Genomic DNA, 55217 nt, shown 5'->3' on the forward strand with positions numbered 1-55217 from the left:
TCCCGCTGATGACCTTAGTCCTGGTTTTGAGCCAAATCATGGCTCAGGGTACTGCTTTAGTCATGATGGTTCCGAACGTTGCCCTTGCACTTTGGCAGCATCAGCAAATTTCGAAATTCAGGCTAGCAAGGTCACGACATTGGGAGCAGCCAATCGCTAAAAAGGGCTGAGGGAAAACTGGCTTGCTTATGGGATATTGTCGAGGTCACAGGGTATGGCTGTGCAGAATGCTTGAATCTGCATCTCAAGCCAATCTCCTCCTACTCAATCCATCTCAGTGGATTGACTGGCCTAGCGTACCGGCCTTGTGCAACTGGTAGTCTATGACGGTTTGATACAGGTGATCAGTCTCAAGACGGAGCCTTTCGACCTCCTCGGCTGGTCGCCCTTCATCCATCGCCTGCTGGTGGGCCCGGATGGCTTGGAGAGCCTGCAGCAATAGCGGCTCGCCGGCTTCTGCCATACCCAGGATCGTTCTTTTCACTGCGACCTCGCACTGGATCTGTGGGCCCGATGGATGCTCAGGTGCTCAAGCTCCTGCTGCCACACCGCCACGAACTTCTCGAAGTCGCGCAGGTAGGGCCCCTCTGCCAGGCGGGTAGAGCCAACACTTGCCGCTTGGAAGCGCTGCAGCCATGGCTCGGGGATGCTGTCCTCGACGACTAGCTGAACGCCGTTGTGGAGCTTCGTATTGATGACATCGACGAGCTCCTGGGCGGAGAGCTGATCACCACTCACGATGTCCTGCAGGCCCTGGTCAAGCTCGTCGAGTTCATCCAGCACCTTTTCAGCCCGAGCGTCTCCAGGCTCCATATCGGCAAGTGCCCACAGCGCTCTGCGCCTCGCGGTCTCCAGGCTGCGCAGTCGATGATCAATCGTCACGTCATTTCTCCCTGCCGCAGATGGACGTCACAGGCCAAGTTCGACTTCTAACTGCGATCCCCGCAAGGTACGGGTGAGCTCGCCTCTCGGCAGTCTTGCCAGGATCCCATCGGCGAGGTCATTGGCGTGCCGGGCGTACAAGGTGACAACACCAGGTACAGGCTGGCGATCAGGAACGAGGGCCCCGACTCGCACCTGGGCAATTTTCAGTATATTCACGACATCTGCGGGTAGCGTGTCGGTCGACAGGTGCTCGACGGTCGGCCTTGTGAGAGGGCTCGCACCGCCCCACAGATCTACAATCGTTTCCAACAGCTTTTCGGGGCCGAAATACGCCAAGGCGATTTCCCACACGCGGCCTTCCTGGGACAACTTCAGGCGGGCCCTAGTCATTGCAGAGGTTCCAACAGATGAGGCTCTTTCTCGATTGTGAGTTCACTCAGCTCACCGCGCAGGCAAAGCTGATCTCCCTGGCGTTGGTCGCCGAGGATCGCCGGGAATTCTACGTGGAAGTGGTCGACGCGTGGCGAGAAGAAGACTGCAGTGAGTTCGTGAAGGAGATCGTACTGCCGCAGTTGTGGGGCGGTGAGTACGCCATGCCAATCATCGAGGCCAGAGCGGCGCTCCTGCGGTTCCAGGCAACCTACGAAGAAGAGCTCGAGATTGTCACTGACGCACCTGCCTACGACTGGGAGCTGTTTTGCGAGCTCGCCTATCACGATGGGAAATGGCCCCAGAACGTCAGGAATTTCCCCACTGATGCCACGACCCTGACCGCGACGAACGATGGGGAAGAACTGCCTCACCATGCCCTGCTGGACGCCAGGATCATCGCAAGCATGTTCACATGCTATAGCGTAACCAGCTCACGCTCAATGGATGGCCTGAGGTGCTCAGGCATATTGTTGCGGACGTAGAAGTCGACCGGCACGCCCACCATGGCTTGGAGCTCAACCTCGAGCTCTGCGATGTCGAACAAGGAAATCTTGCCGGCCATTGCTGAAGGGATGGTGGCGAGCAGATCGAGGTCACTCCCTTCGTGATCATCGCCTCGAGCTGCAGAGCCGAAGAGTTTTGGCTCAATGAAACCATAGGCCTCGATCAGGCGCCGGATGTCCCTTTCCTTGCCTCGTATCGCGTCAGTGGGCTTCATATATGGTAAGTCGCGAGCAAAGTACAGATTCCGCACCTTGCGACAATGGATCGATCAGGTAGGCCATCTGTTAATGACCTTTCTCAGCAGGCCCGCCGAGGGCGTGCAATTGATAGTCGGTGACTGCCTGAAAACGATGCTCAGCCATCAACCGAAGGCGCTCCAGCTCCGCTCCAATCACCCCTTCAGCCTGGGCTCGGTGGTACAGCTTGAGTGCTTCCACAGCCTCTGTGTACAGGGGGTGGTCGGGCATGAGCACCTTGCTCAGATCTCTTTTCACGATCTCTCCCTTTCGCCATGGCTAGCCCACTCGCTGTCATGCCAGCATGGCGCAAACCAAGCAACGTTAGCCAAGGAAGGATAGCTGCCCCACAATGGCGGTGCCGTATTTCACCTGCGATTTGTGATAACACTCAGCGTGGTTGCGATGAACAAGAACGCGCTACTGGCAATGAAGGTAGCCTGATAACCCATCCCGTCGTACAGCACCCCGCCTGCAGTTGCACCAGCAGTGATCGCCAACTGAATAACCGCGACCATCAAGCCACCACCGGCTTCTGCATTGTGCGGCAGCGCTTTGGCCAACCAAGTGAACCACCCAACAGGCGCACAGGTCGCAACCAGCCCCCACAGCCCCAACAATGCGGCGACCGGAACCACCCAGCTACCAACCGCGATCACGGCAAATGCGGTGGCAGTCATGATCAACGGTATGCCTATCAAAATCCTATTCAGGTTTCGGCTAACGAAGGAGCCGACCAACATGGTGCCCACCAATCCTGCCACACCGATGATCAAGAGCAGGAGCGAGAGCGTGGGCACATCGACATGCGTGACCGTTTCCAGGAAGGGTCGCAGATATGTGAATAGTGTGAACTGCCCCATGAAGAGAAACGCTACTGCAGCCATGCCGAGAGCGACTTTGCTGTCTCCCAGCAAACGCAAGGAGCCGGTGGCCGATACTTGAGTCCGCTCACTCGGCATGGCCGGCAGTGTGAATGCTTGCCAGATCAACGCCAATGCGGCCAATGGCACGACGCAAAAAAATGCCCCTCTCCAGCCAATCATGCCGCCTAGGTAGCTTCCAACTGGCGCTGCGATTGCCGTGGCCAACGCTGTACCGCCCTGCATAACGGCAATGGCCTTCGGAACGAGCGCTTCAGGTGCGATGCGCATCATTACTGCAGTGGACATCGACCAATAACCACCAATGGCAATCCCAAGTACGGCGCGCCCTACCATCAAGGTGAGGTAGTTCGGAGCAAAGGCCACCATCCCACCCGAAACCAGCATGAGCGCCGTTGTGGCCAGCAGGACAGGCTTGCGGTCGATCCCCTGAGTCATGGTGACCAGCAATAGGCTGGTGATCACAGCAAAGAATCCCGAGATGGAAATGGCCTGCCCAGCCTGGCCCTCTGTCAGAGACAACTCGGATGCAATCGGCGTGAGCAAGCTCACCGGGAGGAACTCAGACGCCACTAAAGCGAATGCGCAGAGTGACATCGCCAGAACAGCGCTCCAGACCTGACGACTTGAGTGTTGAAGGGATATTGCCGGGCTGCTCATGGTGGTTCTCGTTGTACCAATTTCAAAAGACGCGGGTGCCCAAGCCCAGCGTGCGTCAGCTGAGCCTGATAAACGACATCAGTTACTTGAGGTTTTCGCGGAAGAAAGTCGTCAGCTTGCTGAAGGGGATCAGCTCGACGCGGTCGTACAGATCCACATGGCCAGCACCTGGGACGATCACCAGTTCCTTGGGTTTACCGGCAAGGCGATACGCCTCTTCACTGAACTCACGGGAATGAGCCTCCTCTCCTGCGATAAACAACATCGGACGAGGCGAGATCGTCTCGATGTCATTGAACGGATAGAAGTTCATGAACCTGACATTGCTGGTCAGCGTGGGGTGCGTCGTCAGAAGCGGCGACATTCCTTTGGGGGTGAACTCCCCACGTGGTGTGCGGTAGAAGTCGTAAAACTCCCGCTCAATGGCGTTAGCGCTCTCGGTCAGCTGATGAACCGTGCCACTGGTGTACTGAGTTTCACCACCAGCAAACTCGACATCACGCTGTGCTGCTGCTTCGGCGATTGCCTTCTTGCGCTGCTCGACTGTGACACCATGCTTGAGTCCATTGCGGTTGGCGGCCCCCATGTCGTACATGCTGACCGTGGCAATCGCTTTCATGCGTGGATCAATTTTCGCAGCACTGATGGCGAAGCTGCCGCTTCCACAGATACCCAGCACGCCAATACGGCTCCGATCAACGAAACCTTGGGCACTGAGATAGTCGACCGCCGCACTGAAGTCTTCGGCATAGATGTCCGGCGACACCAGATTGCGTGGACGCCCGTCACTTTCACCCCAGAACGACAGATCAATGGCCAGGGTCACGAAGCCCTGCTCTGCCAGCTTTTGGGCATAAAGGTTCGAGCTTTGCTCCTTTACCGCACCCATCGGGTGTCCAACGATGATTGCGGGATGCTTAGCATTCACGCTCTGTTTTTTCGGCAGATACAGATTCCCGACAGTGGTCATCTGGAACTGGTTCTTGAAGGTGACGCGCTCGAGTGAAACCTGCTCACTCTGATAGAAATTGTTGGCCCCATGGGACATATTGGCGGCTCCCGCAGTGAGTGAACTGGCCATCAAGGCAAACGTAATCAACAAAGACTTCATGCACATCTTCCTGTCTGCTCGAAATGGAAGGGATGTGAGAGGACATCGCTCGCGGACGCTAGGGTCATCCCACCTGCCACCCATGTTCCTCGCGTGAACCAGCACATCAGTAGAGCAAACCGTTAGTTTTCTTGCCCAATTGTCCAGACGTGACTGACTGGGCATGGACACTGAAAGCGACGCGCGAGTAGTGTTTTCGCTACACGCTGATCGGAACGCTCACCATGCCCGCAACCGCACTGCCGCCTTCACGCACGAACCCAAGGGCCACACTGTGTAGGATCATCGGTGCCCACGCGCCCACCGCTGGAGATTTCGCGACAAGCATTGCAGGCCTAAGCGTCTATCGACGCAACGCACCAGCCCCACCGATTACGTGCATTGTCGAACCAAGCATCGTTTTGGTTGCGCAAGGGGCAAAGGAAATGGTTATCGGCGGTGACGTATTCCCATACGACACGACTCGTTTTCTGGTTACATCACTAAACATTCCCGCCAACTCTGCGGTGACTGTGGCCAGCGAGGAAGCCCCCTGTCTTGGCTTGGTATTCAAGCTCGATTTGCGCACACTGGCCGAATTGATCGCGCAAGATGGTCGCCCTCCTGCGAGCGGTCAGTCCTTTTACACCAGCGCTGGAGTTGGTGGACTGGGCCAGAAGCTATTGGAGAGCTTCACCCGGCTGATTGAGCTGTTGGAGGAGCCCGATGCGATCCCGGTACTCTGGCCCTTGATTCAGCGAGAGATACATTATCGGTTACTGCTAAGTGACCAAGCCCCTCTCCTGCGCTATATCGCCTCCGTTGGCAGCAAGGGTCATAGAATCGCAAAGGCCATCGACTGGATGAAGCTCAACTACGCCGAGCCTCTGCGGGTGGACGAGCTCGCCTCTAAGGTACAGATGGGCCTCTCCACATTCCATCAGCACTTCCGGCAGCTCACCGCAATGAGTCCACTGCAGTACCAGAAATGGTTGAGGTTGAACGAGGCAAAACGCTTGATGCTCAACGAACACCTCGATGCAGCGACCGCCGCATTCAAGGTCGGCTACGAAAGTCCATCGCAGTTCAGCCGTGAGTACGGGCGCCAGTTCGGCACGCCTCCAAAGCGCGATATTGCGGAGCTGCGTTTAGGTGCGGAGAGGTCAGCTGCCTCCACGCCTAACGTGCCCTGATCCTCAGCCTTCAAAACGTCGCCCAAACCAGGATGCAAGGAGATGCAATGAGAAGGAGCACACCCGACAAGCTTTTACCTCTAACCTACAAGGCCGCTCATTATCGATGGTCTAGCCTGCAGTACCTCGCTTGGGTGAGTGGGCTAATGGCACTTGGTTTAGCTCACGCAGTTTCGGCCAGCGCATCTGATTCTCAAACGGCGAAATCTGGCGAAGCGAAAGCTCAACAGGAGATACCCCACATGCAGATGTCAGTAGGCGAGCGGCATTACAAAATCAGGTTGGCTGACACTGAGGCAGCTCGTGCCTTCTCCGCGTTGATACCCCTGACGCTTGAAATGGCCGATCTCAACAGTAACGAAAAGTATGTCGATCTCGCGGTACCACTCCCCAAGGATGCGAGCTTTCCAGGAACGATCAAGGCAGGCGACGTCATGCTGTATGGATCGCAGACCCTAGTGGTATTCTACAAGACATTCAAAACGCCATACTCTTACACCCGTATCGGAAACATTGAAACCCCCGACGCCCTGATGCAGATGCTTGGCGGTGACGTTATCCGAGTCGAATTTTCCCAGCACTGAAAGCCGGCTGGACATCTGACATCACGCAACCTCTTACTCGCTTCGGAGTGCTTCAAGAACAACCCTGAAAGCAGCGGTTTGCTGCCGGCGCGTGGGGTAGTAAAGGTGATAACCAGGGAAGAGCTCCGACCACTCAGCCAATACCTCTTCGAGGGCACCGCTGCCGATATGCTCCTGAGCGTGTACATCGGTCACCTGGGCCAAACCCACCCCTGCCAGACAGGCATCCAGTATTTGCAACGAACTGTTCATGATCAGGGGCCCTTGCACCCGGACGCGAAACTCGCTGCCATCGTGGGTGAACTCCCAAGGATAAAGGCCGCCGTGCGTAGGCAACCGCAGGTTGATGCACCTGTGGGCCATCAACTCCTCGGGGCGGCGGGGTACTCCATACCGCTTCAAGTAGGCGGGTGAGGCTACGGTAACCATCCGCATGGGAGGCCCAATGGGCACAGCCACCATATCTGCATCGATGATGCCGCCCAAACGTACACCCGCATCGAATCGCTCGGCAACGATGTCAGTCAGGCCGTAATCGGTCATCAATTCAATCGTGACATCCGGGTAGGACTCGATCACCAGCTGTAGTTTCGGCCATAGAACATGGCGGGCGGCGAACTCATCGGCTGTGATCCGCACCGTCCCTGAGGGGTATTGCCCGAACTCGGTCAGGCCATTCAGGTGACCATCGATCTGATCCAATAGCGGCGCGATATCTTGAAGCAGTTTCTCCCCTGCCTCCGTTCGCGTAACACTCCTAGTGGTGCGGGTGAGGAGGCGAACACCGAGACGTTCCTCGAGCCCCCTTACTGTCTGGCTAACGGCTGAAGGTGACACACCCAATCGTGCCGCTGCCCGGGTGAAATTACTCTCCCTGGCTACGGTCACAAAGACCACCAGATCGCTCAGATTGCCTGATTTCATTGTTAAGCTCAGCTTCAAACCGATTTCTTGATTTTGCTAATACTCGAATTAAAGCGCGGTCGCTACAGTTGTCTCAATCACATTTTTGGGAGGCTGAAACAATATGGCGGACAACAACCTTTCCAGCGCGGCCATGCAAGTCCACCGTGCAGGCTCGGCCAATGCGATCCAAGGGCCTGCTGAATGGTTCACGGGGCAAGTACGCATCGACCGCGTCTTCACAGCGCCTGCCCCCGCTCGAGTTGGCGTTGCAGTGGTTAACTTCGAGCCAGGTGCTCGTACCCACTGGCACACTCATCCTTTGGGCCAAGCCTTGCTGGTTACCGAGGGGGTGGGCTGGACGCAATGTGAAGATGGCCCGAAGACCGAGATCCGCGTAGGCGATCTGATCTGGTGCAACTGCGGACGCCGACACTGGCATGGCGCGACCGATACTACGGCTATGCAGCATGTCGCGATCAATGAATATATGGATGGCAAGGCCGTAGATTGGCTGGAGCCAGTGACTGACGTTGTCTTCCTGAGTGGCTCGGTGGAAAAAGGCTGAGCTGAGGTCTCGTGCTACCCAAGATCTCTGACCATGAGGGTATCCAACATGAATGCTCACTCCATTACAGCTGCGATATGCATCTCTGCTTTGCAACTCGCATCGAGCGAAGCAGCTGAAACCCCCTCACCCCGCCAACAGGAAATAACCAGAGCGGGTAAACAGGCCTCTATGGTTGGCCCCTCTCAATTCTTCACCGGTGCCGTGAGAATTGATCCGGTGTGGCCTGCGAACTCGGGTATTAGCGCCTCGGGTAGCTTCGTGACATTCGAGCCGGGGGCACGTTCCGCATGGCATACCCATCCTGCCGGCCAGCGGCTGGTGGTCACTTCGGGGGTTGGCCTGACTCAACAATGGGGAGGCCTTATCCAGGAACTTCGTCCTGGGGATGTCGTGTGGTGCCCGCCAGGCATTAAGCATTGGCATGGAGCTGCCCCCACAACGAGCATGACGCACCTGGCTGTTACAGCTACAGCTGAAGGTAATAATGTCCATTGGATGGAGAAAGTGACCGATGAACAATACAGCGGGCCGCGTGCTCAGTAAGTGTATCAATGCCGGAATAGCAACCACATTCATGATCGGACTAGGCGCTACAGAGATGGCCTCGTCTGATCCAATCGGAACGCGCAATGTCATGAGCCACCCCATTTCATCCCAATCAAATTCCAAGTTGCTGAGCGAGGAACAACAAGCGGTTGTCGTCGCAGCCGCGCTTGCTGCCATTGGTGACCTGCCCCGCTTGAACACTGTTCTGGATCAGGCATTGGATTTGAAACTGACCGTCAGCGAACTGCGTGAGGTACTTGTACAACTCTACGCCTATGCCGGCTTCCCCCGATCTCTGAACGCGCTGACGGAGCTGATGCAGGTGCTGGAATCACGCAAACAGCGCGGCATCGTTGACGATCCAGGTCTCGAACCTAGCCGTCCAATACCTCAAGGTGACGCCCTGCTGGCCGCAGGTACCGCTAACCAGACGAAGTTGTCGGGTTCACCGGTTGAGGGGCCCTTGTTCGATTTTGCCCCGATAGCTAACCAATACCTCCGCACTCACCTATTTGGTGACATATTCGAACGAGACACCTTGGATTGGAAGACGCGTGAGCTGGCCACAGTGGGAATGCTTTCCACGCTTGCGGGAGTCGAGCCACAGCTTCAGGCGCACATGCGAATCAGCACAAATACAGGAGTCACGATTTCGCAGCTACGCCATCTCTGTCAAACCTTGAGTGACCGTGTGGACACTCAGTCCGGTGATCGAGCCGCAAATGCTCTAGAAAAACACCTGGCAAGCACTGCCAAGGGATGATTAGCCGTGGACAGATGATCAACTGTGGCATGCTCTGGTTAATTGAAAGTGCCCTCCAGTTCCACGCCGATCTGGAGCAGTGGCTCTGGGCCAAAGTGATCGACGGCAATCTCCCAAAGCTGGCGCTCCTGTTAGAGGGATAGGCGCACTCACGCTCGGCCAATCTTGATGGACTACCTACCCAGTCGCTGACCCAGGTTCTCTCCCCGATGGGGTCGGGATGGCAACACGTCTTCTCAGTCGAAGATATCCAGATACGCCGAGTAGTTAAGCAACCCAGAAACGGCGCTTCAGCAATCAGGTAGGCCTCATATCGGAGCCGGCTCACGAGGTTTGGCCTTTACTGTGCTGCCGAAGTTCGCCAGGCGCGCCTTCCTCAAACAAGATAGTTTGCAGGTTGTGAAGTGTGGGAACCCTGTGGTGGACACGCTCTGGCTCATCTACAGATCAGAGTGACCTCTGTCGTCCAGAACCAGGCGAGTCATTGATCAGATGCAACAACACACTGAATGTAACTAATTGCCGCATTTAAGTTCCAAGATCCGGTTAAAAGCTCAGGCCCTTTGCAGCATCGACCAGTCCATTTAACCAATCCTGATGGCCGTTGATCATAGGGTTCGGCTGGGCCTTTGCAAGCTCCTGTGCAGGCTTTCCGATCTGGGTCTCTTGGGTGAGTATCCGAACTCGGCCACCCTCTAAGTTTTCAATAAGCCACGCGTGGTGGACATCCAGCCTATCTTCGCCCTCCCCTGCCCAACCATGCCAAGCAATACGACCAGGATGATCCTCGGATGGGGCGTCGAACTCGTTGCATTGCGCCTCGACAGGAAAGCCGAAGGTCTCAAAGTAAAACCGGACACCATTCACGAGCTCCGGGCCGGCATGATCGTAGATGCGGATGTTGGCAGAATTCGAGTAATAGGTCGGCCAGCACGAAGGACATGCCAACAGCGGCCAGATGTCCTCCGCTCTCAACCCAGCAACGATGACTTCATTCGAAGCGAAATTATCAGTGAAACCAGGTAGATAGCCTTCCGGCCAAATGATCTCATGCATGGTTAGGTTCCCTCTTGGAATGTGGATGGAGGGATGATCGATGCCGAGGTAAAATAACGCCAATCGTCATTTATTATCCCGGGCATCATGAAATCTGATATCAGAAATTTTGACCTCAATTTGCTCAAGGCGCTGGACGCGCTTTTGGACGAACGTAGTGTCACCAAGGCAGCTGATCGCTTGTCATTAACTCAACCTGCGGTAAGCGGCATGCTCAATCGCCTCAGGGATAGTTTTGACGACCCTCTATTCATCAGGGCACAGCGCGGCATAGTGCCAACGCTGCGGGCTCAGCAGTTGGCCGCCCCGATCAAGCAGCTAATCAGTGACATGGAAGCTCTGCTGCAACAAGAGGCCTTCAATCCCACGACCAGCAAAATGTTCGTGACAGTCGCTGCGACTGACTACGCTCTTCGGGCGGTCGTAGTGCCCTTCCTGAGCGCACTCCGAAAGCAGGCTCCAAACATCCGGGTTGCAGTTCGTGCGGTAGACCTAGCCAGCTTGCCAACTCAATTGGAGCAGGGCGAGATCGACATAGCCCTAGTCACACCAGAGATGATCCCGCCAGGAGCGTTATCACAGCGCCTTTTCGATGAACGCTACGTTTGCCTGATGAGTGCAACCCATCCTGATGCCCAACCGGCTACGCTGTCACTTGATCGCTTCTGTGAGCTAGACCATGTGCTAGTTTCGCCAGCGGGAGGTTCTTTCAGCGGAGTGACTGATGAAGCGCTGTCAACAATTAATCGCCGACGCAGAGTCTGCATCTCAGTCTCCAGCTTCCTCATACTCCCTGAGTTGCTCAGCACCTGTAATCTGATCGCTGTAGTACCAGAGCGGCTGACTCCAGCGGATGAAACACTTGTCGTGAGAGAGCCGCCAGTCGATATTCCTGGGTTTACCAAAGCTATGATTTGGCATGGGAGAACGGAGCGAGATGAAGGACAACGATGGGTGCGATCAATTCTATTTGAATCATCTCAGCACCGCTGCTTATGACTATGACCGAGGGTTCAGCATTTCACTGCAAGAGCAAACTGAAAACTAAATAGCCAGGGCGCTTGTGCTCAAGGAGTGTAGACATCCAGCCATTACACGCGGAAGCTTAAGCGGTGTAATGGCGGACGCCCAATCCAAGATCTACAGGTTTACTGCATTTTCCTGTAATTCATAACGCTTCCGCGCTTTCCTCTCGCTAAAAGCAACGATAAAAGCTAGTACGTTAAAACTTGACGGGCTCTCTTGTCTTCCAAAGCGACAGCAATACACCGCCAATCAGAAGACCAATTGTAACGCTCAGAGAAATCTCTGCGGGTACCTTGCCCACGATATCGTGAAGGAAAATCTTCGTACCTATGAAGACAAGCACCAAGGCCAAGGCATACTTAAGATAAGCGAAGCGGCTTATCATCGCCGCCAGCGCAAAATACAGCGCCCGCAATCCGAGTATGGCAAAAATGTTAGAGGTATAGACAATGAAGGGATCCTGAGTGATAGCAAAGATTGCGGGAACGCTATCAACAGCGAAGACCAAGTCAGCACACTCAATAAGAATCAAAGCAAGAAATAGCGGTGTTACCCATAACACCTTTTTACCTGAGTCATTGGGCAGCCGCACCAAGAAATTCTGACCATGCAATTCCTTGGTTATGGGCAAATGACTACGGAGATACTTGACGAACCGGTTATTCTCCAGATCAGGCGCATGATCCACACGAGCGAATAGCATCTTTATCCCAGTGAAAACCAAGAAAGCTCCGAAAAAGTAAAGTATCCAGCTGAACTGCGCAATGAGCGCGGCCCCCAGGCCTATCATAATGGCCCTCAAGACGATGACTCCCATAATCCCCCAGAACAGCACTCTATGCTGAAACTCTCTAGGGATGGCCAGGAAGCTAAATATTAATGCGATAACGAATACGTTATCCATCGACAGGGACTTCTCAATCAGGAAACCAGTCACATAGTCCATACTTGCGTCGCTGCCTTTCTGGAAGTAAACCCAAACAGCGAACAGTAGGCCCATGCTGATGTAACCAGCTGACAGCAGCAAGCTCTCTTTGACGCCAATCTCTCGATTCCCTCGATGGAGAACCCCTAAGTCAAGCGCTAGCAGAGTTAAAACCACAGCAAAAAAGGAAAGCCAGAGCCACAGATCAGTGCCCAGGACATCCTGAGAGAGATACGCATTTAGGGCAGTCATGAGCCCCTCCTATATAGTCGTAGTTCAACAACTATGACTCCGACATGGCGGCTAATTAACCGTCAGAGGGGCCCGGCGTCACACGTTAAGATTTTATCCAATCAAACAACCTTGCAAGAGGAAAAATTTTACCAATTATTTCTCCAGCATACTCGGCATTGGATCATCCCGAGCTGCCGAATTGCACATCAAAGGTCACTCAATGATGGGCTGCAAAACCCGCCAAGAGCTAGACCGATTAGTTAGCAAGCGCTTCTGATAACCGAAAGCCCTAAAAGCCGTCACGCACAGGGCTGACCTAGTCTAGGTGGTACCGCCTCAATGGTTGCCCAGCCGCTGCCATCGGGATAATGAGCTCAATCAAAAAAATACAGTACAAGCGCACCAATTAGCAAACACACACTTGCGACTATGGTTAAACGTACTCGCATAGGCCAGTACCACCCAGGCAAAATATTGACCAATTTACGATCTTGCCAAAGATGCCCAATGAAACCACAAGCTAATACCAAGCTGCCCCATGACACAGGTAACAACATGCTAACCCAACCGATGAGGGCTGGAATAACACTCCACACTAGCCTCTCCTGTCGTCCATTTGCAGACAACTCCTGTAACGTCATAGCGAACCCCCAATGCAAGGCCCCGACAAAACTCAGTATCACAGCCCCATAGCCCACCAAAGCAACAGATAGTGAATCTCGGTAATCAGTCGCTAAACAAATCAGCAGTGCCGCGCCAACGAACGGCAGCAAGCCACTATAGCCAAGGACTTTAAAACGACTTGGAGATAACGTATTGAAAACTGCACTCATGGGCACGTCCTTCATATGCGGCTAGAGGTCATATTTCAAGTATTTCGCCCAATGAGGTTGAGGAATTCGTGCCGGGTAGTCGGGGAGTCTCGGAACTCACCTAGCATTACCGATGAAATCATCACTGAGTTCTGCTTTTCTACACCTCGCATCATCATGCACATGTGCTTGGCCTCGATAACGACGCCAACACCTGCCGCATCAGTCACTTCCTGCATGGCACATGCAATCTGTCTAGTCAAATTCTCTTGAATCTGCAAACGGCGGGCAAACATATCAACTAAACGCGCCACTTTGGAAAGCCCTAATACTCGTCCTGTTGGCAGATAGGCGACATGCGCTTTCCCAATAAACGGCAACATGTGATGCTCGCACAATGAGTACAACTCAATATCGCGAACGACCACCATCTCATCATTCTGACTTTCGAACAAAGCGCCATTGACTATCTCAGCTAGGCTCTGGGTATAGCCATTGCATAGATATTGCATCGCTTTGGCAGCACGCTGGGGTGTGTCCAAGAGCCCTTCTCGCTGAGGGTTTTCACCAACGCCAACAAGGATTTCACGATAATGCTCGGCTAGCGAATGTGACATTTGGATTCCTCACCTTTGCAACGTTGCCTACCCTCGGGATGGGGTAACCAGGCCAAATTTGGTCTCAAACGACAGAAAAACCTGTACAAAACTGAAAGCAAAGGACGTAGCGGACGCCAAGCCAGTGGAGCGGCCCACATCCCAACACCGGCAGCACGCCAGCTCCAAAGGGTAGCGTCCAAGCCTGTCACCCAATGATCGTTCGCGAACCTTGCGTGCAAGCACGATCTCATTTGCTCAATCGACAGGCCAAGAGCTATGGGATCGAAGTCATCGCCATCAATATCGATCAGGATGAGCTTTGCTGCAGTTGAACGCCTGCGCAGGAAGGCCACCTCCCTGGCGCACAATGGGCAGGCACCGTCAAAATAAAGGGTCAAAGGCCACTGGCAATACATGTACAACACCTCAATCTTGTACAGGTTTTGTATAAGTTAGCGGAACCCGCGAAATTAGCAATGGCCGTGATGAGGGATCACCTCGTAAAGCGCCCACTCACTGGAGGCTGGTGGGTTCAGTAGCTTCGGGCGGATGACGGGCTCCGGCTAGAGACGTCAAGCCATAACCGGGATCGAAAGGTAGCTGCTCGGCTGACGGCGCGAGGAGCCTCGCTTTTGTGGCGTCGATTAGCTCAGTGAATTTCTCAAATGGCTGCACGCCCCGACAGTGATTGAGTTGGGCGGCTCGCAGTAACACTGGAGTAGCACATTTGGCGTGTGACGCTTATCGCCGAGCACCTATGAAAAGGTTTTACAGGTTGCGCTGATTCCGGCTTAATGCCGGCGCTCGCCAAGCGGAAAGGATCATGGTCTCGCGCTTCCGTAACCACCTGCTGTTGCTCGCCTGCTTTGCAGTGTTGTTCAACCTGCTGATGATGCCGCTCGACCGTAGTTTGCGTAACGCTCCAGTTGATGAGTCTCTGATCCTGGGCAGCTTCTGCAGCATTCATGGCCTGGAAAGCTTGCCTAAATCCTTGCTGGCACAGATTAAGGTTGACCAGACAGATCTGGCTGATAATGCTCTGGGCAAGGTGCAAAGTGGGGACTGCTGTTGCTGCCATGCCGGCCAGGCCGGTGTATCCGGCGACTACTTCAAGCATCTGTTTCCACGCTTCTGGCCTGATACTGTACTTCTAGGCGATACCCCGCTCCTTCCCCTACCTCGCCATCAGCGGCCTAGTCTAAATCCTCGCGCCTCCCCCCTGGTTTAAGCAGTCACTCAATCCAGAACGTGCTCGCGTTTGAGCGAGTCCGGTCGTATTCGACTTTTACCAGGAACATACGTCATGCCTGCGTATTGCAATTCCGCACGCGCTATATTGCCCGTGCTCGCCATCACCAGCGCCTTTACCGTCAGTCCACTTTCGACTGCAACTGCCGATACCCTGCCGCCCGAAAGCTCCACCCTGACTCTGGGTGCCGTGAACATTTCAGGATCTAGCACTGGCCCCCTGGCCACCAGCAGCGTACTCAGTTCAGTCGACATTCTCGGTGGCGACATCCTTGAAAAAATGCCCGTTACCTACAGCTGGGAGCTGTTCAACCGGGCACCTGGCGTGATGCTCACCGAGTTCAACCAAGGCACCACCTCCGGAAAAATCTCGTTTCGGGGATTCAATGGAGAGGGTGAGGTTAACGCAGTGAAGCTGCTGATTGACGGCATCCCGAGCAACACGAATGACGGCAACATGCCCTTCATCGATTCGGTGTTCCCCATGGACATCGACAGCATAGAGATCGTCCGTGGCACCAGTGACGCTCGCTACGGGCTGAATAACATCGCTGGCAACGTCAACATCAATACTCGTATAGGCGGTAACTACAACAAGGCACGACTGCGCTATGGCAGCTTCAATACCCGTGAAGTCCAAATGGCCAAGGGCATCGAGACCAGCAACTGGACGCAGAACTACTTCTTCGCTCGACAACAGGTAGATGGCTATAGAGACCATGCTGACACCGAACGCTACAGCTTCGGTGGCAAGTGGTTTTACACCCCTGATGACAACGGCTATCGCTTGGGATTGATCGCTAGGCACTACGAGGCCGAAGCAGATGAGGCTGGATACCTGACAGAAGACAATGCCCGGCATCACCCTCGCATGAGCAACCCGTATAACGCCACGGATAAGGGTACGCGGCGTATGAATCAGGTCAGCCTGCACTTCGACACTGATCTGGCTGACACGCTGTCCTGGTCAGCCAAGACCTATGTGAACACCTTCGATGACCGCCGCTGGACGCAATACTGGAGCACCAGCTCGCAGCAAGAGCGTGACGCCTACGAGACCCAGTACGGCGCTATCACCTCTTTGACTTGGCGACCCGAGGTTGACTGGTTGCACGCCTTCGCCCTAGAGGGTGGTAGCGATGTGCAGAAACAGGAAAATCGCAGCGAGCGCTACAACACCATCAACCGGGTGCGGCAGAACCAGACTCGCGACCAGGATTTCGACTTCAATACCGTTGGGGCCTATATGCAGGCCGAAATCGAGCCCTTTGAGTCGCTGAAGATTGTCCCGGCCTACCGCGTCGACAAGATCAGCGGCGATTTCACCAACAAGCTCACCGACCAAGATTACGACATTAACGACTATGGCCTGATCAAACAGCCGAAGCTCAGTGTCGTATACTCCCCCTGGAAGTTTGCGAGTTTTTATGCGAACTGGGGCCGCACTTTCCAAGTAGGCACAGGTGCAGCTGCCTATAAGGTACCGCCGCGTAACGAAGACCTTGATCCATCGATCAACGAAGGCTGGGAGACCGGCATCAAGTTTACGCCAGTCAGCTGGATGGACGGTCGCGTTGCCTACTGGCAACAAGATGCATCGGGTGAAGTCAGCCGACGTCTGAACGACCCCAGTGGCGACTCCGATAATGTGGGGGAAACACGACGGTGGGGCTATGACCTGCAGGTCAACCTCCACCCGGACGAACGCACTGAAATGTGGATGTCCTACTCCTGGCAGTATTCAAAAATCCTTGAGCCCAGCAGTGCGTTACCACAGAGCAAAGGCAGGGAGATCGACCATGTGCCGCATCATCTGTGGAATACTGGTATCAGCTACCAGGCTACCCCGATGCTTCAACTATCTGCGTGGGCAAACGGACAAACCAATTACTACCTAGAGAGAGAGAACACTCAAGGCACTTATGGTGGTTACGTACTCATGAACATCGGGGCCACCTATAAGTTGAGTGAGTCGATGAGCGTGGATCTTCAGTTGAAAAATCTAACCAATCGCTACTACGAGTACGCTTGGTATGACCCCGATGGCGCTAAAAACTCGCTACACTCGCCAGGCGATGGCCGGGCCCTGTATGCAGGGGTGACGCTCGATTTTTAACAATCAAAAACCTTCGGCCTGTACGAGTGGAGACTCTGTTTGATCGGTCAGCCCTGCGGGGAAACGCTCCGCTGGCCTCCTGTCGAATCCACTCAAAGGAGGCAGCACGGCAACGACGTGAAGTGCTAAAAACTTTACAGGCACTGGCCATGACAGATGGACATTCGCAGTCCGTCCATCTGTGATGGCGCACCTCAATTCAGTACCGTAAGAGATACAGGTCTATTTCACCTCGTTAGCAAAACGCCCAACAGCTTCCACTACTTGCTTTGCTCCATTTTGAATCTCGAGGATAACCGTGCCCGCCTCGTTGGCGAGTACCAAACCCTCCTCGGCTTTCGCACGACTGCTGAACATCTGGGCGACGGCCTTATCAGCGAGCTCCTGGTTTTGCTGAACGACGTTCACAATCTCTTCGGTCGCCGAGCTGGTATGGCCTGCAAGCTTTCGGACTTCATCGGCAACCACAGCGAAGCCCCGTCCCTGCTCTCCGGCACGTGCCGCTTCAATCGCCGCATTCAAGGCAAGAAGGTTAGTCTGCGACGCAATACCGCCAATGGTTTGAACGATTGAGCTGATCAACGCAGATTGCTTACCGAGTGCCTCGATGCTGTCGGTTGCGAGCTTCATTTGCTCAGCGATACTTCGCATCGTGCCTACCGTTCGCGTTACCACGACAGCGCCGTGCTCGGCACTTGAATCCGTTCGTTGCGAGACATCAAAAGCAACGCCGGCAGCATCTTTAACCTCTTGTTCTCTAGCTACCTGGTCGGTAACCACACTCGCAAATTTCACGACCTTAGCTAGCTTGCCCTCGGTGTCATGCACAGGGTTGTAGGTTGCCTCCAGCCAAATATCGTTGCCACGCCCGTCGATTCGCTTGAAGCGATTCGCGACGTACTCTCCACGGTTGAGTGTCTTCCAGAAATTTACGTACTCATCGGATGCCGCTTCTCGCGCAGAACAGAACATGCGATGGTGTTTGCCTACGATCTGGCCCAGTGAGTAACCCATGGCATCGAGGAACTGTTTGTTCGCCGTGATCACGGTGCCATCCAATTTAAATTCAATGACAGCTGTTGACCTAACCAGCGCTTCAATCAGAGCCTGATTCTCCTTGGCCTCCTCAACGGTACGAGTAATCTCACTGCCGTAGCCCTGGACATGAGCCAAGCTCCCGTCTTGATTTCGAACAGGAAGCCAGTAGATTTTCAACCATGCCAGAGTACCGTCAGCCCGCAGGTAGCGATATTCGTCATTGACGGGTTCGAATCGCGCCACAGCTTGGTTGAAGGCGTGGAAGCAAGGGAGATTTTTGACGTAAGGCGGAACGATCTCCGAAAGCGGACGGCCATGCAGACTGTCGCTCGAGTACCCCAGGGTTTCTAAGAAAATTCGATTGACTGCACAGATCCGGAACTGAGCATCAAGTCTTATGGAAAGCATCCCTCTGTCCATTTGCTCGACCTGCTGACGTAGCAGATGTAGCTCCGCACTCTGCTCCTGCAGCGTTTTTTTGAGTTTGCGGTTGAACAATTTTAGGCTCCACACGTGCTGAATCAGCAATTATCGACACAGGCCACTTTTTCTTGAGCGGCCAGTCAGTTTTTGATCGGGTTGGGAGGGTGGTGCGCAGACAGCTCTGTGATTTCCAGGCTCTGGCACAAGAGAGCCTCTAGAGGCGCAGTTGCCCTCACCGGGAGGAGGACTGATGTGAAGTGGAACCGCCGAAAATCGAAGATCTCGCTGCGATTGCAGATCAGGAAGGCAACGAAGGCTGAGTATTTTGGCTCAAGAAAATGGCCCAGGTTTCATATGAGTGTTGATGCCATTGGACAGCATCCTCCCAGAGGACACCGTTGATTTCGCCCCGAGAAATTAGGTGCCTGAGCCTGGAATTTGAAGCATCCAATTCGAGGAGATGCCTATGAGCGGTGTACCGAAAATCGTCGTTGCTTAGCATTGGACTGATGTCCTGAAGGGCTGGCTCGAGGATACGTGCCGATGTCCCTGTGCATCATTATGACATCAAAGCAAATGGGTAGTTCTGATCTCATCGCACATCTTACGCTCCCTGCCGTGAAAGCAGCCGGCGAAGGCTATCTCAGGACGGATACCGAGCTATCCAGGAGACTTTTACCCAGAAGCGGCTGGTCGAGTAACCACTCAGGCTCCTTGATTAGCTGTTCGGTGGGCCATCGCAACACACGATGACAGAGCCTGTGTCATAGATTCCCCTAGCCCCGAGTCGAACGCCTCCTCAGTAGGCCCCACCGGTAGTGACCATCCCGAGGCTTGGCTATCCGATCATAGGATTTTCATATCAACGATCCCGAAAACAAGCCCCATAGGCGGATGGCGGTAGCCCCGACTAGAGCCGTCAGTCCTCAGTCGAGATCGAAAAGTGCCGGTTTGCGGCTGAGTGCGATAGAGGCCTCGTTTTTGAAGCGCTGGCACGACCAGCCCGGCGAAATCCTCAAGCGTGCCAGGGCTTGTGAGCGGGTTAAGCATGTAGCCACTGGTGCCCGAGATGCGAGCATGCTCCTCGACTCGATCAGCAATTTGTTCGGGCCTACCTACCAAGATCAGATCAGTACCTCGTGTGACGTTGGCAAAGCGCTGCCTCACATCACCCGCTGTCAGCGGCTTACCGCTTCCATCAGGACGCATCATGTAGGAAGTCAGGCCTTCAGTGTGAGTTGAGAGCACATCGCTATCCGCATAGCGGCTAGGGTCGATGCCTGTGTCACCTGCATAACTGAATAAGCTTGTGCTATCGCGCTATAAAAGCCATAGCCGACCGGCTATCCAGATACGAACGGAATTGAACTCGCCAACTTGATCATATAGTCAGGAAAACTGAAGTCCAGGCTTTGCCATACCCCCGCAGCAGTTCTTGAAGCCACGCCAATCATCCAGGAGAATAGCGAGCACTTCCACCGATCAGTGCTGTATTGCCCCCTGATGATCAAGTGAATTTTCTGTACAGTTCACATGTCGTATGCGTGACGAGCTGTCCACGATACGTTGAAGCGGCAAGTAGATTCAGATTTTTGTAACCGTAGCTATATGTTCGAGTGCTAGTATGAAAGACTTTCTTCCAGTAGAGGAGATACACCGCCCTAACGTCCTCATTGTGGAGGACGAACCAACGCTTCGGGAGTTACTGACACTACTGATGGAAGATTGGGGTGCTGCGGTTACAGCCGTAAGCACTGCCGATGAAGCCCGTGAGCAGCTAAGAAAACCAGGCTGGCGCTTAGTGCTCACTGATGTGCAGATGCCCGGCTCGCTCACCGGAGTGGACATTGCCTGGATTACCAACGAGGAACACCCTGATGCCAAAATTATTGTCATGAGTGGATACTACGAGTTTGAAATCAAGTCTCTACCTGATCTCGCTATATTTCTGCCAAAGCCCTGGCAGGTTACAAAGTTAGAAGAATTAGTTTCGGCACACCTTGGCACCCCAAACAGAGCTTACAACTTGGAAAATCCCCCAAAGCAACACATGACAACGCACAAGAAAACAGAACCACAAACCATACTTACACCTGCACCCCTGCGCGAAATTATAAAAAAGCATCCCTGCTAAAATAAATCCAAAAACAAATATAGACCTAGAGCTTAAAGCCTGAAGTCCTGGACTACACGATTTAAGCCGACAGCAAGGCTGGACACTTCCCCGCTAGCACTCGCCGTCTGGCTCGCACCCGCTGCGCTTTGAGTAGACAAATCACGAATACTTGTGAGGTTTCGATCAATCTCTCGTGCCACCTGCGCCTGCTCTTCTGAAGCAGTCGCAATCAAAATATTACGTTCGTTGATCATAGTGATTGACTGGGATATTTCCTCTAGCGACTCACTAGCCAGCTGTGCTACAGAGGTAGATTCATCAGCCATTTTCTGACTTTCGACCATAGCCTTAACAGCCTGAAGCGAATCGTCCTGGATAGAGCCAATCATTTGCTCAATTTCTTGAGTGGATTGTTGAGTACGATGGGCCAGAGCCCTAACCTCATCTGCAACTACTGCAAAGCCTCTACCTTGCTCCCCAGCCCTTGCGGCCTCAATTGCGGCATTCAACGCCAGTAAGTTGGTTTGTTCAGCGATGGCTCTAATCACTTCGATGACTTTACTGATGTCTTGAGCTCGCGAAGAAAGCGTTTGGATCTGCTCACCCGTAGACTCAACATAGGAGGATAGCTCTTGTATAGCTCCTAAAGTTCTCTTAACATTTTCGAGCCCAGATTTGGTGAGTTTTTGAGCTCGCCCGGATGCATCAGCGGCTTCCGCAGCATTGACGGCCACTTCATCAACTGCGGCACTCATCTCATTGACAGCGGTGGCAGCTTGGTTGACTTCATCGTTTTGCTTGACCAACCCTCGACTACTTTCTTCAGTGACCGCCGCCATTTCTTCAGCAGCCGAAGCAAGTTGCGTTGAGCTATCGGAAATATGGGTCAATGTGTCTTTTAAGTTATTTTGCATTTGAGAGATAGCAGCCAGCATCGCAGCTGCCTCGTCTCGACCTGAAACCTTGAAAGTCTGCGATAGATCCTTATTCGCGATAACCTTGGCAATTGAAAGCGCTTCGTCCAGAGGCTGAGTCACACTTCGCACCAGCATGTAACCCAAAACAATTGTAAGCGTCACCACGGCCAAAAGCAGACCATAGATTGTGACTAATCCGCTATGATAGATTTCACCTGTTAACACCCCCGCTGCTTTTGCTCCTTGATCATTGTAATCCATCAAATCAGAAATTTGATCAACGAGACTATTGGTAAGGGGGCGGATAGTCGAACTAATCAACGCAGAAGCAGCCGCATTGTCACCAGAGAGGAGCATTGGCTCTAACTGGTTCAGGAAACCTTCATAACGATCAGCGCTCGCCCTGACCTTATCGTACAGTGACTGCTCTTCAGGACTCGCTACCACAGACTCATATTTTCTTATGAGGCTTGTGAATTCCCGCCGATAGTCCGGAAAAGTTTTCACTGTCTGATCACGAACTACAGGATCATTCGTAGTAGTTGCTCGAAGACTTTCCAACCTTAGCCTAAGAACGCTTGAGTTTATAAGCCCAGCTAGCCGAATGCTGGCCATCCAATTTGTTTCAACATCTTGCTCTGCTTGACGAAGCCTCTCCAACTTATTAGCAGAAAGTAGCCCCATCATAACAACCACAGCGACAATAATTGCAAAAATAAGCGCCGCACGCGGCCCTATTTTAATATCACGAAACTTCATATAAACCTCTGTCCTACACACCAGTCTATGCTTATCGGCTGAATCGTTTAACTCTTTAGGCTTAAGGAAAAATTTTTGAGATGAATAGTTCTCCTTCTCATCTTTGTGGCTGAGACTATCTATCCACGCATCTGAATGATCTTCCGGTCGGGGTACCAGGCAATCACCTCGCCGGCACAATAACGTCCTTTGGGGTCGTGGTCTCGAAATCTCCGTAATCACGCAGTGATTTCCAATGTGAACGATAGCCGCTTAACGCCTGGGTCAAAGCATGGGGGGTTGGGTATGGCCTAGCTATTTAGCGTGCCGTTGAATGAGCCGTAGATCCTAGTATTTAAACGCTTCCCGCAAGCTAGATAAGCTTAACGCCCTTACGCAATCTCTACTCACATCCAAAACGGCAAAAGGTTCGATGAGTAAGGTAGACGAAGAAGATTGGCTGTCCAGACGCTCGACCCGGTCGCGATCTACTTGAATTCCAGGCGAAAAAAAAACCGTCAACAGGGGCGGTTCATAAGGTACTGCTCGGGGTCTCCGGCTCTCCACGACGAGATTTAGGTTGTCGTTAAAGAGGTCTTTTCCTCACAGAGGTTTTGTCGCCGGACACTTAGGCTGCGGATCGCAGCCATTCCGCTAAAGGTGCGGAGATTACTGACGCCACGACTCCACAGTCTCGGCGCCATGCTCGGCTTTCCAGGTTTTGAGGATGGCATGGTTACCGCCCTTGGTCTGGATCACTTCGCCGTTGTGCGGGTTCTTGTAAGTCTTAACTTCACGTGGCTTACGAGTCGCTTTCTCCTGAGAAACTGGAGCTGCAGCACGACTGCGAGCTTGAGGGTCAAGAATGCTGATCACCTCACGCAGGCTGAAACCGTACTCACCAAGCAGGGCACGGAGTTTGTTTTCAAACTCCATTTCAGCCTGGATTGCACCGTCATTTTTCATCGCTTCCAATTCTGCGAGCTGCTGAGCAAGCTGGAGTTCAAGGCGGCGGAATTCTGCAAGACGAGACATGGGGGGGTGTTCCTTGGGGGCTATGATCGGGCCAGATTACAGAAATTGTCGAAGAATGTCTTAACCATCTCAGGTCAAGCTTGCCCAAAAAATCTTTGACGAGGTGAAGCGACTCGACTTCTAAGACAATTGCTGTAACGCATTTCCTGGAATGTAACAACGCCAATGTTACATTCCAAAAACTACGTTACAAGCCCTATAAACAAGGGGTTTGACACCAAACGGCAAGCGGAGCGCGCAGGCCAAGGATGGCCGCAGGCGTGAGGATGGAAGCCCGGAGGGCCGTGACCGGCAAGCCGGGCACGGTTTACGACAGCCGCCCCTCTGAAGGAGGGCTCGCCCAATGGTCAGCGATGCATTTTGCTGAACCGCTCAACAAGCTTTGCAGGTGCAATCGACTGCCAGGTGTCCAATACCGTTGTTTTGTAGAACAGATTTATCCCTACTCCCACAAAAAACGCTGCAATCATACAAGCAAGAGCGAATGCATAACGCGTCACATCACCCGCATACTCAGCAAATCCATTTACAGAACTATAATGATATCCATCAACCAGGGTGCCTAATCCAAAGAACAAAGCTACCCATGCCAAAACAAAGGCCACTGCTGAGATCACCGCTCCATTCGCCCAAATACCCAGCTGGGAGGTGTACTTTAGGCTAGGCTGCTCGAGCACTTTCCCGCTAGCAGTCTTTGCGGCGTATATAAAGCCTGTATTTTTTTGTTTATTCTTAGATTTCTGAACAAGCCCGTAAAACTCGTACTGTCCGCCATTTTCCAGATCTTCGTAGATACGAGTAGGCATCCGAAAATTAGGAATGAGAACGTCATCTATTTTCATGATGACTTGCACATTATCTGAGAAGCTCTCAAAAACTCGTATGTCTTCCAGGCAGCCAGAAAATTTCAGGTATTCAAACTTAATAAACACTTACAGCTCCTTGCTCGGGCCCAAATTTCAGGCAGGGGGAGGCCTTGGGCACACCTTGGCGTGCTCAGGCTCGATCTAAATCAGTGCAGCTGTGTATTGGGGAAACGGTCTCCAACAAGGCGGCAAAAATCCCTCAGGCTCCGGCGCCCACCATCACGGCGAAAAGTAGCCACGACGTACTTGGAGTTCATGGTCGTGATCACCCAGAACCTACCTTCTTTCTTAATAGCCACGATGTCGGATGTCTGGATCAGATGCCCATCAGCAAACCGACCATGAGGCCCTTGCCGAACGTGCCCAAAAACCACGCCAACGGCACTCAGTCGATGAATGTGGACATTCACCAGAAACGCGGTGATCTCGCCCTCATACCGCTGGCCTACAGCCCGAGCGATCCGCAGCAGATCGAAATCGCTGTAGCGCTTAACGTGGAAGTCGACCGCTACCGTGTTGTCCTCTGTCATGCCTACGCCCTCCGGGGCTCTGATGCAGCACTGGCCTGAGCCATACCCCGTCGATACAGCTCTTTGACGTCGTTCAGGGAGTCGGCACCGAAACCAGCCTCATGCGTATCGACGTACACAGCACCACCTTCTACTTCCAGAACACAGACGACCACACCAGCTTGGTTGTGTCCCATGGAGAGCGACATGAGCTTCTCCATCTTCCAACCGGCATCCTTGTTCATCCAGCTCGGGGTAACGGCTTGGACTTCATGCACAACGAGATCTTCATCCTGAGCAACCAGCAGCTCGACGAGGCGCATCTCATCGTTGAGCATCTCCTCATAATTCCTGAATTGGCCTTCATGAAAACGCTGAACGCTCACGTGGTACCAGTGGGTAGCGAGCGCTCGGGAAACGCCGTGCCAATGCATGAGTCCATCGCCAAACATGCCTGGGATGCCGGCCATGTCAGCTTGGTGGGAACGGAACATATCTTGATCTCTGAAACAGTCGAGTCGTCACAAGCGGGGGCCGCGACACCTAGAAGATTGAGAAGATGCCTTGCAGCGAAGACGACTTGCGTTGTCCTGGCCCTTTGAGCACGTAGACGGTGTTTCTAGTCTCGAAGAGGTAGCCTTCATTGAAGGTTCTAGCGATTGTCGACCGCACCCAATCGCCAGGCTCGAAACGGCGCTGTTCGTCATGCACGACCTTGTGGGCAAACAAGAACATGGGCTGACATCCTGCCGCAGATACCTTGGCCTGCTCATCTTCCGTGAGGATGGCATCCAAGATCACCCACTCCTCGACAACGCAAAGAGGCATCCACTTGAAGTGTTCTCGAGCTGCGAGGAGCAAGTCATCGAGTGGCAGTTCAGAGCCCACCAGATCAATGCCTCCCTCCCCCATCAGACCGTCGCTGAACGGGTCATCCATCAAGCACATCCCCGGTTCTATTTCCCATAAATTGCTGGCTAAGCCGCGCGACCGCCAAAACAACAACTATAGACGTTTGTTTGGCGGCAGGCAAACGGGGCATACCTCTTGGTTTTTGGGGATTCGTAATGTCGCTCCGTCAGTCCTTCGCGGCAGCGCTACAGGTACTGCGCCTGCGCAAAGGGATATCTCAGCCCGCGATGGCCAAGCACGTGGATCAGCGGACTGTTAGTAACCTGGAGTTGGCCAAGAGCTCTGTGACCTTGGATACGGGCTATAAGCTCGCCGCAGGACTAGAGATTGAGGCAGTGACCTTGGTCGCTCTCACCATTGCTTCGCACCACCAACGGACGGCTCGAGAAATACTTCTCGCTTCCCTCGCTGAGATAGAGGCGCTGGATCTCGCTGATGCCGCTGTCCCTGCCGAGCCGGAACGGCTGACTCCTCTGAACATTTCAGGAGCAAGGGAAAAGCTGGAAGCAGTCCAAGAGCTGAAGGCAAAAGGACTCACCCAAGCTGAGGCTGCAAGGCAACTGGGCATGCCTGAGTCGACGTTGCGTCGGTTGTGGCACCAAGCATCAAAGGGCTGATGTTCAGAGCAGCATAGGAGAAGCCACCGCTCTTAGTGCCTACCCTAGATACAGAGATGCAAGTGTAATACAACTGCGAGGTGAGGAAGCCGGGATGGGAACTGCGAATGGCCGTCTTAGTGCTTATTTTCAAGCCAAGCGACCGCCATTTGTGAAGGGTGGTGGCAGGCCCATAGGTGCTTTACTCCCGCTAGTCTAGACCTGTTCATTACCACCTTGAACAGTCGACACGCTCCTGCCGGGGCATTACTTATTTACAACAGCCTCACTTTACCACTTTGAGCTGCCTGAGCCGATTATTTTCTTCTGTCAAAATTTTTATGCGGGTTTCATTCCGCTGCCTCATGACATCAAGATTTTCGAGATCTCGCTTCATATCAATTACACGATGAAACCAATGCCCAGCCTTCCGACGAGCAATCTCCAACTGACTTTCTAGATGTGCAATACGATCCTTATCAGACTTTTCAAGATTAGCACTAACAACCGCACCGACCGCCCTTTCCCGCTTGATCCTTTCGAGCTCTGAAAGCGGCCACCCTAGCCCCCCCTCAATCAGACTGTTATCCTTAGATCGGTTTCGTATGGTATTTCGGTGAACCTTCGCTTGCTTAGCTAGACTGGATTGCGTAGCAGGAAGTTTGGCATCCTTCTCGATCTGCGCTAAAGCAGCTGTGATTGCCAAAGTCACCAATTCGAAGTCTTCAGAGTTCTTTGAATCAAATGCTGACATGAAGTTAACCCACAGTAAGCGACGCGATTACACCGTTGGCTTCTGCAACAGCTGCTTCAAACTGTTCTTTACCATAGAAAAACCGAGGATCATTCAGCATTTCCATATTGTGATCTCTCACAGCCTTCCATCCAGGAATATGCTCATCAGTAATCACCGCATTTTTGCATTGGTTTGGATTACACCGCAACTGACCTATACATGGCGCACCTTCTGATCCGCCTGGATCATCTTTCCGGCCTGAACAATAGCCAAGTGCAGTATTCGCAAAAACCGCGTCAGTCAGCCTGCCCAGTTCACCCATAATCTCAGGCTTTGTAAAACCAGCCCCCATCATTCCTTCGAAATAATCCTGCCTCCTCTGGGCGAATTCACGAGCGCCGCCTCCTGAGACAACCGATTTAGGGGAGAAGATTTTCTCAACCTTCTGCTTCTTAAATTCCGACAGGAAGAAACCTGCCATTTGAGACTGAAGTAACGCAGCACTGTTACCATAAACCATAGTAGCCTCTGATGGCAGACTTAGCGCTTGATCATACACATGTTTCAACTGATAACTAATATACGGCATACCTAGGTTTGCTTTGATCATTTGCCGCGTAAGTGAATGCTTAAATTGATGGGAGTTAAAAACCCAACCCGCGAACGTCTCACCACGATCAATTTTAGTGAAATACTTCTTCATGGCAACATGAAAACCTGAATATGAGTAACCTTTCTTCCCTTCTGCCCCATTGTCCATATCAGCCCCTGTCATCAGATTATTTTGTGAAAACAGGTAGCTACTACCTTTAATAGGCGCGAGCGCCTCTAATGCCTCAACCGCATCAATAACTGCATCAATAGCCACCCAGCTTTCATCACTCAAATCTGCAGCAGACTTAGTCTTAAATACTTTTCCAGTGACCACATTATAACCATCAGCTTTGCTCCGACACCCCATTCTCAAACTCGTGAGCTCTGAAAAGCGACCACCAGTATATAAACCGACAACACATTGCGAGGCCATATTAACCTCTTGCAAATAACCGGCAATCTCACCGATTGAAGTACCATGACGCCTCAATCTCTTTTCAATATAGCTTTTTCGACCACCACCGGCATAAGCAGCACGATATTCCACATACTGTCCGAACAGGTACTTCATGTCGTGATTTGCGATTGCATCACTAGGTGCGTATTCGTATACGTCCTCATTCAGTAGCGGCAACCCCATTCGAAGTAAAAAATCTTTCACTCGCGCCAATGACGAATAACTAGCCTCAGCAAATTGCTCGTCAGTCAACCATCGTACTTCCCTCCCATCACCCGTATCCTCAGGGACTACGTCTTGCTTGGGTTTAGATAGAATCTCCTTGATACGAAGATTCGTTTTGGCGTCAAATTTCATGACCCCACCAATTATTTGACCAGCGGCAGCACTAAAGACCAGGTTCAAAACTGGCTTGAGCTCACTCCGATTCCCACCATAACCAATAAGAGCAGACTCGACATCCGCCTCTGTGATATCAGCCAGAGAAACATCCAAAGAAAGTATATCATTTGCAACCAAAAACTTTTCCAGCAGCCTAAGGATTACTTTTGCCCGAGGAACTACTGTTTGTGCCTTCAAGTTCCTTTTCCCACGAAACCATGATGGGATTTTGAGGTAATATAAAAATATTGCCTGCAACTCGACAATAATCCTAGGGCTGACTTGACGCTCACCCCAATTTATCCTCAACCGTGTTGCATCAATAGAACGCGCTCGTTCTTTGGTATCCGCTACAAAATCCCAGACAAGATCTCCGACTAACGAAACCGCCGAAATCCTGATACTTGCGACGAGCTCGCAACAACCTCCATTTTTGGCCTCATCAAGTAGAAATTTTACTTCAGCCTCTTTCATGTTTGCCCCTCACCAAGAAAGGATCCGTGTAAACTTCGATATTTTTAGACTGCTGATTTGCCATGCAAAGAACCTCCTCAGAAAAGTCGCTGTTCTCCCCTAGAATTCCATCCAGAACACTAAGATTCTGGATGAGTACAGCGCGATGCGTTGTAGCACCTGCACCATTTTCTAATGCAAACTTATAACCCCGCTGCATTGCAAATAGTCTAGGCAAGTGCTCTTCCAAAATGACAACCTTCGAACATCTCAAGCACATATTGAAATTTGTGCATGCCTGCCCTTCTACCCACCCTGTTGCCTTCTTAATTCGGGCTGGCGGGTTATACACATCGAGACAAAGCGCTGTTGCAGTAGAAAAAATAATTGCCGGATCATTAGTTTTCTTCATTGCAATTTCTTTGGGGTGCCTAATTTGCTCCTCCCTATTCTTTCGAATATTAGAAAGGCACTTGTGGAGCTCTCGCCTAGCTTTCGGAGCAAAATTATGCGCAGCAATGTATCTCATTGTAGTAACAACATCGCTATGTCCAAGAATCGCTTGAATTACGGAAATGTCTACTCCCGCCCCCAAAAGCCTGGACACTAATGATGGCCGCAACCGGGAGATGTTAATTTCAAGAGCCTCACCATGATCATCTCGCAAGTCATATTTATCAACCATATATCGGCACCATTCAAACATATACCTATTAGGCTGGAGCAAGTTTCTTACCTGCCCCGATGCAGGCCCATGTGTAGGCATATAAATGAACAGGTAGTCTTCTTCACCATCAACAACCTCAGGTCGAATAGACCCTGTGATATCAAGAACTCGATTCCAGATTTCTTCAATTTTACTAGACTGCTTAACCTCAAGAGGCATGACATCTTGCTTTTCAGCACTGACTTTATCTAAATTACCGGTCAAGAGACCCTCATGCAGATCTGTATCACCCTGCCCCCTACCTTTCCAGTAATAGATACAAGGCTTACCGGTTAGAGGATGAGATTTGATGTAGTCAGTTGTCTTAAGAGATTGCGCAGGGGTTGCATTTAAGCCTGTCCAAGTTACAAGCTTGAATAAAAAAGGCATAATCACATAAGCATCAAGCCCCATAATCACACCCCATCGAAGGAAGAGAACTCTTGTTCCGCCATGTTTCTTTGCAGCCATGTAGAATTTCTTTTGAGAATGACTCATGGTTTTAGAGTAAACAAAAGGCTCACAGTCAAGCTTATTCTCAAACCACCATTTCAAGTTGTTTTCATCATCGCTCCATCCTGGAGCAAAACGAGTACCGATAAAATCCGGGGGCCGCCCACATCCAGTAGGGATGTAGCCCGACATAAGCTTGCTTTCGACGAAGGTGATTTCTTCATCGAGCGCCCTATCGAAACTCTGAAACTCGCTCTCTGAGAACGAATTCCGCGTCGAAGTTTCCCGGAAGGTAGGATCAAGGACTACATCCAAAAAGCTCCGGTAATCATAAAATGAATTCACGACTGCATATGAGAGAACTCCGCGCACAGCGGATAAAACTGTCGCCCGGTATGACGAAGAGTAGGGCTGAAAATCCATGTGGTTTTTGAGATGAACCAAAAAGTATTGGTCTATCTCCTGCCCTACGCGTATCACTTTGCCTGCAAATCTCACATCGGAAGCTAGAAAGTTTATGACTAGACTTTTCGCCCCCTTGTACGTTGATTTAGTAGCTGGAACAGTGTACCTAGCTATACTTGCATCGAAGATTGCGTGAACTTCAGCCAAAGGATTATCTTGAGTTGCAATAGGCAGGCTATGTTCAAATACAGAGTAGGTCACGGCTCATTTTTTCTCTTTGCTACGCGACAGATAGGTCGCTTGATAAATTTTGCTGGCCTCAATATATCTCGGCTTTACGTACTTAACGCCTAGCTCATCAACAAACAGCATAGGAGAGACGCCTGCATAAATATTGGTCGTGGACAAAAACTCATGACCTAACTGCTCCTTAATTAATATCAACTTTTGAACGTGATCATCACCAAGCTCTCCAGTTAGGAAAGTGAGAGCCGTACCATGCCTCAATCGGTGAGGACTCACTGTTCTTGGTTTAAATCCAACTCTTTTGGCAGTGTCGGCTATGAGCTTCTGAATTCCCTTGACGGTGATCGGTTTTCCAAAAGAATTCAAAAACGCAGGCTTAGCATCCTTACAATACGCAAACCGATAACGGGAAGAACTATGGTACTTCTTGATTCTAGAATACATCGCACGAGTAATTATTACAGTTCGTTCCTTTGGGACTCCCGCGCGCCCTTTACTTCCTCGCACCGTAAGAGGAAGGTAAGCCAATTCAGCTGGCAACCCTTCTAACTCATCTATGTCATCCTTAGTAATTCTTATTAATTCTGATACACGCAGACCCAGATCATATAATGTGTGGACGGCGCATCGGTGCGATTCCCAATACATCCCTTCAAGTAACTTACAGACTTGCTCTTGAGTGACATACCTTGGCCTTTTCCTTTTCGGTTTCGGCGTGTCTAGCCCTGTATTTTCGAAGCCACTACTTTTCCTAACTCGACCACCTTCGCTCGACGCGAGCCAGACAAACAGCCCCTTTATAATTGTTTCCCGCAGCCTAATATAGGCAGCTTCGAGCCCTTGACCTTTAAGCAAGACCAAATATGCACTTATTACAGTGCGAGAAATACCGCACAAAATATCATCAACAGTATACCCCTGATAAACACCTAAACCCTCAAGATGCTCACAAAAGCCCTTGATATGATCGGCATATAAAAGGATTACCGGAAGTGGATGCTTATTAGTTTCAGCCTTAGCCTTTAAATAAGAACTTGGTAGCTCTGCAATACTTCCATCTTTGGAAAACAGCACTGGACATAACTTTAACTTACCTTGCGTTCTGATATTAACAATCTTCATGGCGCAAACGATAAAGATTAGCCTACGCCATCGCAAGAAATAATTCGCCTAACTTTAGAACATTTTCTTACTGACACAACAATAAATATAACCAGCAATTTTAATTTAATTATTTATTAATTATCCATATATTGCCCAAGACAAATAAAAGACAAGTAATCAGCGCAACGAGGGGTCGCTTCCAAGCAGTTGGTAGATGGATAACAGCCATCAAGCATGGTGCTCTCGCAAAATCGCACCAAGCGCAGGATAGGAAGGGATTTGGAGTGTGTTGCTTCGAGCTGCCTCTTAACACGCCAGCAGATTTGAGCATCGAGCCTTGCCCTAGCTATAGCAGCGGAGCATTGGAAAGGCGGTGAGGGATGGCCTCCGTGTGGAACGGGGGAGCTGCTTAAAAGGTAGGGAAGGAAGCCGTATTGTGCACTTTAGGATGGTAGACAAAAAGGATGAAGTCGGTACGCACCGCCCCCTTGATCTTGGCTTTTTCAAAAGCCACCAGGTCAACGCTGGGATCGGCAACGGCCTCCTTGCGCGCCTCGTGCTGTGCCTCATCCTCTTCCTTGCTGTGCAAGAACTTGTGCGCCAGCTTCTCGAAACCCTCGAAGCACAGGAACGCGCCACCCAGCATCAACAATGGCGTAACCGCCCACGGTATGAACGCACTGATCAGCAGCGCGGCCGGTACCAGGATCGCCTTGTTGACGAACGACCCCTTGGCCACCGCCCAGACGACCGGAAGTTCGCGATCGGCACGCACGCCGGTGACCTGCTGGGCATTCAGCGCCAGGTCATCACCCAGCACGCCCGCGGTTTTTTTTGCCGCCACCTTGGTCATCAGAGAGACGTCATCCAGCAGCGTGGCGATGTCGTCGATCAGTACCAGTAGACTGCTTCCTGCCATGTTTGCTTGTATCCAAATAAGTCAATGTGCCGGATTCTAGCCCAAAGCCGCTGCCTTGAGCGCCCGTCGAGGCCGGTGCTACCATGCCCGATCCCTCTTAGAGGTGGCCAGACACGAGGAAGATCCCTGACCATGAGCACCATTCGCGAGCGCAACAAGGAATTGATCCTGCGCGCGGCCAGCGAGGAATTCGCCGACAAGGGCTTCGCCGCCACCAAGACCAGCGATATCGCGGCCAAGGCCGGCCTGCCCAAGCCGAACGTGTATTACTACTTCAAGTCCAAGGACAATCTCTACCGCGAGGTCCTTGAAAGCATCATCGCGCCGATCATGCAGGCATCCACGCCGTTCAATGCAGACGGCGACCCGAAGGAAGTGCTGAGTGCGTACATTCGTTCGAAGATTCGCATTTCGCGTGATCTGCCCCATGCGTCCAAGGTGTTCGCCAGCGAGATCATGCATGGCGCGCCGCACCTGTCTCCGAACCAGGTCGAGCAGTTGAACGAACAGGCCCGACACAACATCGAGTGCATCCAGCGCTGGATCGACCGCGGGCAGATCGCCCATGTGGACGCGCATCACCTGATGTTCAGCATCTGGGCAGCGACCCAGACCTATGCCGACTTCGACTGGCAGATTTCTGCGGTGACCGGTAAGGCCAAGCTGGCCGACAGTGATTATGACGCGGCGGCCGAGACCATCATTCGTATGGTCTTGAAAGGTTGTGAGCCTGAGGCAGCCTGAACCATCTCGAAGGGCCATTCGCGGGCAAGCCCGCTCCCACAGGATCACCACATGCCTGAAGGTTGTGGAGTCCCTGTGGGAGCGGGCTTGCCCGCGAATGGGCCAGAACAGGCAATAGAGATTTAGGCCGCTACCCCGGCATCTGCCCGCAGCCCCACCTCCTCGATCGCACTGATCGCACACTGCTCGTCGATATCCGACGTATCGCCGCTGATCCCCACGGCACCCAGCACCTTGCCGTCCTGATCACGAATCAGCACCCCACCCGGCGCCGGCACCACCGGCCGCTCACCCATCCCGTTCAACGCGGCAAAAAAAGCCGGCCGCTGCTGCGCATCCAGCGCCAGCAAGCGCGAGCCCTTGCCCAGGGCAATCGCACCCCAGGCTTTGCCAGTGGCCACTTCAGGCCGAATCAGGCTAGCGCCATCCTCGCGCTGCAGCGCCAGCAGGTGCCCGCCGGCATCCAGCACCGCCACGGTCAGCGGCGCGGCATTGATCTTGCGGCCCGCCACCAGCGCGGCATTCACCAGGCTGACGGCGACTTTCAGGTTAAGAACGTTCATGGAAAGGTCCTCTTCTTGTTGTGAGAAGCCCTAAGGGCAGTTGAAAACCGATCGAACAAATAGAACACAACGAGAGATATTTTTGTATACAATATTTTGAAACAATCGTATGCGATGGCGCAAACCCTCGTTTTCACGGGCGCTCTGACGAAAGCCAGCTTAGCCGATGAAAACCCATTGACCTAAGCCGCCAGGCGTGAATACACTCTGTCGCAAAGCAAGTTGTATACAATTACAAAATCGATGAGGCACAAACCATGAGCAAAATGAGAGCAATCGATGCAGCCGTTCTGGTCATGCGCCGTGAAGGTGTAGATACCGCGTTCGGCATCCCGGGGGCTGCCATCAACCCGTTGTATTCGGCCCTGAAGAAAGTCGGTGGCATCGATCACGTCCTCGCTCGTCACGTCGAAGGTGCCTCGCACATGGCCGAGGGCTACACCCGCGCCAACCCGGGCAACATCGGTGTGTGCATCGGCACTTCCGGCCCTGCCGGCACCGACATGGTCACCGGCCTGTACAGTGCCTCGGCCGACTCCATCCCGATTCTGTGCATCACTGGCCAGGCGCCACGTGCCCGCCTGCACAAGGAAGACTTCCAGGCTGTCGACATCACCAACATCGTCAAGCCAGTAACCAAGTGGGCGACCACCGTTCTGGAGCCAGGCCAGGTGCCTTACGCCTTCCAGAAGGCCTTCTATGAAATGCGTACCGGCCGCCCAGGCCCGGTGCTGATCGACCTGCCGTTCGACGTGCAGATGGCCGAAATCGAATTCGACATCGACGCCTACGAACCGCTGCCCGTGCACAAACCGTCCGCCACACGCGTACAGGCCGAAAAAGCCCTGGCCCTGCTCAATGACGCCGAGCGCCCACTGCTGGTAGCCGGTGGCGGCATCATCAACGCCGACGCCAGTGACAAGCTGGTCGAATTCGCCGAACTGACCGGCGTACCCGTGATCCCGACCCTGATGGGCTGGGGCACCATCCCGGACGACCACGCACAGATGGTCGGCATGGTCGGCCTGCAGACCTCGCACCGCTATGGCAACGCAACCCTGCTGAAATCCGACCTGGTGTTCGGTATCGGTAACCGCTGGGCCAACCGCCACACCGGTTCCGTCGATGTCTACACCGAAGGCCGCAAGTTCGTGCACGTCGACATCGAACCGACCCAGATCGGCCGCGTGTTCACCCCGGACCTGGGCATCGTTTCCGATGCTGGCAAGGCACTGGACGTGTTCCTGGAAGTGGCCCGCGAGTGGAAAGCCGCCGGCAAGCTCAAATGCCGCAAGGCCTGGCTGGAAGAGTGCCAGGAGCGCAAGTCGAGCCTGCAGCGCAAGACCCACTTCGACAACGTGCCGGTCAAGCCGCAGCGCGTCTACGAAGAAATGAACCAGGTATTCGGCAAGGACACCTGCTACGTCAGCACCATCGGCCTGTCGCAGATTGCCGGCGCGCAGTTCCTGCATGTGTACAAGCCTCGCCACTGGATCAACTGCGGCCAGGCCGGCCCGCTGGGCTGGACCATCCCTGCTGCGCTGGGCGTGGTCAAAGCCGATCCGAAGCGCAAGGTTGTGGCGCTGTCGGGTGACTACGACTTCCAGTTCATGATCGAAGAACTGGCGGTAGGCGCACAGTTCAACCTGCCGTACGTCCACGTACTGGTGAACAACGCCTACCTGGGCCTGATCCGCCAGGCGCAGCGTGGCTTCGACATGGATTACTGTGTACAACTGGCGTTCGAGAACATCAACTCGACCGACGCTGCCACCTACGGTGTCGACCACGTCGCTGTGGTCGAAGGCCTGGGTTGCAAGGCCATCCGTGTGTTCGAGCCAGCAGAAATCGCCCCTGCCCTGATCAAGGCACAGAAGATGGCCGAAGAGTTCCGCGTGCCGGTGGTGGTTGAAGTGATTCTCGAGCGTGTGACCAACATTTCCATGGGCACCGAGATCAACGCGGTCAACGAATTCGAAGACCTGGCCCTGGTCGGCAACGACGCGCCAACCGCCATCTCGCTGCTGGACTGATCGCCTGACGCCCCCAGGCACGCCCTGGGGGCCTTCATCGCAAGGAGACAACTCATGCCTCGCTTCGCTGCCAACCTGTCCATGCTGTTCACCGAACAGGACTTCCTGGCCCGCTTCAAGGCTGCCGCCGATGCTGGTTTCAGCGGCGTCGAATACCTGTTCCCGTACGACTTCAGCGCTGCCGACATCAAGCAGCAGCTGGAGGCCAACGGCCTGACCCAGGTGCTGTTCAACCTGCCGGCCGGCGACTGGGCCAAAGGTGAGCGCGGTATCACCTGCCACCCCGACCGCATCGAAGAGTTCCGTGCCGGTGTCGACAAGGCCATCGAGTACGCCAAGGTGCTGGGCAATACTCAGGTCAACGCCCTGGCCGGCATCCGCCCACAAGGCCCGGACTGCGCCACCGTGCGTAAGACCTTCGTCGAGAACCTGCGCTACGCCGCTGACAAGCTCAAGGGCGCCGGGATCCGCCTGGTCATGGAAATGATCAACACCCGCGACATCCCCGGCTTCTACCTGAACACCACCCAGCAGGCCCTGGAAATCCAGGCCGAAGTGGGCAGCGACAACCTGTTCCTGCAATACGACATCTACCACATGCAGATCATGGAAGGTGACCTGGCTCGCACCATGGAAGCCAACCTGAAGCTGATCAACCACATCCAGCTGGCCGACAACCCAGGCCGCAATGAACCAGGCACCGGCGAGATCAACTACCGCTTCCTGTTCGAACACCTGGACCGCATTGGCTACCAGGGCTGGGTGGGCGCGGAGTACAAGCCGCTGACCACCACCGAAGCGGGCCTGGGCTGGCTGAAAACCCACAACGCAATCTGAGGAACAACTCGGGACCCTGTGGGAGCGGGCTCGCCCGCGAACACCGGCAAAGCCGGTGCCATCCACCGAGTTGTCTGCTTCGCGGGCGAGCCCGCTCCCACAGGGGGCCAAAGCTTGCTTGAGATATCACAATTACAAAGAGGTAATTTCTCATGGCTAAAATCGGTTTCATCGGCACCGGCATCATGGGCAAGCCCATGGCTCAGAACCTGCAAAAGGCAGGTCACAGCCTGTTCATTTCCACCCACCACGACGCCGCGCCAGCCGACCTGATCGCTGCCGGTGCCGTGGCCCTGGCCAACCCGAAAGAGGTTGCCCAGGAAGCCGAATTCATCATCGTCATGGTCCCCGACACCCCGCAGGTCGAAAGCGTCCTGTTCGGTGAAAACGGCGTGGCCGAGGGCGTTGGCCCGAACAAGGTGGTGATCGACATGAGCTCGATCTCGCCAACCGCCACCAAAGCCTTCGCCGAGAAGATCAAGGCTACCGGTGCCGCCTACCTGGACGCCCCGGTGTCCGGTGGTGAAGTCGGCGCCAAGGCGGCGACCCTGAGCATCATGGTCGGTGGCTGCCCGAACGCCTTCGAGCGCACCCTGCCGCTGTTCGAAGCCATGGGCAAGAACATCACCCGCGTCGGTGGCAACGGTGACGGCCAGACCGCCAAGGTCGCCAACCAGATCATTGTCGCCCTGAACATCCAGGCCGTGGCCGAAGCCCTGCTGTTCGCCGCCAAGAACGGCGCCGACCCTGCCAAGGTGCGCGAAGCACTGATGGGCGGCTTTGCTTCGTCGAAAATCCTCGAAGTGCACGCCGAGCGCATGATCAAGGGCACCTTCGACCCAGGCTTCCGCATCAACCTGCACCAGAAGGACCTGAACCTGGCCCTGCAAGGCGCCAAGGAACTGGGCATCAACCTGCCCAACACCTCCAATGCCCAGCAAGTGTTCAACACCTGCCAGGCCCTGGGCGGCGGCAACTGGGACCACTCGGCGCTGATCAAAGGCCTGGAGCACATGGCCAACTTCTCGATCCGCGACGACAAGTAAGACCTTACCGGCCTCTTCGCGGGCACGCCCGCTCCCACAGGGATCGCACCACCCTCGAAACCTGTGCAGTACCTGTGGGAGCGGGCAAGCCCGCGAAGAAGCCAACACCGCTGAACCTGCGACCACAGGCTCAGGGGTGACCCCGAGCAACACCCGCCCCTGGTTCGGCCTGCACGGAGGCAGTTCCAGGGGCGTTTTTGATTCTGCAGAACAACAATAATTGGGAGCCTGCCATGTCGGTCGATCCGCAAAAACTTCTCCGCGAACTGTTCGACACAGCCATCGCCGCCGCCCACCCCCGTCAAGTCCTCGAACCCTACCTGCCCGCCGATCGCAGCGGCCGGGTTATCGTCATCGGCGCCGGCAAGGCCGCAGCTGCAATGGCCGAAGTGGTCGAGAAAAGCTGGCAGGGTGAAGTCTCCGGCCTGGTCGTGACCCGTTACGGCCACGGCGCCAACTGCCAGAAGATCGAGGTGGTCGAAGCCGCCCACCCGGTCCCGGACGCTGCCGGCCTGGCTGTGGCCAAGCGCGTGCTGGAACTGGTCAGCAACCTCAACGAAGAAGACCGCGTCATCTTCCTGCTGTCTGGCGGTGGCTCGGCGTTGCTGGCCCTGCCTGCCGAAGGCCTGACCCTGGCCGACAAGCAGCAGATCAACAAGGCGCTGCTGAAATCCGGCGCCACCATCGGCGAGATGAACTGCGTGCGCAAGCACCTCTCGGCGATCAAGGGCGGGCGCCTGGCCAAGGCCTGCTGGCCGGCCACGGTCTACACCTATGCCATTTCCGATGTACCGGGCGACCTCGCCACGGTAATCGCCTCCGGCCCCACCGTGGCCGACCCGAGCACCTCGGCCGACGCCCTGGCCATCCTCAAACGCTACAACATCGAAGCGCCCAAAGCGGTCATCGACTGGCTGAACAACCCGGCCTCGGAAACCGTCAAGGCCGATGACCCGGCCCTGGCCCGCAGCCACTTCCAGTTGATCGCCAAACCCCAGCAGTCGCTGGAGGCTGCCGCGGTCAAAGCCCGTCAGGCCGGTTTCAGCCCGCTGATTCTCGGCGACCTGGAAGGTGAATCGCGCGAAGTGGCCAAGGTGCATGCCGGTATCGCCCGGCAAATCGTTCAACACGGCCAGCCGCTCAAAGCGCCCTGCGTGATCCTGTCGGGTGGCGAAACCACCGTGACCGTGCGCGGCAATGGCCGTGGCGGGCGTAACGCCGAGTTCCTGCTCAGCCTCACCGAAAGCCTGAAAGGCCTGCCGGGCGTGTACGCCCTGGCCGGTGACACCGACGGCATCGATGGCTCGGAAGAAAACGCCGGTGCCTTCATGACCCCGGCCAGCTACGCCAGCGCCGAAGCCTTGGGCCTGTCGGCCAGCGACGAGCTGGACAACAACAACGGCTACGGCTACTTCGCCGCGCTGGATGCGCTGATCGTCACCGAACCGACCCGCACCAACGTCAACGACTTCCGCGCCATCCTGATCCTTGAGACTGCCCAATCATGACGCCTGATAAAAAAGTTAAGATCCTTGCCACCCTTGGCCCTGCGATCAACGGCATCGACGATATCCGCCAGCTGGTCGAAGCCGGGGTGAACATCTTCCGCCTCAACTTCAGCCACGGCGAACATGCCGACCACGCCCTGCGCTACCAGTGGATCCGCGAAGTCGAGCAACAGCTGAACTACCCGCTGGGCATCCTCATGGACCTGCAAGGGCCGAAGCTGCGCGTTGGCCGCTTCGCCGAAGGCAAGGTGCAGTTGCAACGCGGGCAGGCCCTGCGCCTGGATCTGGACAAGACCCCGGGCGACAGCCGCCGGGTCAACCTGCCGCACCCCGAAATCATCGCCGCCCTCGAACCCGGCATGGACCTGCTGCTGGACGACGGCAAGCTGCGCCTGCGCGTGACCGCCAAGCACAGCGACGCCATCGACACCGAGGTGCTGAATGGTGGCGAGCTTTCCGACCGCAAGGGCGTCAACGTACCGCAAGCGGTGCTCGACCTCTCCCCGCTCACCGAAAAAGACCGCCGCGACCTGGCCTTTGGCCTGGAGCTGGGTGTGGACTGGGTCGCCCTGTCGTTCGTTCAGCGCCCTGAAGACATCGTCGAAGCGCGCCAGCTGATCGGTGACCGCGCCTACCTGATGGCCAAGATCGAGAAGCCATCGGCCGTCGAGCAACTGCAAGCCATCGCCGAGCTGGCAGACGCGATCATGGTGGCCCGTGGTGACCTGGGCGTGGAAGTACCGGCCGAAAGCGTGCCGCAGATCCAGAAGCGCATCATCGGCACCTGCCGCCAGCTGGGCAAACCCGTGGTGGTGGCCACGCAGATGCTCGAATCCATGCGTTTCTCGCCAGCGCCAACCCGTGCCGAAGTCACTGACGTGGCCAACGCCGTGGCCGAAGGTGCCGACGCTGTGATGCTGTCGGCCGAGACGGCCTCGGGCGATTACCCGCTGGAAGCTGTGCAGATGATGAGCAAGATCATCCGCCAGGTGGAGAACGGCCCGGACTACCAGGCCCAGCTCGACGTCGGCCGGCCAAAGGCCGAAGCGACCGTGTCGGATGCCATCAGCTGCGCCATCCGCCGCATCAGCGGCATCCTGCCGGTGGCGGTGCTGGTCAACTACAGCGAGTCGGGTGCCTCGACATTGCGGGCTGCACGCGAGCGGCCACGGGCACCGATCCTCAACCTGACGCCGAACCTGAACACCGCACGGCGCCTGAGCGTGGCCTGGGGTGTGCATTCGGTGGTCAACGACCGCCTGCGTCAGGTCGACGAGGTGGTTTCCACCGCCCTGGAGATTGCCCAGGCGCAAGGCATGGCCAGCCGTGGCGACACGCTGCTGATCACCGCTGGCGTGCCTTTCGGCAAGCCGGGTACGACTAACACGCTGCGGATCGAGACTTTGATCTGAGATTGCCGGGGGCGCGTTGCGCCCCTTTCGCGACACAAGGCCGCTCCCACAGGGCCGCGCTGGCACAAGGGAATGCAGTCCCTGTGGCAGCGGCCTTGTTTCGCGATTGGAGGGCAAAGCCCTCCCCGAATACCGCTCTACCTGACCGCGGAAAACCGAGGCCCAAAGAGGCCCACCGCTCCCCCATCAACCTCACTGACTGCCCCATGTACACCAAAAATTTCGTCAACCCGTGCCCCGACTGGGCCACGGCGTTACTCAACGGCTTCAGCCAGGTGCTGCTGCTGCGCAACCCCCTGTGCGGCCTGTGCTGCCTGCTGGCCATCCTGCTGACCGCACCCAACCTGGTCGGCGGCGCGCTGCTTGGCGCCCTGGCCGGCCTGCTCACCGCCCAGGCACGCGGCTATGACCGTGCCGACCGCCAGGCCGGGCTTTACTGCTACAACGGCGTACTGATCGGCATCCTGATCAGCGCCGTGCTGCCCTGGTCGGCCATATTGCCCCCCCTGATCATCGCCGCCGGCGGCTTGTCCAGCATCATCACGCACCAGTGGCGCAAGCGTGGCGGCAAGTTGCTGATTGCCTACACCTCCCCTTTCGTATTGCTGGGCTGGGCCACACTGCTGGTCGCCAGCCCCTCGCCCAGCGGGTTCGTCGAAGCTGACCCGCTGTATGCGTTGGCCCGCGGCGTGGGCCAGATTTTCCTGCTCGACCAGCCCTTGGCCGGGTTGCTGATCATCGTCGGCATGTTCATCGCCAATCCCTATGCGGCGATGTGGGCGGTGATCGGCTCGGCCATTGGTGGCGGCGTGGCGTTGCTCACCGATCAACCGCAAGCTGCCTGGTTGGGGCTATACGGTTTCAACGCAGCCCTGGCGGCACTGGCCTTCAGCAGGCGAGGTGAAAAACCCTGGGTGACCCTGCTGGCGATTGCCTTGGCCTTGCTGCTGCAACCGCTGTTCAAGCTGATGCCTGTGCCCGGCCTGACCGCGCCCTTTGTCGCCGCCTGCTGGCTGATGCATGTAGCTGATCACCTAGGTCATAGGACACAGAAAGACAGCTCACATCGATTACCGAACTAACGGGGGGGTGCAAATATCCACTCCGCCTCTGGCAGCCTAATGGGAGCTGGATCGGGTGCCGAGGAAATACCCTTTGGCGGGCGCGGGGGCGGAGACGGAGACGGAGGTAGAGGACGAAGAGGCTTCGGAAGAGAGCGTAGCGCTAGCTGCTCATCTAGCCTGCTCTGCAGCACTTGATTCTGTTCTTGAAGGAGAACGTTGTCTGCTTGAGAGCGCTCCAACTGTTTCCGAGTAGCGCCCAAACCATCAACCTTGACCACCGTAAACCGACCATCCTTACCTCTGGAAATTTCGTATCCAGCACTACCAATACCCAAGCTGTAAGCTTCAGAGCTGTTCGCGAAATGATTCTTCACTCCCCTTTTGAAAATTTTCGGTATGCCAAAGCGCTTAAACTCAGCAGTTAGCCCAGTTTTCACACGTTTCATCTGACCTGACGGGTCAGAGCTGTTTATCGGATCACCCTCACAATAACAGTAAGCATTCAGCCCACCATTCCCAAAAGGGCTTAAACCATCCGGGCTGTAAAAACGCATAAAAATGGGGCTATAGAATCGGTGACCATTGCCCAGCGCATAGGCTTGCAAGATGCCATCGTGCCGTTCGCCATTGAAACCCAATGAAGGAATCGGCCAATTCAGTGAATACCCATAACCTGCGTATGACCGTATCCACTTCGTCTGAGCACGCTCAACAGCAATTTGCTCGGGTAACTGTCCACTCTGCAGTTTCATGCTCGCCTCCCCCCTGACCCTACGGGATTCTGCCCCAGCCAATCCGATCCAGAGAACTAGCAATTTTAACAGTTCATTCGTTGCAGCCTTGGGCAAAGACCCTCTAGGCTTTCCGCTTTGCCTTCGGAACCCGCTACATCATGGTCTTCCAGACCGACACCCTAGCCGGTCGCCGCTTCGACAAGATCCTGCTGTTGATCATCCTGGCCAGCCTGGTCACGGTGATCCTCGACAGCATCGACGAAGTGCACCAGAGCTAAGCCGGCTTACTGGCCGCCATCTGTACTCAAGCTCAGCCCGTACCTCAAGCAGGCCCATTACCTGATGGAGGCGCTGCGCGGCAGCAAGCAGAAGAACATCGTGTTCCTGGTGAGGCGGCGTTCTGTTCTCGCTGTGGGAATGGGTTGTTTCCCAAAGCGTGATAGCGCCTGCGCCGCCTATTCGCGGGCCGCTCCGACAGAGCCGCGCTGGCACAAGGAAATGCAATCCCTGTGGGAGCGGCCTTGTGTCGCGATTGGAGGGCAAAGCCCTCCCCGAATACCGCTCTACCCGACCGCGGAAAACCGAGGCCCAAAGAAGCCCACCGCCCCCCCATCAACCTCACTGACTGCCCCATGTACACCGAAAATTTTGTCAACCCGTGCCCCGACTGGGCCACGGCGTTACTCAACGGCTTCACTCAGCTAAGCCTCAGAAGAATCAATCGTCGCGTCGATAGGCAAGTTAGCTCTTAAATTCGCCCCTGCAGCCGGTAGTTGCAGGTGTTGTGGAGTAATCGGTGGCATTGCGCCGGTATTTTCTTTAGGAACAAGATCCATTGTTGATGAAAAACCCCTACCAACCGGCATCATAGGAACATGGTCGAGACTCACTTCAATGCCATTTTTTTGGTATTTAGCAGGATTCGACAGCAAATCGAAACTGGTTCTAGACGCATAAGAGAAGCTCCCGTCCACTACATTCACCTCAATATAAGATGAACCTACCTTTACCGTAAATCTAAAAGTTCCTTTCTGCTCGGCAATCGCCTGCATCGGCTCGCGTAAGAACTTCTTGGCTCTCGTCCGCTGCGCCAAGTTCACATTCTTCTGCTTCATGAACTTACCGAAACCGGTTTTTACTCCTGCGTTGCCTGAGGGGTCGGTATGGTTCACAGGATCTCCACCGCAATACATGTATGCATTCACGCCGCCTCTGCCAAAGGGGCTCAAACTGTCTGGACTGGAAAAACGCATAAGTGCAGGATTGAACAGCCGCTTCCCACTGCCCAGCAGATACCCCTGCGTTCCTCTCTCCAACCACTGCCCATTGAACGCCAAGCGCGTTGCGCTCTCGATACACTGTAAAAAACCAAATGGTGTGTAAGCTAACAAAGTGTGCCCCAAACGCTGCCGGCTTACTGCTTTTGACTGGTCGTTCATTTCCCGCCTCGCTGTCAATGAAATACCCAGTCTTATACTGAGGCCTCGACGAGAACCTTAGTACTGGCATTTTTAGCAGGTGACATGATTCACCTTTCCGTAGCAGGCCCTGTGCATCTAGTCTTGCATCTCAAGCTTTCGGAACCTGCACTTCATGACCGCACCTCTGCCTTTACGCGAACGCCTCTACATCATGGTCTTCCAGACCGACACCGTAGCAGGCCGCCGCTTCGACAAGATCCTCCTGCTGATCATCCTGGCCAGCCTGGTCACGGTGATCCTCGACAGCATCGACGAAGTCCACCAGGGCTACGCCGGCCTGCTGGCCGGCATCGAGTGGGGCTTTACCGCGATCTTCCTGGCCGAATACATCACCCGCCTGTACTGCTCGCCCAAGCCGTTGCGCTATGCCTTCAGTTTCTACGGCCTGGTCGATTTACTGGCGATCGTGCCGGGGATCCTCGCGCTGTACTACAGCGACGCCCAGTACCTGCTCATCATCCGGGTCATCCGGATGCTGCGGATCTTCCGTGTACTCAAGCTCAGCCCGTACCTCAAGCAGGCCCATTACCTGATGGAGGCGCTGCGCGGCAGCAAGCAGAAGATCATCGTGTTCCTGGTGACGGTATCGACGCTGGTAACGGTGTTCGGCACGCTGATGTACGTGATCGAAGGGCCTGAGCATGGCTTTACCAGCATCCCCAAAGGCATCTACTGGGCCATCGTTACCCTGACCACCGTGGGCTTTGGCGACATCGTGCCCAAGACCCCGCTGGGGCAGGTGCTGTCGTCGCTGGTGATGATTACCGGTTACTCGATCATTGCCGTGCCGACCGGCATCTTTACCGCCGAGCTGGCCAATGCCATGCGTGGGGAGCAGCTGCAGCATGATTGCCCGACCTGCCACAAGAAGACCCACGAGCAGGGGGCGGCGTTCTGTTCTCGCTGTGGGAATGGGTTGTTTCCCAAAGCGTGATAGCGCCTGCGCCGGCCTCTTCGCGGGTAAATCCGCTCCTACAGGCGCGGACCGTGCGCGGTCCCCCGTAGGAGCGGGTTTACCCGCGAAGAGGCCGGCACAGGCAGAAGCATAACCAAAGCATTTTTTGTTCTTTAACCCGTATAAACCCACCCGTTATAGTCGCTGGCAATCTGCCCCAACACCCTTCAAGAACAAGGACGCAACGTGAAAAAACTCTTCACCGCCTCGCTGCTCGCCGCAGGCCTGGCCCTGGGCAACCTCGCCCAGGCCGCCCCTACCCTGCTCAACGTTTCCTACGACGTGATGCGCGACTTCTACAAGGACTACAACCCGGCCTTCCAGAAGCACTGGGAAGCCGAGCACAACGAGAAGGTCAACGTGCAGATGTCCTTCGGCGGCTCGAGCAAGCAGGCCCGTGCGGTGATCGATGGCCTGCCGGCCGATGTCATCACCATGAACATGGCCACCGACATCAACGCCCTGGCCGACAACGGCAAGCTGGTGCCCGACGACTGGGTAACCCGCCTGCCGAACAACAGCGCGCCGTTCACCTCGGCCACTGTGTTCATTGTGCGCAAGGGCAACCCGAAAGCCCTCAAAGACTGGCCCGACCTGCTCAAGGACGGTGTGCAGGTGATCGTGCCCAACCCGAAAACCTCGGGTAATGGCCGCTATACCTACCTGTCGGCCTGGGGCTACGTACTCAAGCAAGGCGGCGATGAAAGCAAAGCCCGCGACTTCGTCGGCAAGCTGTTCAAGCAGGCACCCGTACTGGACACCGGTGGCCGTGCCGCCACCACCACGTTCATGACCAACCAGATCGGTGACGTGCTGGTCACCTTCGAGAACGAAGCCGAGATGATCGCCCGCGAGTTCGGCCGCGACCAGTTCGAAGTGGTCTACCCAAGCGTATCGGCCGAAGCCGAACCACCGGTGACGGTGGTCGACAAGGTAGTGGCCCGGAAAGGCACCCAGGCCGTGGCCGAGGAATACCTGAAGTACCTGTGGTCACCAGCAGCCCAGGAGATCGCCGCCAACAACTACCTGCGCCCGCGTGATGCGACGGTACTGGCCAAGTACACCGACCGCTTCCCGAAAGTGGACTTCCTGTCGGTGGAGAAAACCTTCGGTGACTGGCGTACCGTGCAGAAGACCCACTTCAATGATGGTGGGGTGTTTGACCAGATCTATACCGGTCAGTAACGCACAAGCAACATCAACCCCGGCGGAATACCAAGGCCTTCAGGCCCCCCGCCGGGTCCACATCCGGAAACTCCGGCGGGTTTTCCAACCGCTCGACAAACGCCAACGAAGGCGCCTGCTCTGCCATGCCTTCAATCAGAAACTCAGGCCCGATCCCCGGGTCGTTGACACACGCCAGCACCGTCCCGCCTTCGCTCAACAACTCCGGCAAACGCCGCAGGATCTTTGCGTAATCCTGGGTCAGCACAAAGCTGCCACGCTGGAAGGTCGGCGGGTCGATGATGATCAGGTCATAAGGCCCGTACTTGCGCACCTTGCCCCACGACTTGAACAGTTCATGCCCCAGGTACGCCACCCGTGATGCATCGTGGCCATTGAGGCGATGGTTGTCCCGGCCCCGCGACAGCGCCGACTTGGCCATGTCCAGGTTCACCACCTGCTCAGCGCCACCGGCAATCGCTGCCACGGAAAAGCCGCAGGTATAAGCGAACAGGTTCAGCACGCGCTTGCCCGCCGCCTGCTCGCGCACCCAACGGCGGCCATAGCGCATGTCGAGGAACAGGCCATTGTTTTGCCGCACGCCCAAGTCCAGCAGGTAGGTCAGGCCGTCCTCGATCACTTCGCGTTGCTGGCACGGCTCGCCCAGCAGCCACTGGCCCGGGCTGTCGGGCAGGTAGCGGTGCTGGATGATGACCGCCTGCCCCGTCCACTGCGGACGCGCGGCCAAGCTGCGCAGCATGGCTTCCAGTTCGGCGAGCTGGCCTTCGGCCGGCTCACGGAACAAGGCGACCGACAACACGCCCTGCAGCCAGTCGACGGTCACCTGCTCCAGGCCCTGCCAGCAGCGGCCGCGGCCGTGAAACAGGCGGCGGGTTTCCTGTGGGGCAGGGTCGAGGGCGGCAAGCAGGTGTTGCTCAAGGGTGTCGATGGGCAAGGTCATGGCGGATCGCAGGCTGGCAAAAAGCGGCATTCTACCTTGCGGGCCTCTTCGCGGGTAAACCCGCGCCTACAGGATGCCGCGCCGAGCGGAACCACCACCCCTGCTGCATCCCCGCCGCCGCCAGCAGGATCAACCCCACCCCCAGCCACTGCAGCGGCGCCAGGCGGTGCCCGAACGCCACCCAGTCCACCAGAATTGCCGCAATCGGGTAAATGAACGACAGCGCACCGGTCAAGGCCGTGGGCAAACGCTGGATGGCGCTGTACAACAGCACATACATCAGGCCGGTGTGCACCATACCCAGTGTCAACAAGCTGGCCAACGCGGGCACTTCAACCGGCAACCCGCCAAGCGTGACCCATGGCGCCAGCAGCAACACACCCGTGGTTACCTGAATCAACGCAATCAGGTGCGGGGGCGTGCCACTCAGGCGCTTGATGATCAAGGCCGCGATCGCATACAGAAACGCCGCCCCCAGCGCCAGGGCAATCCCCAGCAGATAGTCCTCGCCATTACTTTGCCCAGCGCCATGGGCACTGACGATGGCCAGCATGCCGAGGAACGCCACACTCAGCCAGGTCACCTTGGCCAAGGTGATCTTTTCGCCCAGAAACAGCGCCGCCAGCCCCACCAGCATGAACGGCTGCACGTTGTACACCGCCGTGCCGATGGCAATCGACGCCCGGGCGTATGAAGCGAACAACAGCAGCCAGTTGCCGACAATGGCCACCCCGCTGGCTATCGCCAGCAAAAATGCCGTGCGGCTGATCACCCCCGGGCGCAGAAAGCCAAACGCGGCGCAAATCGCCAGCAAGGTCACGGCACCGAATACGCAGCGCCAGAACACCACATCCAGCACCGGCTGGCCGGACACCAGCACGAACCAGCCAATGGTCCCGGAAATCAGCATGGCAGCGACCATTTCCAGCGAGCCACGGCGCAATGAACTGTCCATCTCAAACCTCCCTTTGATAATGGCAACAGTATGCAAAGGCTGCAGGCTGGCCATCCAGCGGATAACCAAGGCATTTTCGCCAACCTACCTTTACTATCAAGGTAAATAACACGAATTACCTGATGAGGTGGGTATGACCGATGCCATCGACCAATTATTGATCAACGCACTGATGGAGGACTCGCGCCGCTCGCTCAAGGCGCTGGCGCAGGTCAGCGGGCTGTCCGCACCCAGCGTCAGCGAGCGCCTGCGCCGACTGGAAGAGCGTGGCGTGCTGCGCGGCTATACCGTGGAGGTCGACCCGCGCGCCTTTGGCTACCAGTTGCAGGCGATCGTGCGCATCCGTCCGCTACCGGGGAAGCTGCAGGAGGTGGAGCGCCAGATCATTGCCATCCCTGAGTTCACCGAATGCGACAAGGTCATTGGCGAAGACTGCTTCGTCGCCCGACTGCATGTGCGCTCGATGGAGCAGCTGGACACCCTGCTCGACCTCATGAATGTGCTGGCCGAGACCAATACCGCGATCATCAAGAAGACCCCGGTCAAGCGGCGGTTGCCGCCAATGGATTGATTGGCTCCTGTGCTGGCCTCTTCGCAGGCGTGCCCGCGAAGAGGCCAGTACAGGAAAAGCTGAGTATTTTTTGTAGACAAAAACGTAACCATAGGTGCCATTTTTGTGTGCACTTTCTTCAGTAGCGCCCCAATTCGTTACACACTTTCCTCCCGTTATTTTGACCAATTGATCAACTAATCAATCTTTCAAAAATTTAAACTTGTTCATACGGTCAACTTATATTCTCTGTATTTCATTAACTTACCTTTTAACAAGATAAGTTCGAAATCATCGCCTGTTGAAACCTGCTCTTCCCTTGGCATGGAACTCGCTTTTTTGTGTTCGTGTTTTGTATACAACTTAAACAAAACATAGATACACAAGAATCCGCGACGCCGACCCCAATGTCAGCCGCCGCGCCCACAACCCTGTGATGCCAACGCTGCACCGACGAGATGGCGAGCCCGTGCGCATGCCCGCTCATCGCAGTCCAAGTGCATCAGGAGCCCGCCGGAATGAGTAGCAGCCTCGACCTTGCCCCTGAACTATCCGTCGCCAGCACACACCCCGCGTCCACGCTTGCCGGCCACCAGCCGGACCTTGTTCTCAGCCCGCGCCTGCATAACCGCGACCTCGCGCCAACGCGTATGGAAGGCCGTCGCTGGGGCGGCTACAGCATCTTCGCGCTGTGGACAAACGATGTGCACAATATCGCCAACTATTCGTTCGCCATGGGCTTGTTCGCCCTCGGCCTGGGTGGCTGGCAAATTCTGCTGTCGCTGGCCATCGGCGCGGCACTGGTGTACTTCTTCATGAACCTGTCGGGTTACATGGGGCAGAAAACCGGGGTACCGTTCCCGGTCATCAGCCGCATTGCCTTCGGCATCCACGGCGCGCAGATCCCGGCGCTGATCCGTGCCGTCATCGCCATCGCCTGGTTCGGCATCCAGACCTACCTGGCATCGGTGGTGCTGCGGGTGCTGCTCACCGCCGTTTGGCCGCAAATAGCAGCCTACGACCACGACAGCATCCTCGGCCTGTCGAGCCTGGGCTGGGTGTGTTTCGTGTCGATCTGGCTGGTGCAGCTGGTGATCCTGGCCTACGGCATGGAGATGGTGCGCCGTTACGAGGCCTTTGCCGGGCCTGTGATCCTGCTGACCGTCGCCGCACTGGCGGTGTTCATGTACTTCAAGGCCGACGCGCGCATTGCCTGGTCGGTGGCTACGCCGCTGACCGGCTACGAGATGTGGCGCAACATCTTTGCCGGCGGCGCACTGTGGCTGGCGATCTACGGCACCCTGGTGCTGAACTTCTGTGACTTCGCCCGCTCCTCGCCTTGCCGCAAGACCATCCGCGTGGGCAACTTCTGGGGCCTGCCGGTAAACATCCTGGTATTCGCCGTGATCACCGTGGTGCTGTGCGGCGCGCAATTCCAGATCAACGGCCAGATCATCGACAGCCCGACGCAGATCGTCGCCGCCATACCCAGCACGCCATTCCTGGTGCTCGGCTGCCTGGCCTTCCTGATCGTCACCGTAGCGGTGAACATCATGGCCAACTTCGTCGCCCCGGCTTTCGTACTCAGCAACCTGGCGCCGCGCCACCTGAACTTCCGCCGTGCCGGGCTGATCAGCGCCACCCTGGCGGTGCTGATCCTGCCCTGGAACCTGTACAACAGCCCGCTGGTGATCGTGTACTTCCTGTCGGGCCTGGGCGCCCTGCTAGGCCCGCTGTACGGCGTGATCATGTCCGACTACTGGTTGCTGCGCAAAGGCTGCATCAACGTGCCGGAGCTGTATACCGAGCACCCGGCCGGCGCCTATCACTACAGCAAGGGCATCAACCTGCGCGCCGTGGCCGCCTTCGTGCCGGCCGCACTGCTGGCCATCGTGCTGGCCCTGGTGCCCAACTTCCAGGGCATCGCGCCGTTCTCCTGGCTGATTGGTGCCGGCATCGCCGCCGCCCTGTACCTGCTTATCGCGCCACGTAACCGCCATTACCACGACGTCAGCGGCGAGTGCATCGCCGTCGACCACAGCGGCCATTGATCAAGGAGGACTGCCCATGCGTATTCTGATCGCCAACGTCAACACTACCGAAGCCATCACCCACGCCATTGCCGAACAGGCCCGTGCGGTGGCCGCACCCGGTACCGAAATCGTCGGCCTGACACCCTGGTTTGGCGCCGAATCGGTGGAGGGCAATTTCGAGAGCTACCTGGCGGCCATCGCGGTGATGGACCGGGTACTGGCCTTTGAAGGGCCTTACGATGCCGTGATCCAGGCCGGTTATGGCGAACATGGCCGCGAAGGCCTGCAGGAACTGCTCAACGTGCCTGTGGTGGACATTACCGACGCCGCCGCCAGCACGGCAATGTACCTGGGCCACGCCTATTCCGTAGTAACCACGCTCGACCGCACCGTGCCACTGATCGAGGACCGCCTGAAGCTCTCGGGCCTGTATGACCGCTGCGCCTCGGTGCGAGCCAGCGGGCTGGCGGTGCTGGAACTGGAAGCCGACCCGCTGCGGGCCGTAGAGGCGATTGTCGAGCAGGCCGAACGCGCCGTGCGCGACGACAAGGCCGAGGTGATCTGCCTGGGTTGTGGCGGCATGGCCGGGCTGGACGAGCAGATTCGCCAACGCACCGGCGTGCCGGTGGTGGATGGTGTGAGTGCAGCGGTGACCATTGCCGAATCGCTGGTGCGCATGGGTTTGAGCACGTCCAAAGTGCGCACCTACGCGACGCCACGGGCGAAGAAAGTGGTGGGCTGGCCGATGCGCTTCGGCCGCTAGACATCCTTCGCCTGTACCGGCCTCTTCGCGGCTGATGCCGCTCCTACCGGACCAGCACAAGCCTGAATACCGTGGGGTCCTCGTAGGAGCGGCTTTAGCCGCGAAGAGGCCGGCCCGCTTAACGCATCATCCTGGCCAAACGCTGCGCACTGCCACAGGCCAAGGTGAATCCCAACGCCCCATGCCCCAGGTTCAGCCACAGGTTGCGGTACACTGTCCCACCTATGATCGGCACCCCGGTCGGTGTCGCTGGTCGCATCCCCGCCCATTCCACCGCCTGGCCATAATCCGCCGCCCTTGGCAGCGTCTCCAGCGCCAGCCGCCGCATGCTCTGCAAACGGCGCATGTCCACCGACTCGTCGAAGCCGACAATGTCCACCATCGCCGCTACCCGCAGCTGCTGCCCCAGGCGTGCATAGACGATTTTGCGCTCATAGTCAGTAAGGCTCACCTCCGGGGGCAGGTGCCCGGTGCTGATCGGTGCGGTCAGGCTGTAGCCCTTCAACGGGTAAACCGGTATCTGCACCCCCGGTAATGCCAAGCCTGGGCCGCGATGCCCGGCACACAGCACCAACTGCTCCACGTCCAGCTGCTGATCGCCCAGTTGCAGTGCCACGACCTGGCCCTGGCGCTGAACCAATTGCGTCACCGGCCGGCCAAGCAGGAAACGGCACTGGCCCGACGCGCGCAACAGCGCCTCCAGCCGCAAGCAAAACACGTGGCAATCGCCAACCTCTTCGCCCGCCGTGAACACGCCCCCCACAAACGGTGCGCCATCCAGGGCAGGCTCCAGCCCGCGCAGCTCGGCAGCCGCCAGCACCTGCTGACTGGCCGGGTCCGTCAACTGTTCCCGGCCTTGGGCAAAGGCCCGTTCACTGCGAAAAGCCACCAGCTTGCCATTGCGCCGCCAGCCGAAATCTCCCAGGTTATGGTCTTCGCGCCATTGCGCCAGAACGGCCTGGCTGCACAGCGCCAGCTCAAGCAATTGCCCGGCATTACGGCGATTGACGCTACGCCTACAAGCCAGGGTGAATGCCAGCAGCCAGCGCCACTGGGCCGGGTCCATGCGCAAGCGCAAGCGCAATGGCGACTCGCCCCGCAACAGCCAGCCCAGCGCCTGCCACGGCACCCCGGCATCAGCCAGCGGCGCCACATAGCGATAGGACAATTGCCCGCCATTGGCGAAGCTGGTGGCCGACGCCAGGCTGTCGCGGGCCTCGATCAGGTCAACCGACCACCCTTCCCGAACCAGCGCGTAAGCCGTCGCCAGGCCCACCACTCCACCACCGATCACCGTTACCCGCTGCTTCATCGCTCATCCCTGTTCCGGCTTCCTTGCCAAACAGTACCAGCGGATCAGGTCGGGCAGCTATGCGCACCGTCATTCAGGCCCTGGCGCACATTGCGGCTCAGCAGGCTGGCTTTGCCATCGCGCCAGGTCAGGGTCAATACGTAGAGGGTGTCGAAGTCTTCGCCGCTCCAGTCCTCGGTGATCACCCGCTCCTCCCCCAGGGCCTTTCCGGCCACGGTGTTGATCAGTTCCGGCAGGTAGCCGTGGGACCAGGCCGTGTAGATGGTCGCATTGCGGTATTTGTCGCTCAGCAACTCATCGGCCAGTTCAGCGGTGTCGTTGGCGCCGTAGTCGATATTCACCGGCAAGCCGAGGCGGATGGCACTGGGGGTGATGGTCATCAATGGGCGGATGTAGCTGTAGCTTTCGTCCCGGCTGCCTTCCTCGACATGCCGCGTGGGGTTGGCGGCAAACACGTAGTCGGCCTTGCCAAAGCGCTCGGGCAGTACACTGGCCAGGTCCAGCGCACGGTTGAGACCTTGGCAGTTCAACTGCCCGAGCCCTTCGCCCGGCTTCTCGCCATGACGCAGAAACACCAGGGTCTGGGTGCCATCCACCGGTTGTGCCCGGCTTTCGACAGCCTCCAGCGCCAACGGCGCGGCGATGGCAGTGAGCACCAGGCTCAGCAGCAAGTGACGACGACGGCGAAAGAATGTTGGCAACTTCATCAAGGCAGGCTCGTGTGGCAGAGAATATCGGGTTTACCCGCCACATCGCCCGGCCAGTTGCAGGGCGCCCGTGCAGTGAATGCCATCCTTGGCAACGCGTGAGGGTCAGAGTGCCCCGAACCCGTTTGGTTCCTCCCTGGAGGTGAATGCCGTTCCCTAGGCAAGGCCTAGGTTAGGGGCTGGGTGTTGCGCAATTGTGTAAGGTGCAAGAACCTCGGGTTGCAACGTGACCACTCAATCATCCCGCGTGAGCACTTCCAGCAGTTCGATCTCGAAGGTCAGGTCCGAATTCGGCGGGATCGCCCCTACGCTGCGTTCGCCATACCCCAGGTGTGCCGGTACCTGCAGCTTGCGCTTGCCGCCAACACGCATGCCCATCAGGCCTTGGTCCCAGCCTTTGATTACCCTGCCGGTACCGATCACGCACTGGAACGGCTTACCGCGCGACCAGGACGAGTCGAACTCGCTGCCATCGGCCAGCCAGCCGGTGTACTGGGTGGTGATCAGGGCACCTTTGACGGCGGCTTTGCCGTCTCCCTCGACCAGGTCGATGATCTGCAGTTCTTGGCTCACGGGTACACTCCAAACGCTGAAAAACAAAACCGCCCTTTTCTCAGGAATGCACCGGTTTGGCAAGTTCACGCAGAATTGTACGGAGGCATTCGCCGACGGAATGCCTCCGTACAGACATGACGTTGAATCAGCTGTTCTGCTCGAACACCTCTTGGCCGGACAGCTCCTTGGTCTGATTGGCGAAGCAGTACCACGCGGGTTTCTCTTCGACGAAGATCTGCAGGTCGAAATCCCAGGCTTGGTCGCCATCAAGCAGGCCGACCGGCACGGCATGGAAGTCGTTGGCCTTGAGCCGGTAGTACAGGTGCGTACCACAGCGGCCACAGAAAGCACGCTGGGCCCAGTCGGACGAATCATAGACGCTGGGCGCACGCCCTTCGATCAGCGGAGGCTTGCTGCAGTGCACCACCAGCAGCGGGCCGCCGGTCCACTTGCGGCACATGCTGCAATGACAAGCGCTGATATGGGTATTGTCGACGGTGACCGTCAGCCGCGTGTCGCCGCACAGGCAGGTGCCGTGTTTTTCCAGGGCCATGGGTGGCTCCTTGAACGGAAAGATGGGCCTGCAATTATAGAAGCCACCCAGGGCATCGCACGCCGTACTAGATGTACACATTGCCCCGCAGGTACAACGCCGCCCGCCCACTGATGATCACGCGGCCATTGCCCGGCACTTCGCACTGCAACTGCCCTTTGCGTGCCCCGCCCTGCTCGCAGCTCAGCACGTTCTTGCCCAGCCTTTGGGCCCATAACGGCGCCAGCGAGGTGTGTGCCGAACCGGTTACCGGGTCTTCATTCACACCAACCCGCGGGCCGAACCAGCGGGTGACGAAGTCAAAGCCACGCCCTGCCGCGGTCACGGCAATGCCACGGACGTCGAAGGCCGACAGCGCAACAAAGTCTGGTTTCAACGTTTCGAGCAGCATGGCGTCATCGATCACCACGACATAA

57 protein-coding genes and 5 pseudogenes (1 of these 62 running past the window's edge) are annotated in these 55217 nt (G+C 55.9%); 24 read left to right on the forward strand and 38 right to left on the reverse strand.

Annotated elements, in window-relative coordinates; all coding sequences use genetic code 11:
- Positions 1 to 274: 274 nt before the first annotated feature.
- From ACF8O8_RS22030 to ACF8O8_RS22040, 3 genes are read right to left on the reverse strand one after another with little or no spacing between them, the layout of a single operon-like run.
- Positions 275 to 463 (reverse strand): hypothetical protein, encoded by a 189-nt coding sequence (locus ACF8O8_RS22030; protein ID WP_247722176.1) that lies wholly within the window; start codon positions 461 to 463, stop codon positions 275 to 277.
- Between the two features lie 17 nt (positions 464 to 480).
- Complete coding sequence (locus ACF8O8_RS22035; protein ID WP_392510477.1) at positions 481 to 882, reverse strand: hypothetical protein; 402 nt, start codon at positions 880 to 882, stop codon at positions 481 to 483.
- A gap of 27 nt (positions 883 to 909) precedes the next feature.
- On the reverse strand, positions 910 to 1236 hold the full coding sequence (locus tag ACF8O8_RS22040) for a hypothetical protein (protein ID WP_392510478.1): 327 nt from the start codon (positions 1234 to 1236) through the stop codon (positions 910 to 912).
- Positions 1237 to 1292: 56 nt separating this feature from the next.
- Here ACF8O8_RS22040 and ACF8O8_RS22045 point away from each other — a divergent pair, with 56 nt between their 5' ends.
- Positions 1293 to 1799: a hypothetical protein gene (locus ACF8O8_RS22045; protein WP_392510479.1), complete on the forward strand. Its 507-nt coding sequence runs from the start codon at positions 1293 to 1295 to the stop codon at positions 1797 to 1799.
- Here the strand turns inward: ACF8O8_RS22045 and ACF8O8_RS22050 are convergent.
- From ACF8O8_RS22050 to ACF8O8_RS22065, 4 genes are all read right to left on the reverse strand, one after another.
- Positions 1733 to 2035: a nucleotidyltransferase family protein gene (locus ACF8O8_RS22050; RefSeq protein ID WP_392510480.1), complete on the reverse strand. Its 303-nt coding sequence runs from the start codon at positions 2033 to 2035 to the stop codon at positions 1733 to 1735. The genes ACF8O8_RS22045 and ACF8O8_RS22050 overlap by 67 nt on opposite strands.
- Before the next feature lie 70 nt (positions 2036 to 2105).
- Complete coding sequence (locus ACF8O8_RS22055; protein WP_392510481.1) at positions 2106 to 2315, reverse strand: hypothetical protein; 210 nt, start codon at positions 2313 to 2315, stop codon at positions 2106 to 2108.
- Between the two features lie 110 nt (positions 2316 to 2425).
- Complete coding sequence (locus ACF8O8_RS22060; RefSeq protein ID WP_392510482.1) at positions 2426 to 3601, reverse strand: MFS transporter; 1176 nt, start codon at positions 3599 to 3601, stop codon at positions 2426 to 2428.
- Between the two features lie 82 nt (positions 3602 to 3683).
- Positions 3684 to 4712, reverse strand: coding sequence for an alpha/beta hydrolase (locus tag ACF8O8_RS22065; RefSeq protein ID WP_392510483.1), 1029 nt, complete (start codon positions 4710 to 4712; stop codon positions 3684 to 3686).
- Positions 4713 to 4936: 224 nt separating this feature from the next.
- Between ACF8O8_RS22065 and ACF8O8_RS22070 the strand changes: the two genes are divergently transcribed.
- Both ACF8O8_RS22070 and ACF8O8_RS22075 read left to right on the forward strand, forming a co-directional pair.
- Positions 4937 to 5884: an AraC family transcriptional regulator N-terminal domain-containing protein gene (locus ACF8O8_RS22070; RefSeq protein WP_392510484.1), complete on the forward strand. Its 948-nt coding sequence runs from the start codon at positions 4937 to 4939 to the stop codon at positions 5882 to 5884.
- A 242-nt stretch (positions 5885 to 6126) separates the two neighbouring features.
- Positions 6127 to 6468 (forward strand): cyclophilin-like fold protein, encoded by a 342-nt coding sequence (locus ACF8O8_RS22075; protein ID WP_025752875.1) that lies wholly within the window; start codon positions 6127 to 6129, stop codon positions 6466 to 6468.
- A gap of 33 nt (positions 6469 to 6501) precedes the next feature.
- Here ACF8O8_RS22075 and ACF8O8_RS22080 read toward each other — a convergent pair whose 3' ends face one another.
- Positions 6502 to 7392: a LysR family transcriptional regulator gene (locus ACF8O8_RS22080; RefSeq protein WP_183674054.1), complete on the reverse strand. Its 891-nt coding sequence runs from the start codon at positions 7390 to 7392 to the stop codon at positions 6502 to 6504.
- A gap of 103 nt (positions 7393 to 7495) precedes the next feature.
- On the opposite strand from ACF8O8_RS22080, the gene ACF8O8_RS22085 reads away from it, so the two are divergent.
- The 3 genes from ACF8O8_RS22085 (at position 7496) to ACF8O8_RS22095 (ending at position 9251) form a co-directional block, all read left to right on the forward strand.
- Positions 7496 to 7939: a cupin domain-containing protein gene (locus tag ACF8O8_RS22085; RefSeq protein ID WP_016501708.1), complete on the forward strand. Its 444-nt coding sequence runs from the start codon at positions 7496 to 7498 to the stop codon at positions 7937 to 7939.
- Positions 7940 to 8110: 171 nt separating this feature from the next.
- Positions 8111 to 8485, forward strand: coding sequence for a cupin domain-containing protein (locus ACF8O8_RS22090; protein WP_016501709.1), 375 nt, complete (start codon positions 8111 to 8113; stop codon positions 8483 to 8485).
- Complete coding sequence (locus tag ACF8O8_RS22095) at positions 8454 to 9251, forward strand: carboxymuconolactone decarboxylase family protein (protein ID WP_392510485.1); 798 nt, start codon at positions 8454 to 8456, stop codon at positions 9249 to 9251. Before ACF8O8_RS22090 ends, ACF8O8_RS22095 begins: the two co-directional genes overlap by 32 nt.
- Before the next feature lie 546 nt (positions 9252 to 9797).
- On the opposite strand, the gene ACF8O8_RS22100 is transcribed toward ACF8O8_RS22095, so the two are convergent.
- The gene (locus ACF8O8_RS22100) at positions 9798 to 10307 is read right to left on the reverse strand and encodes an SRPBCC domain-containing protein (protein ID WP_392510486.1); all 510 of its coding nucleotides are present in this window, start codon (positions 10305 to 10307) and stop codon (positions 9798 to 9800) included.
- An 87-nt stretch (positions 10308 to 10394) separates the two neighbouring features.
- Here ACF8O8_RS22100 and ACF8O8_RS22105 point away from each other — a divergent pair, with 87 nt between their 5' ends.
- Complete coding sequence (locus ACF8O8_RS22105; protein ID WP_392510487.1) at positions 10395 to 11306, forward strand: LysR family transcriptional regulator; 912 nt, start codon at positions 10395 to 10397, stop codon at positions 11304 to 11306.
- 223 nt (positions 11307 to 11529) lie between these two features.
- Here the strand turns inward: ACF8O8_RS22105 and ACF8O8_RS22110 are convergent, their stop codons facing one another.
- The 4 genes from ACF8O8_RS22110 to ACF8O8_RS22125 form a co-directional block, all read right to left on the reverse strand.
- Positions 11530 to 12510 carry a TerC family protein gene (locus ACF8O8_RS22110; RefSeq protein ID WP_021782226.1) on the reverse strand — a complete coding sequence of 327 codons (981 nt, stop codon included), beginning with the start codon at positions 12508 to 12510 and terminating at the stop codon, positions 11530 to 11532.
- Between the two features lie 356 nt (positions 12511 to 12866).
- On the reverse strand, positions 12867 to 13325 hold the full coding sequence (locus ACF8O8_RS22115; RefSeq protein WP_392510488.1) for a DUF3429 domain-containing protein: 459 nt from the start codon (positions 13323 to 13325) through the stop codon (positions 12867 to 12869).
- A 35-nt stretch (positions 13326 to 13360) separates the two neighbouring features.
- Positions 13361 to 13921: a GTP cyclohydrolase I FolE gene (gene folE, locus ACF8O8_RS22120; RefSeq protein WP_108190538.1), complete on the reverse strand. Its 561-nt coding sequence runs from the start codon at positions 13919 to 13921 to the stop codon at positions 13361 to 13363.
- The gene (locus ACF8O8_RS22125) at positions 13906 to 14319 is read right to left on the reverse strand and encodes a thiol-disulfide oxidoreductase DCC family protein (protein WP_108190539.1); all 414 of its coding nucleotides are present in this window, start codon (positions 14317 to 14319) and stop codon (positions 13906 to 13908) included. Before ACF8O8_RS22125 ends, folE begins: the two co-directional genes overlap by 16 nt.
- A gap of 476 nt (positions 14320 to 14795) precedes the next feature.
- Here ACF8O8_RS22125 and ACF8O8_RS22130 point away from each other — a divergent pair, with 476 nt between their 5' ends.
- Together ACF8O8_RS22130 and ACF8O8_RS22135 are read left to right on the forward strand one after the other, a co-directional pair.
- On the forward strand, positions 14796 to 15131 hold the full coding sequence (locus tag ACF8O8_RS22130; protein WP_367237718.1) for a hypothetical protein: 336 nt from the start codon (positions 14796 to 14798) through the stop codon (positions 15129 to 15131).
- Between the two features lie 75 nt (positions 15132 to 15206).
- The gene (locus ACF8O8_RS22135; RefSeq protein ID WP_191472444.1) at positions 15207 to 17267 is read left to right on the forward strand and encodes a TonB-dependent receptor; all 2061 of its coding nucleotides are present in this window, start codon (positions 15207 to 15209) and stop codon (positions 17265 to 17267) included.
- 222 nt (positions 17268 to 17489) lie between these two features.
- On the opposite strand, the gene ACF8O8_RS22140 is transcribed toward ACF8O8_RS22135, so the two are convergent.
- The 3 genes and pseudogenes from ACF8O8_RS22140 to ACF8O8_RS22150 all read right to left on the reverse strand — a co-directional run.
- A complete protein-coding gene (locus tag ACF8O8_RS22140; RefSeq protein ID WP_392510496.1) occupies positions 17490 to 18047 on the reverse strand; it encodes a methyl-accepting chemotaxis protein in 558 nt (185 codons plus the stop codon).
- A pseudogene (locus ACF8O8_RS22145) lies at positions 18027 to 18818 on the reverse strand (PAS domain-containing protein); the annotation flags it as partial. The pseudogene ACF8O8_RS22145 and the gene ACF8O8_RS22140, both read right to left, overlap by 21 nt.
- 772 nt (positions 18819 to 19590) lie before the next feature.
- Positions 19591 to 20033, reverse strand: a pseudogene (locus ACF8O8_RS22150) (LLM class flavin-dependent oxidoreductase); the annotation flags it as partial.
- A 319-nt stretch (positions 20034 to 20352) separates the two neighbouring features.
- Here ACF8O8_RS22150 and ACF8O8_RS22155 point away from each other — a divergent pair.
- Positions 20353 to 20862 carry a response regulator gene (locus ACF8O8_RS22155; RefSeq protein ID WP_197854204.1) on the forward strand — a complete coding sequence of 170 codons (510 nt, stop codon included), beginning with the start codon at positions 20353 to 20355 and terminating at the stop codon, positions 20860 to 20862.
- Between the two features lie 32 nt (positions 20863 to 20894).
- Here ACF8O8_RS22155 and ACF8O8_RS22160 read toward each other — a convergent pair whose 3' ends face one another.
- From ACF8O8_RS22160 to ACF8O8_RS22190, 7 genes and pseudogenes are all read right to left on the reverse strand, one after another.
- Positions 20895 to 21758: a methyl-accepting chemotaxis protein gene (locus ACF8O8_RS22160; protein ID WP_392510497.1), complete on the reverse strand. Its 864-nt coding sequence runs from the start codon at positions 21756 to 21758 to the stop codon at positions 20895 to 20897.
- Positions 21750 to 22520, reverse strand: a pseudogene (locus tag ACF8O8_RS22165) (MCP four helix bundle domain-containing protein); the annotation flags it as partial. The pseudogene ACF8O8_RS22165 and the gene ACF8O8_RS22160, both read right to left, overlap by 9 nt.
- A gap of 648 nt (positions 22521 to 23168) precedes the next feature.
- On the reverse strand, positions 23169 to 23534 hold the full coding sequence (locus tag ACF8O8_RS22170; protein WP_367237331.1) for a histone-like nucleoid-structuring protein, MvaT/MvaU family: 366 nt from the start codon (positions 23532 to 23534) through the stop codon (positions 23169 to 23171).
- A 347-nt stretch (positions 23535 to 23881) separates the two neighbouring features.
- A complete protein-coding gene (locus ACF8O8_RS22175) occupies positions 23882 to 24466 on the reverse strand; it encodes a hypothetical protein (RefSeq protein WP_078479305.1) in 585 nt (194 codons plus the stop codon).
- An 80-nt stretch (positions 24467 to 24546) separates the two neighbouring features.
- Positions 24547 to 24930 carry a hypothetical protein gene (locus ACF8O8_RS22180; protein WP_183673926.1) on the reverse strand — a complete coding sequence of 128 codons (384 nt, stop codon included), beginning with the start codon at positions 24928 to 24930 and terminating at the stop codon, positions 24547 to 24549.
- A 2-nt stretch (positions 24931 to 24932) separates the two neighbouring features.
- On the reverse strand, positions 24933 to 25403 hold the full coding sequence (locus tag ACF8O8_RS22185) for a hypothetical protein (RefSeq protein WP_027615277.1): 471 nt from the start codon (positions 25401 to 25403) through the stop codon (positions 24933 to 24935).
- Between the two features lie 49 nt (positions 25404 to 25452).
- Positions 25453 to 25857 (reverse strand): DUF6957 family protein, encoded by a 405-nt coding sequence (locus tag ACF8O8_RS22190; RefSeq protein WP_097156141.1) that lies wholly within the window; start codon positions 25855 to 25857, stop codon positions 25453 to 25455.
- Positions 25858 to 25976: 119 nt separating this feature from the next.
- Here ACF8O8_RS22190 and ACF8O8_RS22195 point away from each other — a divergent pair, with 119 nt between their 5' ends.
- Complete coding sequence (locus ACF8O8_RS22195) at positions 25977 to 26438, forward strand: helix-turn-helix domain-containing protein (RefSeq protein ID WP_027615279.1); 462 nt, start codon at positions 25977 to 25979, stop codon at positions 26436 to 26438.
- Between the two features lie 265 nt (positions 26439 to 26703).
- Here ACF8O8_RS22195 and ACF8O8_RS22200 read toward each other — a convergent pair whose 3' ends face one another.
- From ACF8O8_RS22200 to ACF8O8_RS22220, 5 genes and pseudogenes are all read right to left on the reverse strand, one after another.
- Positions 26704 to 27171, reverse strand: coding sequence for a hypothetical protein (locus ACF8O8_RS22200; RefSeq protein WP_027615280.1), 468 nt, complete (start codon positions 27169 to 27171; stop codon positions 26704 to 26706).
- Positions 27172 to 27175: 4 nt separating this feature from the next.
- The gene (locus ACF8O8_RS22205) at positions 27176 to 29059 is read right to left on the reverse strand and encodes a hypothetical protein (protein WP_392510489.1); all 1884 of its coding nucleotides are present in this window, start codon (positions 29057 to 29059) and stop codon (positions 27176 to 27178) included.
- Positions 29046 to 30863 (reverse strand): site-specific integrase, encoded by a 1818-nt coding sequence (locus ACF8O8_RS22210; protein ID WP_392510490.1) that lies wholly within the window; start codon positions 30861 to 30863, stop codon positions 29046 to 29048. The genes ACF8O8_RS22205 and ACF8O8_RS22210 overlap by 14 nt, the downstream gene beginning before the upstream one ends.
- A gap of 3 nt (positions 30864 to 30866) precedes the next feature.
- A complete protein-coding gene (locus ACF8O8_RS22215; protein ID WP_081741864.1) occupies positions 30867 to 31970 on the reverse strand; it encodes a tyrosine-type recombinase/integrase in 1104 nt (367 codons plus the stop codon).
- A gap of 442 nt (positions 31971 to 32412) precedes the next feature.
- A pseudogene (locus ACF8O8_RS22220) lies at positions 32413 to 32871 on the reverse strand (DUF808 family protein); the annotation flags it as partial.
- 132 nt (positions 32872 to 33003) lie between these two features.
- Here ACF8O8_RS22220 and ACF8O8_RS22225 point away from each other — a divergent pair.
- Positions 33004 to 33615 (forward strand): TetR/AcrR family transcriptional regulator, encoded by a 612-nt coding sequence (locus tag ACF8O8_RS22225; RefSeq protein ID WP_010955036.1) that lies wholly within the window; start codon positions 33004 to 33006, stop codon positions 33613 to 33615.
- Positions 33616 to 33737: 122 nt separating this feature from the next.
- Here ACF8O8_RS22225 and ACF8O8_RS22230 read toward each other — a convergent pair whose 3' ends face one another.
- Entirely contained in the window at positions 33738 to 34178 is a 441-nt protein-coding gene (locus tag ACF8O8_RS22230) for a heme-binding protein (RefSeq protein ID WP_010955037.1), read from the reverse strand.
- A gap of 257 nt (positions 34179 to 34435) precedes the next feature.
- Between ACF8O8_RS22230 and gcl the strand changes: the two genes are divergently transcribed.
- The 6 genes from gcl to ACF8O8_RS22260 all read left to right on the forward strand — a co-directional run bounded on the left by gcl (position 34436) and on the right by ACF8O8_RS22260 (position 42096).
- Positions 34436 to 36211, forward strand: a complete 1776-nt coding sequence (gene gcl / locus ACF8O8_RS22235) for a glyoxylate carboligase (RefSeq protein WP_010955038.1) — start codon at positions 34436 to 34438, stop codon at positions 36209 to 36211.
- A gap of 54 nt (positions 36212 to 36265) precedes the next feature.
- Positions 36266 to 37048: a hydroxypyruvate isomerase gene (gene hyi / locus ACF8O8_RS22240; protein WP_010955039.1), complete on the forward strand. Its 783-nt coding sequence runs from the start codon at positions 36266 to 36268 to the stop codon at positions 37046 to 37048.
- 152 nt (positions 37049 to 37200) lie between these two features.
- On the forward strand, positions 37201 to 38094 hold the full coding sequence (locus tag ACF8O8_RS22245; RefSeq protein ID WP_010955040.1) for a 2-hydroxy-3-oxopropionate reductase: 894 nt from the start codon (positions 37201 to 37203) through the stop codon (positions 38092 to 38094).
- Between the two features lie 233 nt (positions 38095 to 38327).
- Entirely contained in the window at positions 38328 to 39602 is a 1275-nt protein-coding gene (locus ACF8O8_RS22250; RefSeq protein ID WP_003254348.1) for a glycerate kinase, read from the forward strand.
- Entirely contained in the window at positions 39599 to 41014 is a 1416-nt protein-coding gene (gene pyk / locus ACF8O8_RS22255) for a pyruvate kinase (RefSeq protein WP_003254349.1), read from the forward strand. The genes ACF8O8_RS22250 and pyk overlap by 4 nt, the downstream gene beginning before the upstream one ends.
- Positions 41015 to 41220: 206 nt before the next feature.
- Positions 41221 to 42096 (forward strand): urea transporter, encoded by an 876-nt coding sequence (locus tag ACF8O8_RS22260; protein WP_350298136.1) that lies wholly within the window; start codon positions 41221 to 41223, stop codon positions 42094 to 42096.
- On the opposite strand, the gene ACF8O8_RS22265 is transcribed toward ACF8O8_RS22260, so the two are convergent.
- A complete protein-coding gene (locus ACF8O8_RS22265) occupies positions 42093 to 42830 on the reverse strand; it encodes an RHS repeat-associated core domain-containing protein (protein ID WP_392510491.1) in 738 nt (245 codons plus the stop codon). The genes ACF8O8_RS22260 and ACF8O8_RS22265 overlap by 4 nt on opposite strands.
- A gap of 140 nt (positions 42831 to 42970) precedes the next feature.
- Here ACF8O8_RS22265 and ACF8O8_RS22270 point away from each other — a divergent pair.
- A pseudogene (locus ACF8O8_RS22270) lies at positions 42971 to 43226 on the forward strand (hypothetical protein); the annotation flags it as partial.
- 287 nt (positions 43227 to 43513) lie between these two features.
- Here the strand turns inward: ACF8O8_RS22270 and ACF8O8_RS22275 are convergent.
- Positions 43514 to 44251 carry an RHS repeat-associated core domain-containing protein gene (locus ACF8O8_RS22275; protein WP_392510492.1) on the reverse strand — a complete coding sequence of 246 codons (738 nt, stop codon included), beginning with the start codon at positions 44249 to 44251 and terminating at the stop codon, positions 43514 to 43516.
- A gap of 154 nt (positions 44252 to 44405) precedes the next feature.
- Here ACF8O8_RS22275 and ACF8O8_RS22280 point away from each other — a divergent pair, with 154 nt between their 5' ends.
- Positions 44406 to 45227, forward strand: coding sequence for an ion transporter (locus ACF8O8_RS22280; protein ID WP_064493256.1), 822 nt, complete (start codon positions 44406 to 44408; stop codon positions 45225 to 45227).
- 207 nt (positions 45228 to 45434) lie between these two features.
- Complete coding sequence (locus tag ACF8O8_RS22285) at positions 45435 to 46433, forward strand: sulfate ABC transporter substrate-binding protein (RefSeq protein ID WP_010955044.1); 999 nt, start codon at positions 45435 to 45437, stop codon at positions 46431 to 46433.
- Between the two features lie 13 nt (positions 46434 to 46446).
- On the opposite strand, the gene ACF8O8_RS22290 is transcribed toward ACF8O8_RS22285, so the two are convergent.
- On the reverse strand, positions 46447 to 47373 hold the full coding sequence (locus tag ACF8O8_RS22290; RefSeq protein ID WP_392510493.1) for a class I SAM-dependent methyltransferase: 927 nt from the start codon (positions 47371 to 47373) through the stop codon (positions 46447 to 46449).
- A 31-nt stretch (positions 47374 to 47404) separates the two neighbouring features.
- Positions 47405 to 48328 (reverse strand): DMT family transporter, encoded by a 924-nt coding sequence (locus ACF8O8_RS22295; RefSeq protein ID WP_010955046.1) that lies wholly within the window; start codon positions 48326 to 48328, stop codon positions 47405 to 47407.
- A gap of 133 nt (positions 48329 to 48461) precedes the next feature.
- Between ACF8O8_RS22295 and ACF8O8_RS22300 the strand changes: the two genes are divergently transcribed.
- The 3 genes from ACF8O8_RS22300 to ACF8O8_RS22310 all read left to right on the forward strand — a co-directional run bounded on the left by ACF8O8_RS22300 (position 48462) and on the right by ACF8O8_RS22310 (position 51674).
- A complete protein-coding gene (locus ACF8O8_RS22300; protein WP_003254357.1) occupies positions 48462 to 48899 on the forward strand; it encodes an Lrp/AsnC family transcriptional regulator in 438 nt (145 codons plus the stop codon).
- Between the two features lie 497 nt (positions 48900 to 49396).
- Complete coding sequence (locus tag ACF8O8_RS22305) at positions 49397 to 50929, forward strand: NCS1 family nucleobase:cation symporter-1 (protein ID WP_010955047.1); 1533 nt, start codon at positions 49397 to 49399, stop codon at positions 50927 to 50929.
- Between the two features lie 16 nt (positions 50930 to 50945).
- Positions 50946 to 51674, forward strand: a complete 729-nt coding sequence (locus ACF8O8_RS22310) for an aspartate/glutamate racemase family protein (protein ID WP_010955048.1) — start codon at positions 50946 to 50948, stop codon at positions 51672 to 51674.
- 118 nt (positions 51675 to 51792) lie between these two features.
- On the opposite strand, the gene ACF8O8_RS22315 is transcribed toward ACF8O8_RS22310, so the two are convergent.
- The 5 genes from ACF8O8_RS22315 to ACF8O8_RS22335 form a co-directional block, all read right to left on the reverse strand.
- Complete coding sequence (locus tag ACF8O8_RS22315; RefSeq protein WP_392510494.1) at positions 51793 to 52986, reverse strand: D-amino acid dehydrogenase; 1194 nt, start codon at positions 52984 to 52986, stop codon at positions 51793 to 51795.
- 44 nt (positions 52987 to 53030) lie between these two features.
- Entirely contained in the window at positions 53031 to 53693 is a 663-nt protein-coding gene (locus ACF8O8_RS22320; protein ID WP_010955050.1) for a histidine phosphatase family protein, read from the reverse strand.
- Positions 53694 to 53927: 234 nt separating this feature from the next.
- Positions 53928 to 54266, reverse strand: coding sequence for an FKBP-type peptidyl-prolyl cis-trans isomerase (locus tag ACF8O8_RS22325; protein ID WP_019099528.1), 339 nt, complete (start codon positions 54264 to 54266; stop codon positions 53928 to 53930).
- A gap of 127 nt (positions 54267 to 54393) precedes the next feature.
- Complete coding sequence (locus ACF8O8_RS22330) at positions 54394 to 54801, reverse strand: GFA family protein (protein WP_004577113.1); 408 nt, start codon at positions 54799 to 54801, stop codon at positions 54394 to 54396.
- 67 nt (positions 54802 to 54868) lie between these two features.
- Positions 54869 to 55217: the end of a PhzF family phenazine biosynthesis protein gene (locus ACF8O8_RS22335; protein ID WP_010955053.1), read on the reverse strand. 440 nt of this gene lie beyond the right edge of the window; the window shows 349 of its 789 coding nt (coding positions 441-789); its start codon lies off the right edge, out of view; the stop codon is at positions 54869 to 54871.

Source organism: Pseudomonas sp. TYF_14 (assembly GCF_043105275.1).
Taxonomy (GTDB): domain Bacteria; phylum Pseudomonadota; class Gammaproteobacteria; order Pseudomonadales; family Pseudomonadaceae; genus Aquipseudomonas; species Aquipseudomonas alloputida.

What these genes read in the sequence shown, in the direction of transcription:
- ACF8O8_RS22115 (WP_392510488.1), bottom strand. Translation starts at nt 13,325, where the DNA reads ATGAGTGCAGTTTTCAATACGTTATCTCCAAGTCGTTTTAAAGTCCTT.
- gcl (WP_010955038.1), top strand. Translation starts at nt 34,436, where the DNA reads ATGAGCAAAATGAGAGCAATCGATGCAGCCGTTCTGGTCATGCGCCGT.
- ACF8O8_RS22280 (WP_064493256.1), top strand. Translation starts at nt 44,406, where the DNA reads ATGACCGCACCTCTGCCTTTACGCGAACGCCTCTACATCATGGTCTTC.
- ACF8O8_RS22110 (WP_021782226.1), bottom strand. Translation starts at nt 12,510, where the DNA reads ATGACTGCCCTAAATGCGTATCTCTCTCAGGATGTCCTGGGCACTGAT.
- hyi (WP_010955039.1), top strand. Translation starts at nt 36,266, where the DNA reads ATGCCTCGCTTCGCTGCCAACCTGTCCATGCTGTTCACCGAACAGGAC.
- ACF8O8_RS22030 (WP_247722176.1), bottom strand. Translation starts at nt 463, where the DNA reads ATGGCAGAAGCCGGCGAGCCGCTATTGCTGCAGGCTCTCCAAGCCATC.
- ACF8O8_RS22215 (WP_081741864.1), bottom strand. Translation starts at nt 31,970, where the DNA reads ATGAAGATTGTTAATATCAGAACGCAAGGTAAGTTAAAGTTATGTCCA.
- ACF8O8_RS22080 (WP_183674054.1), bottom strand. Translation starts at nt 7,392, where the DNA reads ATGAAATCAGGCAATCTGAGCGATCTGGTGGTCTTTGTGACCGTAGCC.
- ACF8O8_RS22105 (WP_392510487.1), top strand. Translation starts at nt 10,395, where the DNA reads ATGAAATCTGATATCAGAAATTTTGACCTCAATTTGCTCAAGGCGCTG.
- ACF8O8_RS22090 (WP_016501709.1), top strand. Translation starts at nt 8,111, where the DNA reads ATGGTTGGCCCCTCTCAATTCTTCACCGGTGCCGTGAGAATTGATCCG.
- ACF8O8_RS22160 (WP_392510497.1), bottom strand. Translation starts at nt 21,758, where the DNA reads ATGCAAAATAACTTAAAAGACACATTGACCCATATTTCCGATAGCTCA.
- ACF8O8_RS22155 (WP_197854204.1), top strand. Translation starts at nt 20,353, where the DNA reads ATGAAAGACTTTCTTCCAGTAGAGGAGATACACCGCCCTAACGTCCTC.
- ACF8O8_RS22295 (WP_010955046.1), bottom strand. Translation starts at nt 48,328, where the DNA reads ATGGACAGTTCATTGCGCCGTGGCTCGCTGGAAATGGTCGCTGCCATG.
- ACF8O8_RS22225 (WP_010955036.1), top strand. Translation starts at nt 33,004, where the DNA reads ATGAGCACCATTCGCGAGCGCAACAAGGAATTGATCCTGCGCGCGGCC.
- ACF8O8_RS22245 (WP_010955040.1), top strand. Translation starts at nt 37,201, where the DNA reads ATGGCTAAAATCGGTTTCATCGGCACCGGCATCATGGGCAAGCCCATG.
- ACF8O8_RS22100 (WP_392510486.1), bottom strand. Translation starts at nt 10,307, where the DNA reads ATGCATGAGATCATTTGGCCGGAAGGCTATCTACCTGGTTTCACTGAT.
- ACF8O8_RS22180 (WP_183673926.1), bottom strand. Translation starts at nt 24,930, where the DNA reads ATGACAGAGGACAACACGGTAGCGGTCGACTTCCACGTTAAGCGCTAC.
- ACF8O8_RS22310 (WP_010955048.1), top strand. Translation starts at nt 50,946, where the DNA reads ATGCGTATTCTGATCGCCAACGTCAACACTACCGAAGCCATCACCCAC.
- ACF8O8_RS22265 (WP_392510491.1), bottom strand. Translation starts at nt 42,830, where the DNA reads ATGAAACTGCAGAGTGGACAGTTACCCGAGCAAATTGCTGTTGAGCGT.
- ACF8O8_RS22060 (WP_392510482.1), bottom strand. Translation starts at nt 3,601, where the DNA reads ATGAGCAGCCCGGCAATATCCCTTCAACACTCAAGTCGTCAGGTCTGG.
- ACF8O8_RS22085 (WP_016501708.1), top strand. Translation starts at nt 7,496, where the DNA reads ATGGCGGACAACAACCTTTCCAGCGCGGCCATGCAAGTCCACCGTGCA.
- ACF8O8_RS22050 (WP_392510480.1), bottom strand. Translation starts at nt 2,035, where the DNA reads ATGAAGCCCACTGACGCGATACGAGGCAAGGAAAGGGACATCCGGCGC.
- folE (WP_108190538.1), bottom strand. Translation starts at nt 13,921, where the DNA reads ATGTCACATTCGCTAGCCGAGCATTATCGTGAAATCCTTGTTGGCGTT.
- ACF8O8_RS22275 (WP_392510492.1), bottom strand. Translation starts at nt 44,251, where the DNA reads ATGAACGACCAGTCAAAAGCAGTAAGCCGGCAGCGTTTGGGGCACACT.
- ACF8O8_RS22095 (WP_392510485.1), top strand. Translation starts at nt 8,454, where the DNA reads ATGAACAATACAGCGGGCCGCGTGCTCAGTAAGTGTATCAATGCCGGA.
- ACF8O8_RS22250 (WP_003254348.1), top strand. Translation starts at nt 38,328, where the DNA reads ATGTCGGTCGATCCGCAAAAACTTCTCCGCGAACTGTTCGACACAGCC.
- ACF8O8_RS22320 (WP_010955050.1), bottom strand. Translation starts at nt 53,693, where the DNA reads ATGAAGTTGCCAACATTCTTTCGCCGTCGTCGTCACTTGCTGCTGAGC.
- ACF8O8_RS22200 (WP_027615280.1), bottom strand. Translation starts at nt 27,171, where the DNA reads ATGTCAGCATTTGATTCAAAGAACTCTGAAGACTTCGAATTGGTGACT.
- ACF8O8_RS22300 (WP_003254357.1), top strand. Translation starts at nt 48,462, where the DNA reads ATGACCGATGCCATCGACCAATTATTGATCAACGCACTGATGGAGGAC.
- ACF8O8_RS22130 (WP_367237718.1), top strand. Translation starts at nt 14,796, where the DNA reads ATGCCGCTCGACCGTAGTTTGCGTAACGCTCCAGTTGATGAGTCTCTG.
- ACF8O8_RS22230 (WP_010955037.1), bottom strand. Translation starts at nt 34,178, where the DNA reads ATGAACGTTCTTAACCTGAAAGTCGCCGTCAGCCTGGTGAATGCCGCG.
- ACF8O8_RS22315 (WP_392510494.1), bottom strand. Translation starts at nt 52,986, where the DNA reads ATGAAGCAGCGGGTAACGGTGATCGGTGGTGGAGTGGTGGGCCTGGCG.
- ACF8O8_RS22330 (WP_004577113.1), bottom strand. Translation starts at nt 54,801, where the DNA reads ATGGCCCTGGAAAAACACGGCACCTGCCTGTGCGGCGACACGCGGCTG.
- ACF8O8_RS22075 (WP_025752875.1), top strand. Translation starts at nt 6,127, where the DNA reads ATGCAGATGTCAGTAGGCGAGCGGCATTACAAAATCAGGTTGGCTGAC.
- pyk (WP_003254349.1), top strand. Translation starts at nt 39,599, where the DNA reads ATGACGCCTGATAAAAAAGTTAAGATCCTTGCCACCCTTGGCCCTGCG.
- ACF8O8_RS22305 (WP_010955047.1), top strand. Translation starts at nt 49,397, where the DNA reads ATGAGTAGCAGCCTCGACCTTGCCCCTGAACTATCCGTCGCCAGCACA.
- ACF8O8_RS22070 (WP_392510484.1), top strand. Translation starts at nt 4,937, where the DNA reads ATGCCCGCAACCGCACTGCCGCCTTCACGCACGAACCCAAGGGCCACA.
- ACF8O8_RS22170 (WP_367237331.1), bottom strand. Translation starts at nt 23,534, where the DNA reads ATGTCTCGTCTTGCAGAATTCCGCCGCCTTGAACTCCAGCTTGCTCAG.
- ACF8O8_RS22290 (WP_392510493.1), bottom strand. Translation starts at nt 47,373, where the DNA reads ATGACCTTGCCCATCGACACCCTTGAGCAACACCTGCTTGCCGCCCTC.
- ACF8O8_RS22185 (WP_027615277.1), bottom strand. Translation starts at nt 25,403, where the DNA reads ATGTTCCGTTCCCACCAAGCTGACATGGCCGGCATCCCAGGCATGTTT.
- ACF8O8_RS22065 (WP_392510483.1), bottom strand. Translation starts at nt 4,712, where the DNA reads ATGAAGTCTTTGTTGATTACGTTTGCCTTGATGGCCAGTTCACTCACT.
- ACF8O8_RS22135 (WP_191472444.1), top strand. Translation starts at nt 15,207, where the DNA reads ATGCCTGCGTATTGCAATTCCGCACGCGCTATATTGCCCGTGCTCGCC.
- ACF8O8_RS22260 (WP_350298136.1), top strand. Translation starts at nt 41,221, where the DNA reads ATGTACACCAAAAATTTCGTCAACCCGTGCCCCGACTGGGCCACGGCG.
- ACF8O8_RS22045 (WP_392510479.1), top strand. Translation starts at nt 1,293, where the DNA reads ATGAGGCTCTTTCTCGATTGTGAGTTCACTCAGCTCACCGCGCAGGCA.
- ACF8O8_RS22190 (WP_097156141.1), bottom strand. Translation starts at nt 25,857, where the DNA reads ATGTGCTTGATGGATGACCCGTTCAGCGACGGTCTGATGGGGGAGGGA.
- ACF8O8_RS22195 (WP_027615279.1), top strand. Translation starts at nt 25,977, where the DNA reads ATGTCGCTCCGTCAGTCCTTCGCGGCAGCGCTACAGGTACTGCGCCTG.
- ACF8O8_RS22125 (WP_108190539.1), bottom strand. Translation starts at nt 14,319, where the DNA reads ATGTATTGCCAGTGGCCTTTGACCCTTTATTTTGACGGTGCCTGCCCA.
- ACF8O8_RS22205 (WP_392510489.1), bottom strand. Translation starts at nt 29,059, where the DNA reads ATGAAAGAGGCTGAAGTAAAATTTCTACTTGATGAGGCCAAAAATGGA.